Genomic DNA, 53,864 nt, shown 5'->3' with positions numbered 1-53,864 from the left:
AACACGCAAACTACTGCCGCACTCGCCGAATGGGAGCTCGCCGAGATCGAGAAAGCCAACGCGTCTGGGCGGGTGCCCGTTGTGTTCGTGCACGGTCTCTGGCTGCTCTCGAGCAGTTGGCAGAAGTGGCGTGATCTGTTCGAAGACAACGGCTATGCGACGCTGGCGCCGGGATGGCCGGATGACCCGGCGACGGTGGCCGAGGCCCGAGAGCATCCCGAGACGTTCGCTCACAAGATGGTGCAACAGGTCACAGACCACTACCTGGCCGCCATCGCCATGCTGTCGAAGAAGCCGGTGGTGATCGGGCATTCCTTTGGCGGATTGATCGCGCAGAAGATCGCCGGCGAGGGGGTCGCCGCCGCGACGGTGTCGATCGACAACGCGCCGTTCAAGGGAGTGCTGCCGTTGCCACTGTCGGCGCTGAAATCAGCGGCGCCGGTGCTCGGCAACCCGACGAATGCCGGCAAGGGGGTGGCGCTCACCTTCGACCAGTTCACCTACGGCTGGGCGAACAACCTGCCAGAAGATGAAGCGCGTGAGCTCTTCGAGACGTACCACGTGCCGGCGGCCGGGGCTCCGCTCTTTCAGGCGGCGACGGCGAACTTCAACCCGTTCGGCGGCGAGACGAAGGTCGACTCGAAGAACCCCGACCGCGGCCCACTGCTGATCATCGGCGGCGAGAAAGACAACACCGTGCCGCCGGCGATCACCAACGCCAGCTACAAGATTCAGGCGAAGAACCCGGGAATCACCGTGGAGACCACGATTCCGGGCCGCGGTCATTCGTTGACGATCGACAACGGTTGGAAAGAGGTGGCCGACGAGGCTCTCGCCTTTGTGCAGAGGTATGCGGAGGCCTAAGCACGAGGCCTAACGCAGCACCGAGCTGAGCAGCAGGCTGGTTTCACTGTTGATCACGCCGTCGACCAGGCGGATGCGCCCGAGCACGGCGTCGAATTCGGCCAGCGTTTCGCAGCGCAGCTCGGCCACGAGATCCCAGCCGCCGTTGGTGGTGTGCAACGCCCTGATCTCCTGAAAGCCGCGCAGTGCCCTGATCACCTGATCTGTCGTGCGGCCCTGCACCTCGATCAGGGTGATTGCCTGGATCGCGAGCGGGTCGAGTTCGTCGCGCACCCGCACGGTGAAGCCGATGACGGTGCCAGAGCTGACCAGGCGTTCGAGTCGGCTGTTGACCGTCGCCCGGGCGACGCCGAGGGTGCGCGCGAGGGTGGCCACCGGCGCGCGGCCGTCTTCACGGAGGGCGGCGATCAGGCGGCGGTCGAGGTCGTCCAACACAGTCATATGCACAATGTATATCTCGCGGTGGCAGTCTGCGCAATTGTGACTCTGGTTCTAGGCATTATGCCAATAGCTGTTACATATCGCCTAGATCTAGCGTTGAAGGGTCCGAGGAGGAATGACACATGACGCGTTTCGTTGACGTTCGAAATATGGTTCGCTGGGTGGCCGACACCGGTCCCGAGAAAATCATCTCCGGCCTGATCGACTACATCGAGAGCGACTTTCGTCGCTGGGAGAGTTTCGACCGCACCGCCCGCGTTGCCAGCCACACCCCGTTCGGCGTGATTGAACTGATGCCGACCAGCGACTACGAGACCTACGGTTTCAAGTACGTCAACGGGCACCCGAACAACCCGGCCCGCGGATTCCAGACCGTGACGGCCTTCGGCGTGCTGGCCGATGTGCACAACGGCTACCCGACCTTTCTCGCCGAGATGACGGTGCTGACGGCGCTGCGCACTGCCGCGACATCCGCCATGGCCGCGAAATTGCTCGCCAGGCCCGACTCGACGACGATGGCCATGATCGGTGCCGGCAGCCAGGCCGAGTTTCAGGCACTCGCCTTTCGCACGGCGCTCGGCATCTCGAACATCCGAATCTGGGACACCGACCCGGCCGCAATGGAGAAGTTCGTGCGCAACGTCGTGCCCCTCGGCTTCACCGTGCACATCGCCGACAGTGCAGCGGATGTCGTCACCGGCGCCGACGTGATCACCACCTGCACCGCAGACAAGGCGCTGGCGACGGTGCTCACCCGCGACCTCGTGCTGCCGGGTGTGCACATCAACGCGATCGGCGGCGACTGCCCCGGAAAGACCGAGCTTGAGGCGTCGATTCTCGATGTGGCCGATGTATTCGTCGAGTTTCCGCCGCAGACCCGCATCGAGGGCGAGATTCAGCAGATGCCCGCCGACTTTGCGGTCACCGAGCTGTGGGAAGTGCTCACCGGCCGTGCCAGTGGGCGCCTGGTCGGAGCCGCCGGCGCCGAACAGATCACCGTATTCGACTCGGTCGGCTTCGCCATCGAGGACTTCTCGGCCCTGCGTTTCGCGCGCGATGCCGTCGACGCGACCGACTACTACGAAGACATCGATCTGGTGGCCAACCCCGATGACCCGAAGAACCTCTTCGGCCTCGTCGGTGCGCTGTCGCCCGTGAGCTAGCTCCCGGTGTCGGTGCAGGCTCCGTCGGCAGTCGTTCTGATTCGGCCACATCACTTCGAACCGAATCCGCTCACGGCCGCAGACAACGCCTACCAAGACCTCGGGCACGGGCAGCACGCGGCGGGGCTGGCTGCCGCCGCGTATGCCGAGGTGAGCGCCGTCGCATCCGCTCTGGCGCAGGCCGGGGTCTCCGTGCATCTCTTCGAGGATGAGGAGCCCGGCCGGCCCGACAGCGTGTTTCCGAACAATTGGCTGTCGACGCACGCCGGCGGTCATGTGGCGATCTTTCCGATGTTCGCGTCGAATCGGCGGCGCGAACGTCGGGGAGACATCGTCGATTTTTTGAAGAGTCACTATCGGGTGCAAGACGTCATCGACTACTCGGGCCTTGAATTCGACGAGGTGTTTCTCGAGGGCACCGGCGCGATGGTTCTCGACCATGAGAGCCGGGTCGCCTACGCCTGCCGCTCGAACCGGGCCGACCCAGTCGCGCTCGAGCGGTTCTGCACGAACTTCGGCTACGAACCGATGGCATTCGACGCGGTCGACGAGCATGGCACGAAGATCTATCACACCAATGTGCTGATGTGCGTGGGCACGAAGTTCGCCCTGATCGGCCTCGATCGCATCGTGTCACCGGTGCGGCAGCGGGAGGTGGCCGAGCGATTGACGGCGCGCGGGCGCACCCTGATCGAGCTCTCACCCGAGCAGATCCGCAACTTCGCGGGCAATGCGATCGAGCTGGAGGGGCGCGACGGCCCGGTGCTCGCGCTGTCCCGCCGGGCGCTGTCGAGCCTGACCGCTGAGCAGGTCGCGGCTCTCAGTGCGAGGTGCACCCTGCTGCCGCTGGACATCCCGACCATCGAGCTGGCCGGTGGGTCCGTGCGGTGCATGCTGGTCGGCATCCATCTCGACCCGCGGCCGGTGCCACTCGGCTGACTGACCGGCTCGAGGCGTGCCTGTCGGTCTGACTGTCGTCTCGGCCGGCCTGCCCCTCGCCCGTACGTAAAAACGGAGATTCTGCGACTCGCCGCCTCAAACCGCCGGTCGTGCGCGGCGTGTCGCCGAATCTCCTCCTTTGCGTGCCGGGCACCGGGCGCCGAGTCGGCAACGGCAGCGAACTCAGCCGCGGGAGCAGGATCGGCCGCGCAACGGTCAGTCGCGGGCGAAGAGGTTCAGCGCCGCCCACTGCAGCAGAATCACCGTCTTGCCGTCGGCGATTCGGCCGTCGGCGATCATCGCCAGCGCCTCGGCGAACGGGATCGTGAGCGCCTCAATGTCCTCACCCTCGTCGGCGACCCCTCCGCCCGGGCCCGTCAGATCGGCCGCCGTGTAGGGAGCGACGTAGAAGTGCACTCGCTCGGTCACCGAACCCGGGCTCATGAACAGGTCGAAGACGTGACGCAGGGTGCCCACCGTCACGCCGAGTTCTTCACTCGCCTCGCGACGGATCGCCACCTCTGGCTCGTCGTCATCAAGCAGCCCGGCGGCGGTCTCGATCAGCATTCCGTCGGGGTGGCCGTTCACGTAGGCGGGAAAGCGAAACTGGCGGGTGAGGAGTACCGTCTGGGCGGATTCGTCGTAGAGCAGAATCGTGGCCCCGTTGCCGCGATCGTAGGTCTCGCGCTGTTGGGACATCCACTGGCCATCGCGCTGACGATAGTCGAAGGTCGTGCGCCGCAGCACGTGCCAGCCGTCAGACGTCACCTCGACACGGGTGATGGCGACATCGGGATTGCGCGCGAGGTCGGCCCCAGTCTGGTCGAGTCCGGTGCGACCGCGGCCGTCGGGGATGTCGACACCCGGTGTCGAAGGAATGGCGCGGCGGTCGGTCGGCTCGGCAGAAGTCATAGTGTCGAGGCTAGCCAAGTCGGCTGACCGTCAGGACTGGCCACTGGGGCTGGCGGTCTGGACTGGCCGGCAGGGCTTGCAACGCTGGCTGACCACCTGGGCAGGCCACCTGGCAAGCCACGTGGACGAGCCGGTATCGGGCCCGAGGTGCCGCGTCGTCGCTGCCGGATGCGAGACTCTCTGCATGGAACAGCGCACTGACCCCGATGTCACCGCGAGCGAGCGGGCATCCCTCGACCAATTTCTCGACTACCACCGGGCCACCCTGCTGGGCAAAACGGATGGCCTCGGTGCGGAGGCGCTGGCCACGCGGCTGCCGAGCTCGGAGCTCACCCTCGCCGGGCTGCTCAAGCATCTCGCGCTGGTGGAGTCCGACTGGATTCAGGTGCGATTCCTCGGCAAGCCACAAGAAGAACCCTGGGCGAGCGCGCCCTGGGACGACGATCGAGATTGGGAGTTTCACACCGCGGTCACCGACGATCCCGAGGCGCTGCGCGAGCTCTATCGCGCGACCTGCGACCTGAACCGCAGCTCGGTGGCAGGGATCGACCTGGACACGCTCTCGGGACCCGATGACACAGGGCGGCAGTGGAGCCTGCGCTGGATTCTGCTGCACCTGATCGAGGAGACCGCGCGGCACAACGGTCACGCCGACCTTCTGCGTGAAGCCATCGACGGGGTCGTCGGGGAGTAGCCGGCTACGCGACCCAGTCTGGCGAGCGACGCAGGGCACGAAGCTGACAGCGACCGTCGGGGGCCAGAAAAACGTCCGCCTCAATTCTGGTCTGGGAGACCGGGCCCAGAATGAGGCGTTTGTCGTCGGCGACGAAGGAGAGTGCTCCCGTTCCATCGTCGATGGAGAAGCCGATGGCGTGGAGTGGGCCGCCAACGTGAGTGGTCAGGCCCTGAATGGTTCCGGAGGCCTCGCCGTGAAGTTCTGCGTGACGGATGAGCTCAGCGACGGTGGTCGTCGCCCCGCGAGGCAGCAGTTCATCAGTTGATGACCCGAGTGAGCGGATCCACGGCTCGGGGGTTCCCTCGTCGAACAGCATGATGAAGGTTCCGGGCGGAGGGTTCGGGCGGTCGTACGCTCCCGGGCTGCGGATCAGCCGATACTCGTCGTCGTAGCGGAGGCCGCCGAGGAGAAGAGCCGTGCGTTGCTCAGCCGAGAGAGTGGGGGTTTCGCCCATATCGATGAACGTGCCGATCATCGCCTCCAGCGAATCGTGCATGCGACTGATGCCGATGTCGTGCGTGTTGGCGCACCAGACAGACGCGACCGGGTCGCATCCGGCCACATCGAGGGTGGCGAAGTAGTACTCGGGGCCATCGGTGAACTGGAGCCAGGCCGGAGTTCGCCCAGACAGGCTGAGGTGAAAGGCGCGATTCAGAATGATCTCGGTCGTGCACAGAAACCGCTTGCCGCCGAAGACAGGAAGAACGCTGCCGTCGTGCCAACGGTAGAGCTGCTCGACTTCCGCTCCGAGGGTGAACGGAGCGACGGCACGTCGAAGCCGTTCAATCCCCGCGTCGCCCAAGCCTTCACCCATCGACTCGAAGCCCTCGGGAAACACGTCGGCGAGCACGTCGTCGAAACGGGCCAACTCTTCGGATAGCGACATCTGCCCACTCTCCCGGACCGGACCGTGTGAGGCGAGATCGGGCGGTACCCCAGTTGGGGTGGTTTGAGCGGATGCCGCCGGCCGAACCGCACCCCCGCTGTCACGCAAAGGAGGAGATTCTGCGACTCGCCGCCTCAAACCGCCGGTCGCATGCGGCGTGTTGCAGAATCTCCTACTTTGCGGTGTCCGACGCGGCGTCCGACGCGGTGTCCGACGCGGCGGAGGAAGTGGAGGTGGTGGAGGAGGGCGGACTCATCGGCTCGGGTTGAGGCCGCACACGTCGGGACGAGGCAACGAGACCCCCGCCGACCAGCGCCAGCACCAGAGCGGATGCCGCGAAACCGGTCGCGACCCAGTTACCCGAGTCCACGGCGACGGTTCCGGCGCCGTCGGCGCGCAGCCAGGTGCATTCGCGCCCGAGCGGCCAGAGCGAGAAGCTCCCGGTGACGATTCCGGGGCGCTCCGAGATCTCGGCGAGCGGGGAGCGCGGTCCCTCGACCATGCATTTGTAGTCGGCTCCCTTGTACATCGCAGGAACGTAGCTGAGAAACGTGATGCCGAGCGCCACGAAGACGCCCGTCGCGCAGAGCACGACGCCGAGCCGGCGACGATCAGCAGGGGATGCCCACTGCAGGCGCTGGGCGCCCCGCGGTGTGGAATCCTGCCCCACCGGACCGAGCGAGCGTCGCAGGAGGATCGCGACGAGTCCTGCCCAGATCGGCCCGCCGACCAGCACGAAGCTGACGAGCGCGCTGACAACGAGAAAGAAGCCGCCGGCCGCGCCCGGTGTGCCGGGAATCCACTCCGCGGTGAGCAGCACCACTAGCGGCGCAACAGCCACGCTGACGCATGCCGCGACAGCCCCGCGCCACGCGAGATCCCATCGAGTGGTCGGCGTTGCGGTGACGATGAGCAGGAACAGGGTCAGCATTCCGCCGACGAGTGCCGTGGCCGTGACGAGCGGGTACTGAACGATCATCAGGGCGGCATCTGCCGCCGAGACGCCGGTGCCCATGATGACGATTGCACTGGCCACCGTGAATGCGACGGCGATCGCGCCGATGACCAACACCGAAAACCGTGCGGCGGGCACAACACGCGATCGAGCGGCAGCGTTGACTCTCATGCCGGAACGCTAGCGCAGCATCCGCCCAATGCGGCGGACGCGGGCGTCGCCTGGCCGCCGGCGTGCTTCCGGCCACCGGCATCCGCCCCGGCCGTCGGCACCGACCGACTCACCTAGACTCGGCGCATGTCCCGCCTCGTCATCGTTCTTCCGCTCACCCCTCTTCAGGTCGGGGAGAGTTTTGCCGTCGCTGATTGGCCGCTGCACATCACCGTGTTGCCGCCGTTTCTCACCCACGCCGAGCCGACGGATGTTGCCGCGGCGATCAACGAGGCGGCCGCCGGTCAGCCGTCGCTCACGGCGCGAGTCGGGCACGATGAACTGTTCGGCCGTCGCCACGACATTCCCGTCTCGGTCGTCGACGACAACCCCGCGCTCACGGCGCTGCACCGCACCCTCAAGGAGGCGATGCGCCTCTTCGCCGCCTCCCCGGAGGAGCCGGCGTTCACCGGCCCTGGCTTTCGCGCCCACGTCACGGTCAAGCGCCAGGGACGCGTGCACGAGGGGGACCTGCTGACACTGACGCAGATTGCCCTCGTCGACATGGCGCCTCGGGCGGCGGCCAGCGGCAGAACCGTGCTGGCCACGCTCGATCTGGCGGCATCCGAGTAGCAAAACGCGCGCCGCGGACGTCGGAGATCGGCGATCGGAAGGCCATCGACCCTCGAACGGCCCCGCCGCGGCGGGCGCCTCAGTCTCGGTGCAGATGCGGGGCGGCAACCCGCGACGTCGTCACGGTTCGGATCAGCATGTCGTCGAGGTTCGGCAGCGCGTGAGCGAGCAGGTGCTCCGCCTCAGCGGCCACTTTCTCGGCGTCGGCCAGCGAGAGTTCGCCGACGCACACGGTGGCCGTGCCCTGGAGGCGATGGCCGACCCACCGCAGCTGAACGGCGGGAACTGACACAACGCCCGGAGCTCGCTCCAGCGTCGACTGAACCCGGTCGAGGAGTTCGGGTTCGATGCCGTCCATGAGGCGTCGCCCGATGCTGCGCACGGTGCCCCAGAGCAGAACGAGGATGGCCGCCGAGATGAGCAGCCCGACGAGTGGGTCGGCGAGCGGAAAGCCGAGCATGACGCCGATCGCGCCGAGAACCACGGCGAGCGAGGTGAAGCCGTCAATGCGGGCGTGCACGCCGTCGGCGACGAGGGCAGCCGAACCGATCTGCTGGCCGACCCGGATGCGATAGATCGCGACGGCCTCATTGCCCGCGAACCCGATCGGGCCGGCCGCAAACACCCACCAGAGGTTGTGCAGCGGCTGAGGGTTGAAGAATCGTTCGACGGATTGCCAGGCCGCGACGATGGCAGAGAGGGCGATGACGGCAATGATGAAGAGGCCGGCGAGATCCTCGGCGCGACCAAAGCCATAGGTGTAGCGGCGGGTGGCGACGCGGCGACCGAGAATGAACGCGATCCAGAGGGGCACGGCGGTGAGGGCATCAGAGAAGTTGTGGATGGTGTCGGCCAGAAGCGCGACGGATCCACTGATCAGCACAACCCCGAATTGCAAGAATGTCGTGCCCAGCAGAATGAACAGACTGATTTTCAACGCACGGATGCCGCGAGCACTTGACTCGAGGGCGTCGTCGATGGAGTCGGCAGCATCGTGGCTGTGCGGAACGAAGAGGCCGTAGAGAAAACCCTTCAGACCGGATGGGTGCGCGTGGCCGTGTCCACCGTGGTCGTGGTCGTGGTCGTGGTGGTGGTCGTGGTCGTGCGCGTCATGCTCGTGCCCAGCCGAGTGGTCGTGCCGGTGGGCATCCGGCTCGTGCATGTGGGCGTGCCCGTGCGCATCCGCCCCATGCCCGGTTGCGTGCGCGTGGCCGTCGCCCGGATGGGCGTGTTCGTGTTCGACGGGCGAGGCGCTCATGAGTCGGAATCGCCCTGCGTGTGGTGATGGCGGGGTATGCCCCCGAGCGAGTGCTCCGCCTGAAAGATCGCGTCAGAGACCAGCTGGCTCGCATGTTCGTTCTCGAGTCGGTAGAAGACCCTGGTCCCTTCCTGGCGCGTTGTCACGAAGCGGGCGAGCCGTAATTTGGCGAGGTGCTGCGAGACGGCGGCGGGCGACTTGTCGACGATCTCGGCGAGGTGATTCACCGACATCTCGCCCTCCCGTAGTGCGAGGATGAGCCGCACGCGCGTGGCATCCGCCAGCATCGCAAACACCTCGACGGCCAGCTCGACGAACTGACTGTCTGGCTCACGACCGCAAACCTGCATATCTGCATCCATACGCAGATTATGACATACGCGCCTGTCGAAATCCGGACGGCGCCGCGTTGCGCAAACGTGACGTAAAAAAGTTTGCACAGTCAAGATTGAATATGTTAGCTTTGCCCAGCCATCCAATGACGGATAAGGCCAGGGAAGGAATCTCGATCCAAGTGACTATTTTTCTTGAAAAGCAGGCTCGCCGCCGGAGCTCCTACGTTGTCGGCATGCTTGCCGCGGCCTTGACTCTCAGTGCCTGCGCAGCAAACCCGGTTTCGACTCCCAGCACCGCCGATGCGGGCGTGGTCGTCGACAAAGCCACCTGCGATCGCAACACCGCAGCCGGCCCGATCACCTACATCTCGGGCTACGGCTACTCGGCGAGTGCCGGTCAGCTTGACGTGTTTCTCGCCAAGGAGATGGGCTACTTCGACGCCCTCTGCCTCGAGGTTGAGATCAACGCCTCCGGCGCCAACGGCCAGCAGCTCGTCTCGTCGGGTCAGGCCGAGTTCACCGCGCTCGGTTCGGCGTCGGACGTCATGCTGGCCGCCGCGAACAGCCACAATCTGACGGCGGTAGCCACCTACGGCAGCGACTCGCCTTTCTCGATCTTCGCGAACGAGAACATCACCAGCCTGAAAGACCTCGAGGGCAAGAAACTCGGCTACTTCATCAACATGACTCCGATCGCATCCGCGATGTTGGATGCTGCCGGTGTCGACGTCTCCAAGGTCGAACTGATCAAGATGACCAACTACGACCCCACGGTCGTCACCCGCGGACAGGTCGACGCCATCGTCGGCTACGCGTCGAACCAGCCGGAGAAGCTCAAGTCGCTCGGCCTGCCGTTCAATCAGTTTCTGCCATCGGACCTCGACATTCAGGGCACCTACAACGTCATGGAGGTGAACTCGACATTTCTCAAGGAGAACCGCGAGGTCGCCGGCGACTTCATGCGGGCCAGCCTCAAGGCCCTGCAGTACTGCCTCGACAACGACGACGAGTGCGTCGATATGATCAGCACGCTCGCCGCAGACAACAACCAGGGCGACGCTTTTCCGAAGGATCAGCAGGCACGTACCTGGGGCGTCGAATCGGACTGGGTGCGCAACAGCTCGGCCGGCATGCCCGGCGTGCAGACGGCCGCCGAGTGGGAGGCCGAGTACGAACTGGTCAAGCAATTCGGCAACGTGAGCGACTTGCCAGCGTTGAAGTCCATGATGGACACCGACCTGGTCGCCGATCTCTACAGCGACGACGCGTTGATCTGGCCGAGCAAGTGAGCTCAGAACTTCTCGACGTGACCGGCGCGGTCGGCAACCGATTGGCGGCCCCGGCCGCCGGAGCCCGGTCCGCCGGCAACACCGGTGGCGGTACGGCCAACACCGGCGTGCAGGTGGCGAACGTCTCCAAGAGTTTCGGCCCAGAGGGCGCCAAGACGCTCGTGCTCGACGACGTGAGCCTCTCGATCCACGCGGGCGAGTTCGTCTCGGTGATCGGTCCGAGTGGATGCGGCAAATCCACTCTGTTGAAGGTGATCGCCGGACTCAGCGACGCCGACGACGGCGCGGTCACCATCGACGGCAAGACGGTGGCGTCAGCGACCAAGGGCAAGATGATCGGTCTGGTCCCGCAGTCGCCGGCCCTGCTGCCGTGGCGCACCGTGCTCGAGAACGTGACGCTGCCGATCACCGTGAACCCCAAGGCGAACGCCGGACGCACGCTCCGCGATCCCCAAGAGATTCTGGAATCCTTCGGCCTCGGTCACGCGATCAACAAGTATCCGTCGCAACTCTCGGGTGGCATGCAGCAGCGCGCCGCCATCGCCCGCGCGTTCGTCTTCGACCCGAGCGTGCTGCTGATGGACGAGCCGTTCTCGGCACTCGACGAAATGAACCGCGACCAGCAGCGCCTCGGTCTGCTCGACTTCTGGCAGACCAACCGCAAGACGGTGCTCTTCGTCACGCACTCGGTGCCCGAAGCGATCATGCTGTCCGACCGCATCATCGTGATGGCCGCGCACCCCGGGCGCATCGCCGATGTGATCGACGTCGACCTGCCGCGTCCGCGGGATGCCGACGTCTACGCCACCGACGAGTTCCGCGACCTTGAAGGTGCAGTGAGAACGTCGCTACAGAGTGTCATGGAGAAGAAGTATGTCTAACCTGCGCACGGTGCCGAGATCGACAACGCAGTCCGTCACCGAATCGAACGCGGTGCAGTCCGGCACCCGAAAGAACTCGGCGAAGCAGGCCGCGGCCAGACGCGGAGCGCGACTGAAGTGGGGATCGTGGGCACCACCCACCATCACCTTCATCATCGCCGGTGCGCTCTGGCAGGCCGTTGCCCTCGCCAACCCCTACGTGATTCCGACGATCGACGCCGTCTGGTCGAGCCTGGCCAAAGAGCCGATGATGTACTGGTCGAACTTCTTGGTCACGCTGCAGGAGGTCGTCATCGGAGCCGGCGCCGGCATCCTGTTCGGGTTCTTGCTCGCCGTGATCATGGCGGAGTTCCAGATCATGGAGCGCGCCGTCATGCCGCTCATCGTCGTCGTCATGGTCACTCCGGTGGTGGCGATCGCACCGGCCCTGGTGGTGGCATTCGGCTTCGGCATGATGCCGAAGTACATCGTCACCGCCCTGGTCGTCTTCTTTCCGATGCTGGTCAACTCGTTGGCCGGGCTGCGGGATGTCGATGGGCCCGCCCTCGACGTGATGCGCACGCTGCACGCGAGCCGGTGGGAGATCTTTCGCGATCTGCGCTTTCCGGGCTGCATGCCGTTCGTCTTTGCCGGGCTCCGCATTGCGATGCCGCTGGCAATCGTCGGTGCGGCAGTCGCCGAGTTCGTCGCGGCCGGCCAGCAGGCCGGGCTGGGCTCTCTCGTCACGATCGCCGCCGCGCAAGCCAACTTGGCTGTCACCTGGGCGAGCATCGCGCTGCTCTGCCTGATGGGCGTGACCCTGGTGTCACTTCTGGCGCTGCTGCGCAAGCGCGTCTTGTGGTGGAGCGAAGACACCACGGTCGCCCGCTAGCTGCCCGTTCATTGCTCGCGGGGCGCATTGCCTCGCCAATTCACCCCGAAATTCAGCACGAAAGGCACCACCATGAAACAGCTTCGCTTCGGCCTGTTCGAAAACGCTCAGACCAACGACTCCGGCACGGCCACCTGGCGTCACCCCGACAACCAGCGGCACCTCTTCGACACTCTCGCCTACTGGAAGAACATCGCCGAGATCTGCGAGAACGCCGGCTTGGACTTCATTTTTCTGGCGGATGCCTGGGGCTGGGCCGACGTCAACGGCGAACGACCAGACATCTGCACGGTCGAGGGTCTCGACCTGCCGCGTCTCGACCCGGCGATCGTGGCGGCCGCGCTGATCTCGACTACGGAGAAGCTCGGTCTCGTGCTCACCGGATCGACACTGCTCGAGCAGCCGTACTCCTTTGCCCGCCGGATCGCGAGCCTGGATCACCTGTCGAAGGGCCGGATCGGCTGGAACGTGGTGACGACGGGCACGGCGGAGACGGCATCCGCTGCCTTCGGCGTGCCGATGGTCGCTCACGACGAGCGCTACAACATGGCCGACGACTTCATGGAGCTCGTCTACAAGCTGTGGGAAGGCGCCTGGGAGCCCGACGCGCTCGAGCTCGACAAGGAGGGCCGCTACGCCGACCCCGACAAGGTGCACCGCATCGAGCATGACGGCCCCTACTTTCGCAGCAACGGCTACGGCAACACCTCCTACTCGCCCCAGGGCACCCCTGTACTCTTTCAGGCCGGCTCGTCGGAGCGCGGTCGTGAGTTCGGCGGCCGGCATGGTGAGTGCATCTTCCTGGGCGGCGCACCCGTTGCCAAGCTTGCCGGCCAGGTCGCGGCCATCCGTGCCGAAGCTGTGGCGGCCGGGCGTGCGGCCGATTCGATCAAGCTGATGGCCGCGTTCTCCTGTGTGGTGGCGCCGACCCATGAGGAGGCTGAGCGCAAGTACCAGGAGGTGCTCGACTCGCAGACTCCCGAGGTGGCCGTCGCGTCGTACGCCTGGTTCACCGGACTCGACCTCTCGTCGTACGACCCTGCCACGCCGATGACCGATCTGCACACCGAGTTGTCGCAGACCCAGGTGGCGCGTTTCGCCGGTCTCACGGTCGGCGATGTACTCAAGGACTGGCATGCTCACGGCGTGCGCACCAAGCCCGTCGTCGGCACTCCCGAGGAGGTCGCCGATGCAATCTGCGAGCTGGCCGAGGGGGCCGACCTCGACGGTTTTCTGCTGACCCCGGTGATTCAGCCCGGCTCGACGGTTGACTTCATCGAACAGGTGCTGCCGATTCTGCGGGAGCGGGGCGTCGCGGGGACTGGCTATGACGCTCCGACGTTGCGCCAGCGGTTGGTCGGAACCGAGACTCCTGTACTGCGCGAGGATCACCCGGGTGCGGGCTTTCGGGCGCAGCAGGCCGCGTTGACGCTCTGATCTCCCCGGATTGATTCGCGCTGAGAGCTGACAAGAGAATCCGTGGCGCCGACCGATGGTCAGGCCCACGGATTCTCGCGTTCGGGGAGAGGGCGAGGAGGGGCTGTGGCTGCGGGCTGTTACTCGCTGAGCGAGCGCGCCGACCTGGCGCGATCGCTCTCTGGTTCGCCGGCGAAGCTGTACTCGCCGGCCCGCACGCGCTCGCTGAGATCTCGAGCCCACTGCTGTTCGCCGCGCAACCGGGCCGTCGCGAGTTCGAAGATCTCCCGAACGTACAGCGGCGTCGTGGTCGACCGGGCGACATCCTCAATGTGAAAGCCGTTGCTCACGATCTTCGCGTCGATCTCGGTGACGCGATGCGCAAGCGCCGCGAGCACTTCGTCGCGACTGAGGGCGAACATGAACGAGGTGAGGGCCATGACCGGCTTGGTGTCGAAGGTCTCCACTGTCCAGAGCGTGAGCCGGAGCAGGCGAAGAAACTCGACCTCTCCCTCTGGGGTCATCTGGTAGATCGTGCGCTCGGGGCGCTTGCCGGCCGATTCGGTGCCGTTCTCCGCGACGTACCCGTCCTGCTTGAGAGAGCGCAGCGCGTTGTAGATGGAGCCCGGTTGGATGTTGGCCCACTCGTCCACGTGCCAGGTCATCAGCTCGCGGCGGAGAAAGTAACCGTGGACGGGCTGAAATTGGTGAACTGCGCCCAACACGATCAGGCGGGTAAGGCTCGACATGGCTCCATCGTAGGACAGCGAATGGGCCAGATTGCCGATTGAAACAACATTTATATGTTCAAATCTGAATAAGTACTAGCAATATGATCAAACTTGACTACTCTGGTGGTTGAGTCATTTCAATGGAGAAGGAGTTACGTGATGTCTACTGCGACAAACCTGGAGACCGCACCGCCAGAATTGGCATTGCGCCGGGCGTTCTCTCTCTTTCCGACCGGTGTTGTCGCGGTCTGCGGACTCGTCGATGATCGCCCGGTCGGCCTGGCGGTCAATTCATTCATCTCGGTCTCGCTCGAACCGCCCTTGGTGGCCGTCAGCGTCGCACGTACCTCCAGCACCTGGCCCGTGCTGGCCGACAGCGCCCAGCTCGGCCTGAGCGTGCTCGGGTCGAACCACGAGGCGTTGTGCCGCAAACTGGCTTCGCGCAACACCGATCGATTCGAGGATGCGGAGTGGCACGCGACCGACGACGGGGCTGTGCTGATGCATGGTGCCGCGCTCTGGCTTGAGTGCAAGGTCACGGCGACGGTCGATGGTGGAGACCATGAGATCATCCTGCTCGAGGTCTTGAAGTCCGACCTGTTTCCTGAGGTCACCCCTCTGGTCTTTCACCAGAGCCAGTTCCGCGGGCTGTTGACCGAAAAATGATTCGGGTCGGGGGGTCGACCGGCGAGGGCGTTGTCACCGGAGACGCCGTCAGCTGTGATGGCGTCGCCTTTGACGGCGTCGTCGTCGACGGCGACAAGCGCGGTCGGCTGCTCGGCTTCCCGACGGCCAATATCGCCGTCGCCGAGAAAGGCGACATCCCCGCCGACGGTGTGTATGCCTGCTGGGTGAGTTTTCCTCCCGACGCCACCCGATACGGTGCCACCGTGAGCATCGGGGACAACCCGACGTTCGACGACGTGACAGACCGTCGCATCGAGGCCTTCGTGCACGACCTCAGCGCTGACCTCTATGGTCGCTCCATCGCGGTGTCGATCGCGGGTCGCCTGCGCAGCATGGTGCGCTGTGCCTCGCTCGACGAACTGATCGTGCGCACGGCAGAGGATGTCGAGCGGTCGCGGGCATTGCTCGCGAGGGAGAGCTGAGCGCCTCATTACCAGACGAACCGAAGATCGTGGTCGGGTTCTAAGACGGTGTGGGTGTTTCGAGGCCTAGCGTTTCCATGAGGGCTTCCACGCGACGTTGGATGTCGTCGCGAACTGCGCGTACTTCTGGGGCAGGTTTTCCGAAGGGGTCGTCAATGGGCCAGTCCAGGTAACGGCGCCCGGGATAAACGGGGCACGCGTCTCCGCAACCCATGGTGATGACGACGTCGGCGGCTTGCACGACCTCGTCGGTCAGTGGCTTGGGGAACTCCGACACGAGGGCAACCCCAATTTCGTCGAGGGCGTCGATGATCGAGTCGTCGATGGAGGAGGCAGGTCGCGAGCCGGCGGTGCGCACGGTGACGCGGTCGCCGGCGAGCTGCCGGAGGATGCCGGCGGCAAGCTGCGAGCGGCCGGAGTTGCGTACGCAGACGAAGAGGACTTCGGGGGTTCCCGTGACGTCGAAGCCGTATACGGTTGCGAGAGCGTCGAGGCGGTCGCCGGCGAATTGACTCGCCAGCGAGGGAAGGTGCTTCGTGGGTTTGGCGTGGAGGTTGAGCAGCTCGTAGCTTTCGGCCAGGTATTTCTCCACGGTTTCGCGGGAGAAATGGGCTTGGTGGCGCGATGCGAGCCGGTCTGCCGTCCTGCGCATCGCCGGTGGCAGGTCGTTGATGGCCGGGACGTCGGGGGAGGGCAGGGCTTCATGCGTCGGTTTCCCGGCCAGCAGTCGGCCGAACCGCACCCAGGCTTCGGCCGAGAGGGCGTACTCGGTCGCCGTCGCGCCGGGGCGGGTGCGGATGAGGCCGGCGGCGCTCAGCTGGGCCAGGTGGTCGGAGACATCGCTGACACTAAAGCCGAGCTCGCTTGCGAGACGCGGCGCGGTGTTCGTTCCGTCTGGGTCGGAGGCGAGCACGCTCATCAGGCGCAAACGAGCCGGTTCGGCGAGCAGAGCGACCTGCTCGGCTCTGACGATAGCTGTTGCGGCGTCGAGGGGAACTCCGTGAAATGGCCGGATGGGCATTATCTGAGGAGGTCGTTGATTGCAGTGCGACGCTCAGGCGTCACCGAGTACCAGGCGTTGCGTCCCCGCTGTTCGCGTTGGAGTAATCCATCGTCGACCATCACACGCAGATGGTGGCTGATGGTCGGCTGGCTGAGGCCGAGGCCGGCCGTCAGCTCAACAACTGTCGCCTCGTGATTCTCGTTGCGCTCGATGATGCTGAGCAGCTGCAGCCTTGTGGGGTCTGCCACCGCGCGCAGCGTGCGCGCAAGGACCTCGGCCGCTTCCCGCCCGAGAGCGGCTGCGGGCGCAACGGTTCGCTCGCTTCGTGGCTCGCGTGCGGTGGCTGACATGGACGTGATTCTACTTTGCCGACATTGGTGCGACCCTAGGCGGGCACGGTCGACAGCTCGTACGTGGCCAGGCCGGCGGCCGCGAGGAAGTGCTCCGCATCAAGGGCAGCGGCGTTCTTGTTCGAGTTGGGGTTGGTCAGACGTTCTGCTGGTCCGCGAGAAGCTCGGAGATGAGCTGCTCGATGCGCTGCTTGATGTCGTCGCGGATGGGGCGGACGGCGTCGATGCCCTGCCCGGCCGGGTCGTCAAGCTGCCAGTCTTCATAGCGTTTGCCGGGGAAGATGGGGCACACGTCGCCGCAGCCCATCGTGATGACGACATCCGAGTCGCGTACGGCTTCGGTGGTGAGCACCTTGGGGGTGTTGTTCGCGATGTCGATGCCCTCTTCGGCCATGGCTTCAATGGCGACGGGGTTGATTTGGTCTTTGGGCTCTGACCCGGCGGAGAGCACGTCGATGCGTCCTCCCGAGAGGGCCTGTAGGTAGCCTGCGGCCATCTGGGAGCGACCGGCGTTGTGAACGCAAACGAAGAGAACTGAGGGCTTCTCGGACATGATTGTGCTTCTTTCTGAGGGTCAGTTCGCCAGGTCGGCGACGGGAATCGGAGTGGAGGTAGGGAGGGTGGTCTGAGGTGCGAATCGTGGCCGGAGCGAGAGCGCTACGTAGACGAGACCCACGAGCGCGGGCACTTCGATGAGGGGGCCAACGATGCCGGCGAGGGCCTGCCCGGATGTTGCGCCGAACGTTCCGATGGCGACTGCGATGGCGAGCTCGAAGTTATTGCCGGCGGCGGTGAACGCCAACGTGGTGGTGCGTTCGTAGCTCAGGCCGACGAGTTTTCCGGTGAGGAATCCGACGGCGAACATGGCGCCGAAGTAGACGAGCAGGGGAAGTGCGATGCGGGCGACGTCGAGGGGGTTCGAAATGACCTGCTGCCCTTGGAGGGCGAAGAGCATCACGATCGTGAAGAGGAGGCCGCCGAGCGCAAGCGGGCTCACCGCGGGCAGGAATCGCTCCTCGTACCAGGTGCGGCCGCGGCGGCGTTCGCCGATGACGCGGGACAGGTAACCGGCCAGGAGTGGGATGCCGAGGAAGATGAGCACACTGAGGGAGATTGCCCAGAGTGAGAACTCGGCGCTGGTGGCCGGGAGCCCGAGCCAGGTCGGAAGCAACTGCAGGTAGAACCAGCCGAGGCCGGCGAACGCGAGGACTTGGAACACGGAGTTCAGTGCGACGAGGAACGCTGCTGCTTCTCGGTCGCCGCACGCCAAGTCGTTCCAGATGAGCACCATGGCGATGCACCGTGCGAGGCCGACGATGATGAGCCCGGTTCGGTACTCGGGCAGGTCGGGGAGCAGGATCCACGCGAGTGCGAACATCAGAGCGGGTCCGATGAGCCAGTTCAAAACGAGGGAGGACACCAGTAGGCGCTTGTCGCGTCCGACGGTTCGGGCGTCGGAGTAGCGGACCTTCGCGAGCACGGGGTACATCATCACGAGCAGCCCAATTGCAATCGGAACGCTGACCGAACCGATGGACGCGGCGTGGAGGAACTCGCCAACGGCCGGTGTCAAGACGGCCAAGGCCAAGCCCAGTCCCATCGCCAAAAGGATCCACACGGGCAGCAATCTGTCGGTAGCGCTCAGCCCAGCGGGCCGCGTGTTTATCTCCGTCACGTACACTCCATCTCGAAAAGCATCGACAACCGTCTATCGGAAATCGTAAGAACTATATTGACGTTTGTCAATGTAGTTGTCATGATGTTCAGATGACGTTGACCGATTTGCTCCCTGTGACCGATGTGACGGCGTGCTGCGAACCTCTGACCCGGGAGTCGCTGAGCGCACAGAACGCCGAAGCACTGGCCGGCTCGCTCAAGGCCCTGGCCGACCCGGCCCGGCTGCGCCTGGTGTCGATGGTCGCCGCGAGCGAAGGGGGAGAGGCCTGCGTCTGCGACCTCACCGAACCGCTCGGGCTCTCGCAACCGACAGTCTCGCACCACCTCAAAATTCTGGTGGATGCCGGATTTCTGACGCGCGACAAGCGGGGTCTCTGGGCCTACTACCGTTTGGTTCCCGGCGCACTGGACTCCATCAGTCGGCTGCTCATCACCATTTAGCGCCGCACCCCCAACTTCAGCTTTCAACCCCAAGGAGCGCACGCATGACCATCACGGAACTTCCCCTCACGACTGCCCCGGCGACCGGCCGCTCCTCGTTCGACCGCCTCGCCGGGCTGCCCGTCGCCGTCATCGGCGCCGGCCCCATCGGGCTCGCCGCCGCCGCACAGCTCCTCGAACGGGGGCTCGACGTCGTCGTCTTCGAATCGGGCGCGTCGGCCGGTGCCGCCGTGCAGTCCTGGGGACACACCCGGCTGTTCTCTCCGTGGGACGTGCTCGTCGACGAGGCCGCCGCCCGTCTACTCGATACGGCCGGTTGGGATGCCCCCGCGGCGAAACGACTCCCGTACGGCCGCGACCTGGTAGCCGACTACCTCGTTCCCCTTTCCGAGACCCCGGAACTTGCCACGCGCATCCGCTACGACAGTCGGGTGACGGCCGTCTCCCGTCAGGGTATGGATCGCACCCGCTCGAACAACCGTGCCTCCGCACCGTTCCTCCTGCGCGTGCACGGTGCGAACGGCACCACCGAGCAGCTCGCCCGCGCGGTCATCGATGCCTCCGGCACCTACTCAACCCCGAACGGCCTGCTCTCCAGCGGACTGCAGCCGGCCGCGGCCGCTGAGGTCGCCGAGAACATCACGCACGCGCTCCCCGACGTGCTCGGCACCGATCGCTCCCAGTTCGCCGGCAAGCACACCCTCGTGGTCGGCGCGGGCCACTCCGCCGCGAACACGCTGCTCAAGCTGGCCCAGCTCGCCGACGAAACGCCCGGAACCACCATCACCTGGGCGGTGCGCTCGGTCAGCCCCGTGCGCGTTTTCGGCTCGGAGAACGACGAACTTGCCGCCCGCGGACAACTCGGCACCGCGGTGCACGACCTGGTGCGGGCCGGCAAGGTCGCCTTGGTCGACCGGTTCGAGATCGACGACGTGCGGCCGGCGGCAAACGGGCGCGTCGAGGTCGTTGGGCGTCGTCGCCGTGAAGCGGCCTCGATTGAAGCGGATGTCGTCGTGAACGCGACCGGCTTCCGCCCCAATCTCGACATCCTGCGTGAAATGCGGCTCAGCCTCGATGAGATCGTGGAGGCGCCCACGCAGCTCGCGTCGCTCATTGACCCGAACCTGCACAGCTGCGGAACCGTGTACCCGCACGGTGTCGATGAGCTCGCGCATCCCGAACCGAACTTTTACATCGCCGGGATGAAAAGCTATGGGCGTGCTCCGACCTTCCTACTGCTGACCGGGTATGAGCAGGTGCGCTCCATCGCTGACGAGCTGGCCGGCAACAAGGAAGCCGCGCGCATCGTGCAGCTCGTTCTTCCCGAAACGGGTGTGTGCTCGACCGCCCTTCCGACCAGCGACGGAACCCTCCCCGTCGCAGCTGCGCGTGAGGGCGATTCGTGCGGAACGCCGGCGGCTGCCGCCGCCACGGGAAGCTGCTGCAGCTAGTGCTTCTCCCGGTCACGACACGAAGCTGCTGCAGCTAATGCTCCTCCCGGTCACGACGCGACTGATGCGCGACGAGGACTGGCCAGCGGTCGAACGCATCTTCCGCGCTGGCATCGACGGGGGCAATGCGACATTTGAGTCCGCACCCCCATCGTGGGAGCAGTTTGTGGGTTCCAAGCCGGCCGCTCTTCGGTGGGTAGCGACCGACGAGAACGACACCGCGATTGCGTGGGCCGCCGCCTCCGCGGTCTCCACACGCCCCGTGTACGCAGGTGTCGCCGAGCACTCCATCTACGTCGCCCCGAAAGCTGCCGGACGCGGGGTCGGACTTACCCTGCTCACCGCATTCATCGCTGCGAGCGAGAACACAGGGATCTGGACACTCCAGGCCTCCCTCTTTCCCGAAAACACGGCCAGCTTGGCGTTGCATGAACGCGCAGGCTTTCGACGCATCGGCATCAGGGAGCGGGTCGGCCTCATGAGCCACGGACCATTTGCCGGGCACTGGCGGGACACCATCCTCATTGAGAGGCGCAGCGTCTGAGCGCTTGCCGGCATGCGTTTCGCGACGGTGGCGCCATAGTGCCCGCCCCGATGAGCGGGATGCCGACCGCAGCGGAAAGAACCCAGGACGCCCAGTGCGGCAGCAGGTCCCGCCGATGATGTACGGCGCACCGACCGGACCTGGACCTCGCATTTGCTGAGCGCGAGGGGCGACCATCCCGTTGGTCGAGGAACGAGCGAGCGCAGCGAGCCCGTGTCTATTAGGTAAATGGCCTTTTCGTTGATCGAGGAGCAGCCGACGAAGGAGGCCGCGTCTCGAGATCTCGCGAGCCGATCCTTGAACTCGGCTTGAGTTCGAACATCGGCTCGCGAGGTCTCGAGACACTCGCTGGCGCTCGCTCCTCGACCACCGAGAATGGTGATATTCGTCCACCACCATGCCGCCTTCGACCCGCGCGACGGCAGCGGACCCGCGCGGCGCCCGCCCGACTAGACGGCCTGCGCGAACCCGAGCGAGGCATCCGCCAATGACACGAGGTTCTCGGGAATCACCCGACCCTTGGCCTGCATCGATTGCGCCCAGAGCCGGCCGGCCCGATACGACGAACGCACGAGCGGCCCGGCCAACACCCCGAGAAAGCCGATCGCTTCGGCCTCGGCTTTGAGCTCGAGGAACTCCTCGGGGCGCACCCACCGGTCCACCGGCAGGTGCCGGGGAGTGGGCCGCAGGTACTGGGTGATCGTGATGATGTCGGTTCCCGCATCGTGCAGATCCTGCAGCGCCTGGGTGATCTCGCCGCGTTCCTCGCCCATGCCGAGAATCAGGTTCGACTTGGTGATCAGCCCAGCGCTGCGCGCCTGCGTGAGAACGTCGAGGGAGCGCTCGTAACGGAAGGCCGGGCGGATGCGTTTGAACAGTCGCGGCACGGTCTCCACATTGTGCGCGAACACCTCTGGCCGCGAGGAAAACACCTCGGCGAGCAGGTCGGGGTTGCCGGAGAAGTCGGTGGCGAGGATCTCCACTCCGGTACCCGGGCTCTGGGCGTGAATCTGCCGCACGGTTTCGGCATGCAGCCATGCGCCTTCGTCGGGCAGGTCGTCGCGGGCGACTCCGGTCACGGTCGAATAGCGCAGGTTCATTTTCACGACGGATTCGGCGACCCGGCGCGGTTCATCGGTGTCGTATTGCGCCGGTTTGCCGGTGTCGATCTGACAGAAGTCGCACCGCCGGGTGCACTGGGACCCGCCGATGAGAAACGTTGCCTCCCGGTCTTCCCAGCACTCGTAGATGTTGGGGCAGGCCGCTTCTTGGCAGACCGTGTGCAGGTCTTCGCCCTTCACGAGATCGTGCAGTGCGCGATACTCGGGGCCCATCCGCGCCTTGGTTTTGATCCACTCTGGCTTGCGTTCGATGGGGGTCTCGGTATTGCGAATCTCGAGGCGCAGCATCTTTCGCCCGTCGGGTGCCGCGCTCATACGGCGACCTCGGCAGGTGTGTTCTCGACGGCACTGCTCTCGACGGCACTGCTCTCGGTGCCAGTGTTCTGGATGGCACCGTTCTCGACGGCCGGATTCTTGACGGCCGTGGTCTCGAGGCGTGTGCCTGAGGTGTTTGTGTTTTCGATTGCGGCGGCGAAGCGCGCCTGGATGAGGGGGACCACGTCGGCCGGATCGACCGTGCGGCCCAGGACCGCGCTGATTGAGGTGATGCCGGCATCGCGAATGCCGCAGGCGACGATGTGATCGTAGGCGTCGAAGTCGTTTGAACAGTTGAGCGCGAAGCCATGCATCGTGACGCCTTCGGCGACGCGGATGCCGATGGCGGCGATCTTCTCGTCACGCCCGTCACGCGAAATCCACACTCCGGATCGGCCGCGGATGCGTTGCCCGTCGACGCCGAGTTCAACGAGAACGTCGATCAGCAGACCCTCGAGCCGTCGCACATAATCGACCACGTCGATTGGGTCCGGCAGCCGCAGGATCGGGTATCCGATCAGTTGGCCAGGGCCATGCCAGGTGATTTTTCCCCCGCGGTCCACATCGATGACTTCGAGGCCGTTCGTCGGCCGTTCGGAGTCATCCGTGCGTCTCCCCGCGGTGTAAACCGAGGGGTGCTCAAGGAAAATGACGGTATCAGGCGCCAGCCCACAGACCACAGACGCATGTATTTCGCGTTGCAGATCCAGGGCCTGAAGATACGGCACGGAGTTGGCGCTTAGCCCCGCGACGATAAAGTCGACCATTTTCGCAGTCTAGGTCACGCGCGCCCTCGTGCGCCAAAGGCATGACCGACAGTCTCGGCGCGGTGTATCCCGGTGGGCGCGGGGTAGAGCGCGCGCCGGCGGGGATACACCGCGCCGGGGCGCGGGAGACGGAGGCCGACTAGTGGTCGAACCCGGCGATCCGCTTCATCGCCGCCACCCGGATCAGGTCGGCCGGGTCGGCGATGACCTGGTGGTTGAGGTAGAAACCCTCGAACCAGGCGAGCACCTCCGCTTCGGGCAGCCCGACCGCCGTCCAGTCGATACCTGGTTCTGCCGCGGATGCCGGGTGTCCGGTTCCGAGGTCCAGCCAAGCTTTCGCGATCGGCACATCCGCCGGCTCGTCGTTCGGTGTCCACAGCAGCGCGATCGGCTCATCGGGACCATCGAGGTGCTCGTGATCGACCTGTCCGGCACCGAGCCAGGGGAGCATCAGCAGGTCACCCTCGACCTCGACCTCGACGATTTGCAAGGGAACAGGCTCGTAGTCGCGGGCGTAGACGGGCAAGCCGATGTCGCACCATTCCGCGGCTTCGTCGATGTCGGCGAGCAGGTCGGGAAGGATCGGAAGAAGATAGGCGATGTGAATCGTGGCCCAGGCGAGGAGTGCGTCGGTGTCGTCGTTCGACCACGGGCTCGCATCCGCGTGTTCCCCGGCCGCGCCGTGGAAGTGGTGCTCGATGCGGTCGTTGGTGACTTCGAGATGCAGCTGTCCGTCGGCGAACTCGATGTAGAACGCAGCGATCTCGGTGCCGCCGTCTTCGAGCAGTTCAGCATCGAACTCTAGCTGCGTAAACCGGGCGGGCAGCGGCGGGCCGCCGACCGGGAGAGGTCCGAGATTGAGGACGGCGCGGAAGGTTTTCGCCGGAAGGCGCAGAGTCGGGTCGGTCACCACGTCGAGAATAGCGGAGATGACGCACGAGGGCATCGTCCGACCATCCTCGCCGGGTGTCGAATCGCGAACGCTATCGCCGAGCGCCCTGGAACTTTCCGTAGGCACGCATCAGCTGCGGCACCACGAGGTACACGGCGATCGGAACGACCACGATCGAAAGCACGAACGCGCGCAGCACCGGATTCCAGTCGGTCGCGAACGGCGCGATGGCGTAGAACCCGAGCGTGACGAGCGGGAAGATGGCGATCCAGGTGATCACTGCCTTTGCGTGGATCGAGGGCAGGCGGGGGGCGGTTGCGGGCGGGGTGGCGGGGTGTGACATCAGATTCCTTAGGGTGAGAGGGGCGTGCGGGTGGGTCAGAGCGGGCCAGGTTGCGTGGGTGGATGAACTGGTTGAGGTGGTTGAGTCGTCACCGAGCGGATGCCCGATTGAGGTCTTGGTCGAGAAGCCATCCGTTGATCGCGATCGCGGCAGAACTGCCCGCGCCGGCCGCACTGATGACCTGCGCGCTCGGGGTGACGACGTTCCCGGCGGCCCAGACGCCGGGAACACTGGTCTGGCCGGCCGCGTCGACGGCGACGAAGGCCGTCTGCGGGTCGATCGCGCAGCCGAGGGAGCGCAAGAGGCCGTCATTGGGGCGCGGCCGCGGGGCGATAAAGGCGGCGTCACAGCCAACGGTGCGCCCATCGGTGAGTGCGATCCCGTCGAGCGTTCCGGTGTCGCCGATCAACCGGGACACCGTGCCGTCGACGATACGCACTCGAAACTTCTCGAGGCGGCGCGTTTCGTCATCGGTCATCTCGATCCCGTTGGTGACCAGGGTCACCCGGTCGCTGTACCGCCGCAGCAGGCCGGCCTGTTTGAGCGACATCGCCCGTGCCGGCCCGCCGATCACGACGATCTCCTGGTTCCGAACCTCGTAGCCGTGGCAGTACGGGCAGTGATGCACCAGGCTGCCCCAGCGCTCGCGAACGCCGGGCAGGTCGGGGATCTCATCGGTCAATCCGGTCGCGACGAGCAGCGCCCTGGCCTCGAGGGCTCTTTCGTCGGTCAGGGTGACCGTGATCCAGTCGTCGTCGCGCCGGGTGACCGCGGCGACCGACGCCGACACGACGGTGCCGCCGTAGCCGCAGATCTCCTGGCGGCCCATCGACAGAAACTCGGCAGGGGGCATTCCGTCGCGCGAAACAAAGCCCTGCATGTGTGCTGCTGCCGCGTTGCGGGGGCTGCCGGAATCGATCAGCATCACGTCGGCCTGCGCCCGAGCCAGAACCAGCCCGGCGCTCAGCCCCGCAGCGCCGGCCCCGAGCACGATCACATCATGGTGAGAATTGTTGGTCATGGTCACCACCTCCGGTTCCACGGTGACACCGGGATGCACAAAAGTGGGACTTTTGTTGCCGAAACAGGGACACCGTGGTTGCATGGCCAGATGAGTGCCACGCAACGCATCGCGACCGAGCTGAGCCAGATCGCGCCCCGGCTGCGACGCATCCGTCAGAAGAAGAACGTGACGTTGGACGAGTTGGCGACGGCCACAGGGATCTCGAGGAGCACCCTGTCACGGCTCGAATCCGGGCTCAGGAAGCCGAGCCTAGAACTGCTTCTGCCGATCGTTGCGGCATTGGCTGTGCCTCTGGACGAGATCGTCACCTCGCCGAGAATCGAGGACCCCCGTGTGCCGCAGAGACAGACCCGCTCAGACGGACGAATCCTCACCCCGCTCTCCCAGCACCAGGGTGAGCCCCAGGCTTACAAGATCACGATCCCCGCGTCAGAGCGCGACGTCGATCTGCGATCGCATTCAGGGTACGAGTGGATCTACGTTCTCTCCGGCCGGCTTCGACTCGTGCTCGGTGAGCATGACATCGTGCTCGGGGCCGGCGAAGCAGCCGAGTTCGACACGCAGAATCCGCACTGGTTCGGCTCAGCCGGTGCCGCGCCCGTCGAAATTTTGAGCATGTTCGGAAAAGCCGGGCAGCGCATCCATCTGCGTGCTCGGACGAAGAGCACGCAGAGGGGATAGGGCAAGCCTAGGCCTCGGGAATTGCGCGCCCGAAAGTCTCCAGCGTGATGGCTTCCGGCTCCGGACCGCCACGGATGCCGGTGTCCAAACCGTTGATTGCGCTCAATTGCTCGGGGCTGAGCTCGAAGTCGAACACCTCGAAGTTCTCCTGGATGCGTTCTGGTCTGACCGATTTCGGGATGGCGGAGCGGCCTTCCTGCAGGTGCCAGCGCAACATGACCTGGGCCGGCGTCTTGCCATGCGCTTCGGCGATCGCGCCGATGACCGGATCGGTGAATGTGCTGCGGCTGCCGTCACCCCGGTAGGAGGTGATCCCGCCGATCGGCGACCACGCCTGCGTCACAATTCCATGGTCGGCGTTGGCTCTCTGCACCTCGGGTTGACTGAAGTACGGATGCACCTCGACTTGATTCAGGGCCGGAACTACTTCGGTGCGTTCGAGCAACGCCGTCAGGTGGTGCGGCATGAAGTTGCTGACACCGATCGCGCGCACCCGGCCGTCGGCACGCAGCCTCTCCAACGCGCGGTAGGCATCCACCGTCTTGTCGAAGTCGCTCGGCAATGCCTGGTGAAGGATAAAAAGGTCGATGGTGTCGACGCCGAGCTTGCGGCTGCTCTTCTCGAACGCGTGCAGCGTTTCGTCGTAGCCGTAGTCGCTGATCCAGACTTTCGTCTCGAGGAAGATCTCGTTGCGGTCGAGGCCCGAATTGCGGATGGCCTCCCCGACCTCACGTTCGTTTCCGTACGCCGCCGCGGTGTCGATGAGGCGGTATCCGGTGCGGAGCGCAGCCGTGACGGCCTCCGTTGTGACGTCAGGCGGGGTCTGGAAGACGCCGAATCCGAGCGCGGGCATCTCGACTCCGCCGGCCAACATGATGTTTGTGTCCATAAGGCGACCCTATGTCTGCGCTCTCTGGTGAGACAGGCCCTGGCAGTACACCCCGACGAGCGGTGGGTCGCGGCGCAGGCCTCTGAAGTGCTCGGTGGAGTGCTCGTTGCCAGGCGCCATTCCAGTACTAGAATAACGCCATGACCCAGACTCTCACCGACGGCGAGCTGACAATTCTCGGGCTCCTCTCCGAGAGCCCGCGCCACGGCTACGAGTTGGAGAAGGTGATCGAGGAGCGCGGCGTGCGCAACTGGACCGCGCTCGGGTTCTCGTCGATCTACTATCTACTCGACAAGCTCGCCGGGCGAGGGCTGATCGAGGCGATCGGTGTTGCCGGGACCGGAAAGTCGCGAACCACATTTCAGGTCACGGCGACTGGTCACGAACTGTTCGTCGCCGCTTCACTCGACGCTCTCGCCGCGTTGGAGCCCCTGCGCGCTCGAGTGCTCGTGGCCGTGGCCAACACTGCTGGCCTCCCTGACAGCGAGGTGGCGAAACGACTCAGGGAGCGTGGAGAGGCGGTGCGGGCGCAACTCGCCGAGGTGCGGGCGACTCGACTCCGGCAGCAACCGCTGCCCGCGGCGGCATCCGTCATCTTCGACTACAGCGAGACCATGCTGATGGCCGACGCGGAGTGGACCGCGCGAACACTGGCGACGATCGAGAGGGAAATGAGTATGGAGAAGTACGACGTCAAAGTGGCCCGGAAAGAGCTCTTCACTCCGTCGGCGAAGCAGTTCACGATCGCCCAGGTGCCGAATACTCAGTATCTCGCCGTCGACGGACACGGCGACCCCAACACCGCGCCGGCCTATGCCGCGGCGGTTGAGGCGCTCTACAGCGTCGCTTACACGCTCAAGTTTGAGAGTAAGAAGACGCTCGGCCGGGACTTCGTCGTCGGCCCGTTGGAGGGCCTCTGGCGAGCGGCCGAGATGGACGTCTTCGTCACGCGCGACAAGAGCGCGTGGGACTGGACGATGATGATTAGCCAGCCCGACTGGATCACTCCCGAGATGGTGGCAGCCGCGCTCGCGACGGTGCGGGCGAAGAAGGGCCTCCCTGCACTGGAGCTCCTCTCCCTGATCACGCTCGATGAGGGGATGTCGGTGCAGATTCTGCACATCGGGCCGTACGACGACGAGGCACCGACCCTCGACCGGCTGCACCACGAGTACCTTCCGGGCAACGGTCTCACCTTCAACGGCGACCATCACGAGATCTATCTCAGCGACGCGCGGCGCACGGCTCCCGCCAAGCTCAAGACGATCCTCAGACAACCCGTCAGGCCTCTCGCCCCCTGATCGCCCGCTGAATTTCAGCGGATGCTCGGATGCAGGCATACGCTGACCACACACTGACTCACCGCACCAACCGACCGACAGGGAGGTGACCCGATGACCGACCCGGCGCATCCCACACCCAGCGGTGATGGCCGTGGCGAGACACCGAACGAACGGTCCGACCGAAACTGGGATGAGATTCTTCAGGAGCTCCGGGTGACGCAAACCGGCACCCAGATCATCAGCGGTTTTCTTCTGGCCATCGTCTTTCAACAACGGTTTTCCGAGCTGAATGGCTTTCAGGTGACGGTGTATCTCGTGCTGGTCGTGCTCGCCGCGTCGGCGACGGCCGTTGGGCTTGCGCCGGTGAGCCTGCACCGAACCCTGTTCCGGCGTCACGAAAAGGAGTGGATGGTGATGGTCGGCAACAGGCTTCTCAAGGTGACGCTACTTTTGGTGGCCCTGCTCACTGCCGGTGTCGTGCTGTTCATCTTCGACGTGGTGGCGGGGCTTCTCGCCGGGATCATCGCCGGCACTGCGATCTTTGTGCTGCTCGTGGTCGTTCTCGTGGTGCTGCCCCGGTCAGCACGTCATCACACCCCGACGCAGTAACCGCCACGTCTCGACATTGCACCCTCGTGAGATCCACATGGCGCGCGTACCGTGGGAGGAATTAACCAGTCGCGCGAGATTCGGTTAGTGAGTCGAAGCTCGCGCATTGAATTATCCAAGAGGAGACATTATGAGTTCATCGGACGACAGCAAACTTGATGCGGTCGCGGATGCGGCCAGCGGCATTCTCCGTGACACTGCGAAAAAAGCCACGAGCATCGCCGACGATGTCTCAACAGCAATAGGGGACGCCACATCGCGGGTTGCAGAGTCGGCTTCTGAGGCGAGGTCACAGGCTCAGCATTCCGTGGACGAGTCCGTGGGATTCATTCACCGTCAGCTCCGCGAACGGCCGGGTATCGTCTTGGCCGGTGTTGCGGTGGTCGCCTTTATGCTGGGCGCGGCGATGGGGCGCAAGCCGAAGGGTTGACGTTGACCTGTCCGAGAGATGCGCGACTTCGCCGGCTACGAGTTGAGCAGCGCGATGAGCCGTGATTCGGGGGCGCCGCCGGGGCGAAGGTCGAGAGTCGTTCCCGCGTTGTAGAGGTCGACGATGCGCGGGTCGACGTAGCTCTTGCGGGCGATCGCCGCGGTGTTTCCCAGAACGGATGCCGCCTCGCGCATCGCCTCGGCGATCGCGCTCGTACGGGCGCGCTGCGTGCGTTCCGGCCCATGCTTGGCCAGGCTGGTGGCCGCCGCCGACGTTCCATGAAGTGTGCGGAAATCCTTTGCCGTGAAGCTCCCGCCGGTGCGCTCGCGAATGTAGTCGTTGATCTCCTCAGCAGAGAGGGCCTGCCAGGTAGATCCCTCCTGCCACGCCAAGAGCCGGGCGTCGGGGCCGCGGCGTTTGCGCGCTCGCACAAAGGCCGCGAGATCGGCATCGTCAATCTCGCTCTGCCACATCTGTCCGCTCTTGGCCGGAAACGTGAGGGCGACGCTTCCCTCATGCGTCGATGCGTGTGAGCACAACAGGGTGGAGATTCCTCGGCTGCCGTAGTCCAGCGCGTACTGCTCGCTGCCAATCCGCAGGCATCCGACATCGAGCATTCGAAAAGCCGCTGCCAGTGCGCGCTCGCGGGTCGTGCCTCCCGAACGCAACACTCGCGTGACACGCCTTCGTGCGGGTGGCAACGCGGCGGCGAGATCAAGCGCGCGGTCGAACTTCGCGATATCCCTCTGCTCTCGCCAGGCCGCGTGATAAATGCGCTGACGTCGGCCGGCGTCATCGATGCCCGTCGCCTGGATATGACCGTTCGGGTGGGGCGCAATCCACACGTCGGTCCACGCGGGTGGAATGACGAGTGCATCGAATCGTGCGCGCAATAGACGATCGGTGACGGTGGTGCCGTCCGGGTCGCGGTAGCTGAACCCGCGCCCGGACCGCACCCGGCTGAAGGCGGGACGCGACGTGTTGCTGCGTCGCAGCCGAGTCATCCGTCACCGCCTGGGTGATCGCCGCCGATGGCGCCGACGTGCCGACGTGCTCTAGACGTTTTTCTTGCCGGTCATCGCCCGGAAGATGAACAGGATGACGGCGATGACGGCAAGCACGATTCCGACCCAGAGGAGGAACTGAAGTGACTGCACGAAGCCGCCGGTGATGAGAAGCACAACTGCGACGATGACAACGATGATGAGTAAGAGGTTCATGGTGACGACCTTCCATCTCTCGACGGGGAAATCCCGTGACGGCGACGATAGCAGTCATGGCGCAAATATAGTACAGCGAACGCTGTACTATGGCCGGGTGCGCACACTCACTTCCCGCCTCGACGTCATGAACCGACTTGGTCGAGCGATGGCCGATCCCACGCGGTCACGCATCCTGATGGTGCTCGTGGATGGCCCCGCCTACCCGGCCGTGCTGGCGGAAACGCTGGGACTCACTCGCCAGAATGTCTCGAATCACCTGACCTGCCTGCGTGACTGCGGAATCGTCGTCGCCGAAGCCGAGGGGCGGCAGACCCGCTATGCCATCGCCGACCCGCACCTCGCGAATTCCCTCACGCTGCTGCTGGATGTCGTTCTCGCTGTCGATGAATCTGCGCCGTGTCAGGATGCGGCGTGCCCAGTTGCGGGGTGCGGCTTGGAGCCGCTGTCGCGATGACCGGTGGCCCAGAGCGGCCGCGACGATGGGCCTGGGCGCGGAGTGACCGCGCCGGTGAACTCGACGTATCCGGGACTACGCTGTGGGCATGGCAGGAGAAGGCGCGGCCAAGGCAGCGCGCAGTGTGGAAGGGAACGAACCGCTCCGAGTGCTGGCGCGAGCAGGTTTCGCCGCCAATGGTGTGCTCCATGGTGTGATCGGCGCGATCGCGATCAGCGTCGCAATCGGCGGAGGCGGCGAAGCCGACCAATCCGGAGCACTCGGCAAACTCGCCGCGGCTCCAGGCGGTGCCGTGCTGTTGTGGGCCATCGTGGTCGGACTGGTGGCTCTCGGCCTGTGGCAGATCGTACAGATCTTCGTGGTTGTCGGCCCAGACCCGAAACGCAGATGGGCCCGTCGCCTCGCCGACTTCGGCAAGGCGGTGGCCTATTTCGCCGTCGCGGCCATCGCGTTGATCTTCGCCGCCGGCGGATCCACGAACTCGGCGGATTCCAGTCAAAATTTCAGTGCCTCGGTGCTCGCGGCCCCTGGCGGCGTTTTTCTGCTCATCGTGGTCGGACTCGTCGTCAGCGGAATCGGCGTGTACTTCATCTTCAACGGAGCAACCAAGAAATTCACCGACGATATCGTGGTTCCTGCAGGAGCCGTCGGCGAGCTCATCATTGTGATCGGGATGCTCGGCTACATCGCAAAAGGGGTTGCCCTGGGCGTCATCGGGATTCTCTTTGTCATCGCGGCCGTCACCTTCGATCCCAGTAAAGCCAGCGGACTCGACGGGGCACTGAAGTCACTCGTCGCACTTCCATACGGCGCCGTGATCCTGACGATCATCGGGATCGGGCTCATCGCATATGGGGTCTATTGCTGTGCGCGGGCGCGCCTCGCCCGCTTGTCCTGAACTCGAGCGCTGAACCGAGCAATTCGCCGCCCTAGCCGCGCGGATGCCCTCGGAGTTTACTGACAGTAGGGCTTCCTCCGAATATGGAAAGTGGTGGGTTTTGATGAATACCATGTCATTGGTTTGGATCATCGTCGGGATCGTCGTCGTACTCATCATCGTGGGAGTGATCATCTACTTCGCACGCAAGCGGAATCAGGAGCACGCCGAACAACAGCGCATTGCTGACAAAAACCAAGCCGCTGAATTGCGTCAGAACGCCCAGAAAGTCGAGTTGGACGCGCGTGAGAACGAGGCCAAGGCGTCACGCGCGCGAGCAGATGCGGAGCAAGCCGAGGTCGACGCGGAGCGACTGCGCCAGGAGTCCGCACAGCGCGCGGCGGATGCCCAGGACCTGCGGGTGGACTCAAATGAGCAGGCCAGGAAGGCCGAGACGCTTGATCCGACGATAGACAGCGGTCGATCTCGCGGCGAATCTGCCGGCACGACACCACGCGCCGACGACGACCCGAGCAGTCCGATTGTCCGCGGCGACGGTGCTGCCGGAAACCCGAGACATGGGCAGTCCGGTCCCGGCGAGGACTCTCCGCAGACGGATGTCACCGGCGGCAGAGATCGCTGAGGTTCACGGCAACCCGGTTGAGGCTCGCAACGTTGAGCCGCGCAACCCGGTTGAGCGATGGTTCATCCGCCGGCACCCAACACCTGGGCAAGAGCGAGGTCATCGTCCGTGCTGAGACGGGAGACCAACATGGTCCCGCCGAATGGCTCAAGCTGCCGGCCGAATTCGGCCTCGGCGACCTCGACTGCATAGAGCGCCAACGCCCAGTGACGGAGCATCATCAATTCGGTGACCCGGCGGCGAAATTTTGTGTCCACCTGGTCGTCGTGCTTCTCCCTCGCCTCGAAGACGTCCCCGATGACGCCGCCGGCAGCGAACCCCAACACCGGCGCGAGTGCGAGTGACCCGAGGATGAGTCCGAATGCCGGTATTCGCTGGCGAGTACGTTGGTGGCGTGGCGAGCGGGTTCGTCACGTTGTCGCCGCTTCAGGCGCTCGGCATACCGGTTGCGCTGCTTGGTTCCGTGTTCTTGGCGTTCGGTGCACAGTTCCAACATCGCGGGGTGACCAACGTCGACGCGGCCAGCAGCGACAGCGCGAAGACCGGACTCGGAATCGGGCAGTTGCTTGCCCTGGTCCGCCGCCCGGCCTGGTTGGTCGGCACCCTGAAGCTGGGGGTTGCGGTTGTTTTGCAGCTCATCAGTTTGTTTCTCGCACCGTTGACTGTCGTGCAGCCGCTGGGCGCACTGGCCCTTGTCATCACTGCGCTGCTCAACGCCCGGTCGACCGGCATTCGGCTCGACAAGACGGCGATCCGCGCGATCTTGTTGTGCGTCGGCGGGATCGGGGTGTTCGTCGGGGTGGCCGCCGTCACGACAACGTCTGTGCCCATCCAGACACAGCAGTTGGTCATCGTACTGATCATCCTCGCGTGCGTGCTCGCGATCCTTGCCGCTGGCTTCGTCCTTTTCCGCAAGCGGTCGCCGATGGTCTTCTGCATCATCGCCGGCGGAATTCTCTTCGGATTCGTCGCATCCCTCGCGAAGGTCGTTATCGACCGCGTGCAAACCATCGTCTTGCACGGGTTCGCACTCGTGCCAGGGGACGGACTCACGATCGTTGCACTCGTCGCGATTATCGTCACTGCACTCTCCGGCTCCTGCCTCGTGCAGACCGCGTACTCAAGCGGACCGCCGCACCTGGTCGTCGCGGGCTTGTGGGCTATCCCGCCGCCCATGTAACCGGAGCCGACCGCGGCGATCCGGGTGATCTCGTCCGGCATCATGCCTCCTTCGGAACGGTGTCGTCGAGGTACGCGCGGATGATCGTGTCGAAGTTCTCGTCGGCGCTCAGCCCGAGCCCTCGGGCACGCGCCGCTTCGAACCGCGAGGGCCAGCTCTCGACGATCGCGGCGATCGCTGGATCGGGCTGCCATCCTACGAGCGCGCTCACGTCAGGGCCCGCTACTCGGGTCAGTGCGTCGACGATCTCGCCGACGCTCACCGTCAGTGCGGGCAGCGTCACCGCGGTGTGTGCTCCCCACTCCGAGTCTCTCGCAGTGGCCGCCCGGAGGAGTCCCTCGACCGTGCGCGCGGGGGAGGTGACGGCCACGAGGGTTTCCGGGCCGACGGGGCTATTGCTCGGCCGGCCGTCGAGGGGTTCGCGCACGATCCCGGAGAGGAAGCTCGAAGCCGCCGCGTTAGGGAGTCCGGGGCGCACCGTCACCGTCATGAGCCGAACCGTTCGCGCAGGGATGAAGCCGCGGCGGGCGTAATCGGCGACGAGCTGCTCGCCGATGAACTTCTGGATGCCATAGCTCGACTGAGGAGTGGGAAGCACGTCCTCGGTGATGACAACGGGCAGGGGCAGCGCGGGAGTGCTGCCGAAGACGGCGAGCGAGCTCGCGAACACGAGCCGCGGGGGAGAGGGTAGGCGCCTGCACGCTTCGAGGAGCTGCATGGTCGTCGTGAGGTTCACGCGCATGCCGAGGTCGAAGTTCCGCTCCGCCTCGCTCGATACGACGGCGGCGAGGTGGAACACGAGTTCGACGCCATCGAGTATGCCGGGGAGCAGTTGCGCCACGTCGCCCGTCACCGGGGTGACACGGGGATCCGCGAGGAGGTCGGCGCGCGGTTCGACCCGGTCGACGAGGACGACATGCTCGACCGGTCCGGGCGCGGCCCCGGCGAGCGGGAGGTTCTCAAGGGCGAGCAGCGCCCGGGCCAACCGGTCGCCGAGGAATCCGGCGCCTCCCGTGATGAGGATCTTCATACGACGCCTCTCTCCTCGACCATCGCCCGCACGCGCGGGGCAGGGCCGACCTGGGTACGCAGCGTGCGCACCGAGCTGGACGTGCACAGGAACAGAGTGCGGAAGTCATCGCCGCCCCACGTGAGGTTCGCCGCGGTCTCGGGCGTTTCGATGATCCCGAGAAGGTCGCCCTCAGGGCTGATCACCCAGACGCCGCCGCGCGCCGTGCACCAAACGTTGCCGGCCTCGTCACAGCGCATGCCGTCGGGGTTGCCCCTGCCCGGGTTCTTGGTGTCGCCCATGCCCTCATGGATCGTCCTGGGATGGGAGAGCGAACCGTCGACCGCTACGTCGAAAGCGCGGATGCCGCGCAAGTCGTCGACATAAAGCACGGATTCGTCGGGGGAGAAGCACAGGCCGTTCGGTTGGTCGAACTCGTCCTCATTGACGAGCAGGCGGGTCGGGCCGCCTCCGGCCGGGACCATGAAGACACCCTGGAACCCGAGCTCGAGCTTGCGATGGACGCCCACGACGTGGTCCCAGCGGCCGTAATCAGGGTCCGAGAAGTAGATCGCGCCGTCGGATCGGGCCACGACGTCGTTCGGGCTGTTGAGGTAGGTCCCGTCGTAGTGGAAGGCGACGACGTCGGTTCTGCCATCCGGATACTCGCGCACCACCGAGCTGGTGACGTGCTCGCACACGAGAAGTGCGCCGCCGGGCTCGACGGTCATGCCGTTGCCGATGCGGTTGGGGCGTGCGGTGATCGTCGCACCCTGCTCCGCGGTCCACCGCCAGCGGGTGTCGTTCCGGATGTCGCTGAAGATGAGCGATCCGTCAGTTGGGGTCCAGACCGGACCCTCGGTGAATTGGAATCCGGTTGCTATGACGGCGAACTCCTGCGCCGGATTGATGAGCGACTCGAGGGCGGGTGTGCTGCTGAGAATGCTGAGCATGGTGCGCCGATCCTACTATCTGAAAATGGACGATGTTTCGAAAGTTGTTGACGATTCGAATATTGCCACATATTGTCGTGCTAGTTGATTCTTCGCCAAAGACGTCAGGGAAAACACATGCGTATTGCCAATCTGTCCGGCAGGCTCGTCATTGTCTCGGGAGACGCTGCGTTCGACGTCGCGTTGCTCAGTGCCGGGAGATTCTCCTCGAACCCGCAGGCCGTGTTCGATCGCTGGGCAGAGTTCGTCGAGTGGGGGAAGGAAGCCGATCTGGCAGCCGGTGCCGGCGGCGTCATCGATTCGGCCGACCTCGAGTCGCCCGCCCCGCTGCCACGGCAGATCTTCGCCATCGGGCTGAACTACCACGATCATGCGTCGGAGGTGGGTCTCGTCGCATCCGAGGTCCCGGTCGTCTTCACGAAGTTCGCGTCGTCCATCGCGGGCCCGCTCGCCGATATCCCGCACCCCGGCGGCGACCTCGACTGGGAAGTCGAACTCGTGGTCGTCATGGGTGCGGAGGCGCGCAATGTCACCCCGGATGACGCCTGGAATTACGTCGCCGGGCTGACGGTCGGCCAGGACATCTCCGAGCGAGTAACCCAGCACGCCGGGGTGACGCCGCAGTTCAGCCTCGGCAAGTCGTTCGCGGCATTCTCACCGATGGGACCGTGGATCGTCACCCCCGACGAGTTCCCCGACCCCGACGACCTCGCCCTCTCCACCGTGGTCAACGGCGAGACCCTCCAGGATGGGCGAACCTCCGATATGGTCGCCTCCGTATCCATGTTGATAGCGGCACTCTCGAAGATCCTGGTATTGCTGCCCGGCGACGTCATCTTCACGGGTACGCCGGCCGGGGTCGGGCTGGGGATGAAGCCGCCGCGCTACCTGACGGTGGGCGACGAGCTGGTGACCCGGATCGAAGGCATCGGAGAGATGCGCAATCGCATCGTGGGTGCTGTCTGATGTCCCGCCGCCTGACGCTCTCCTTCGACAACGGACCGACTCCGGGCGTGACCGAGGCCGTGCTCGAGGAGCTGGCACAGCGAGGAATCCTCGCCACCTTCTTCGTGGTGGGCCATGACCTGAAGCGCGAAGGGCGCCGCGAACTCGCGCAGAAGGCCAAGGACGCGGGCCACTGGATCGGCAACCACACCATGACCCACAGCGTGCAGTTCGGCACGAGCGTCGACCCCGGCCTTCCCGACGCAGAGATCACCGCAGCCCAAGAGGTCCTCGGAGACCTTGCGGAGGAAACCAGGCTGTTCCGTCCCTGGGGCAATGGGGGAGTCCTCGGCCCGGACCTGTTCAGCACCGCTGCGATCGAGCTCATGAAGCGAGACGGCTACTCATGCGTGCTGTGGAATAGCGTCCCCCGTGATTGGGAGGACGCGACAGGCTGGGCCGATCGCGCGCTCGCCGATATTCGCTCCCAGGACTGGACTGTGCTCGTGGTGCACGACATCCCGGGCGGGGCCATGGACCACCTCGGCGACTTCCTGGATCGCGTCCTCGCCGAGGGTGTCGAGATCGTTCAGGAGTTCCCCGATTCCTGTGTGCCGATCCGCAGCGGGTCAGCTACCGGTGACCTCCACCATCTCATCACCGACGTACCGACAGACAAGAGAGATAAGAAGGAGAACGAGTGACACACGCGGCAGCGAGAGCGATCATCTCCGGCATCGGGGAGTCCCGGCTGGGAAAGGTCCCCGAACTCACGGCGCTCGGCATCATCGTCGACGCGGCCCTGAAGGCGATCGATGATGCCGGGCTCACCGTGCAGGACATCGATGGGCTGATCCTGCATCCGGCCTTCCACGTCTCTCCGAGGTACCACATCATCGTGGCCGAGACGCTTGGTATCTACGTCAAGACGATGGCAGATACGACGATGATGGGCGGCGCCTCATATGGTGTGGCCATCGAGCGTGCAAAGCAGGCAGTCGAGAGCGGGCTCTGCAAGAACGTGCTCATCGTCGGCGGCGAGAAGCTCGCCACGGGCCACCTGAGCGGCTCGGCGATGATGGCCTCGGTCGGCGCGCACAACCTTGACTACGAGTACCCCTTCGCCGCGACGATCCCCGCATACTACGGCCTGCTCGCGCAGCGATACCTGCACGACTATGACGCCGACGAGAGCGACCTGGCGCAGGTGGCCGTGGCAACCCGCAAGCACGCGGCCCTCAACCCGAACGCGACGATGCGGGAGCTCATCACAGTCGATGACGTGCTTAACTCACCGATCATCTCGTCGCCGCTGCACCGACTCGATTGCTCGCTCGTCTCCGACGGTGGCGCCGCGTACGTCATCTCGGCGGCAGGCACGAGCAAGGATCCGTCGCGCGAAATCGAGATCCTCGGTATCGGCCAGGCGCAGTCCTATTACCACATGGGCCAGCTGGCAGAGGGGCACGGCGATCACGACCTCGTGCGTACCGTCGTCGATGTCGCTGGCCAGCGCGCTTTCGCCCAGGCTGGTCTGACGCCGGCCGAGATCAACATGGCGAACATCTACGACAGCTTCACGATCACGGTCATCGTCCAGCTCGAGGACCTCGGGTTCTGTGAGCGGGGCACTGCAGGCAAGTTCATCGCCGAGGGCAACGTAGACCTCGGTGGCAGACTGCCGATGAACACGCACGGCGGGCTGCTGAGCAACGCGCATCCGGGCGCCTGTGGCGGGATGCTCGGCTTCACCGAGGCGGTACGCCAGTTGCGCGGTGAGGCGGGAGCCCGCCAGGTCACCACCCACGAAAATGCTCTCGTGTCGTCCGCGAGCGCGGTGGCCTCTAATTTCTCGGTCAGTATCCTCGGCGCCTCGATCCAGTAAGGACATCATCCGATATGAAGCACATCACCCGGCCCCTGCCCACGATCACTCCTGACAATGAGGAGTTCTGGCGATCCACGAAGGCCCACGCCGCGAAGCTGCAGCGCTGCAATGTCTGCGCCCATTTCTGGTACTACCCCGGCCCGGTGTGCCACCACTGCGGTGCGCAGGACTGGACCTGGACCCCCCTGAGCGGCGTGGGTACCATCTACAGCTACTCGGTGCTCGAGCGCGCGAAAGGCAACCCCTACGAGAACGACGTGCCCATCGCGATCGTGCTCGTGCGCCTCGAGGAGGGCCCGGTGATCATGTCGAACCTGTTCGACTACGGTTCCACCGACCTCGCGATAGGCGCGGCCGTCCAGATGACTTACGAAGACGTCAACGACGAGGTCACTCTCGCCGTCTTTGTTCCGGCCCATCGGTGATGGGCGGGAAGACCAGCTCCCTCGCCGTCGGCGCTCGTGGTGAATTCCGACGGCGAGGGGTCGCCCCTCCTTTTCGGCAGACCTCATCCCCATCCGCAACCAGTGACGATTCGAAGAACCGTCATCACCCTCCCTATTTAGATTCCGAGCACGGGACGTGTCCATGAAGACCATGCAGCCGACGGAGCCCATCCTCACCGTCGAGAATGTATCCAAGAGCTACAGCAGTTCGAACGCGCCCGATGCGCTCGTGCTGAGCTCAGTCAACCTGTCGATCGCGAAGTCCGAGTTCGTGAGCATCATCGGCCCGAGTGGCTGCGGCAAGACGACCCTCATGAAGATCTGCGCAGGCCTGCTCTCCAAGTCGGGCGGCACCGTGTCCTTCGCTGGCAAGGTGGGCACGCCGCCACCCTCGAAGATGGGCGTCGTCTTCCAGTCGGCGGCACTGCTGCCGTGGCGCACTGTGTTGGCGAACATCCTGCTCCCTGCGACGATCCAGCACGCCGACATGGACCGGGCGAAACAACGCGCTCGCGAGCTTCTCGACATGCTCAATCTCAAAGGCATCGAGTCGAAGTACCCATGGGAACTCTCCGGCGGAATGCAGCAGCGTGTGTCGATCGCTCGATCGCTCGTGCTCGAACCCGAGGTGCTGTTTATGGATGAACCGTTCGGGGCGCTCGATGCCATGACGCGCGAGAAGCTCAACCTCGACCTGCAGGACATCCACGCCCGAACCGGCGCAACGATCATGTTCGTCACCCACAACATCGCGGAGGCCGTTTTCCTCTCCGATCGCATCATCGCGATGGCGGCGCGTCCAGGTCGCATCGCCGACATCATCAACGTCGACTTGTTCAGACCGCGCACGCAGGAGAGCTACGTCGATGACGACTTCAGGGAGATCGAGACCCGAGTACGCAGTTCCTTCGACCGAGCGGCGGCATTGGCATGACCAACGAGATGACTTCAACGATCACCGGCGGGCTGGGGAACCCGACAGCGCCGGAGCCCGGAGAGCAGGTGATGAGCCACAGCGCCAAGTGGGTGAACGCTGGTCTCAGCGTGCTGCTGCTCATCGTCGCCCTCAGCATTCTGGAGGCGGTCAGCCGATCAGGCCTCGTCTCGATCCTCCTCGTTCCTCCGCCCAGCTCAATCTTCACGACACTCTGGGGAGGGCTGCTCGCCGGCATCTACTGGGCGCCACTGCTCGACTCCCTGGGGGCCGGCCTCGCAGGCTTCCTCATCGCGTCACTGCTCGGATTCACGATCGGCGGTCTGCTCGCCTCGCTTCCTCGGCTGGAGCGGATCATCTTCCCCTACGTCGTGGCCTTCCAGTCGACTCCCATGATTGCCATCGCGCCTCTCATCATCATCTGGGTGGGGTTCGGCATCCAGTCGAAGATCGTCGTCGTCGCGGTGGTCTGCTTCTTTCCGATCCTGGTCAACACCCTCCAGGGCCTGCGGCTGCGCGATCGTGACCGCCAGGAGCTGGCGATCGCACTCGGCGCGAGCCGTTGGCAGGTCTTTCGCTACATTCGGCTGCCCGGCTCGATGCCCTATGTCTTCGCCGGCCTGCACGTGAGTGCGATCTTCGCCCTGATCGGCGCCATCGTTGCAGAGTTCGTCGGCGCGCGTGGCGGCATCGGAACCATGATGAACGAGCAGCGGGCCCTCTTCAACGTGCCCGGCGTGTTCGCGATCCTCATCATCCTGATGATCGTCGGTCTCACGGTGAACCTCCTCATGAAAGCCCTCGAGAAGCGCGTGACCTTCTGGTCGCGCGAGAAGAACTAGACCACCCGCCCGACGGGTCACGAGAACACCACGAGAAGCACATTTCACGCATCAAGCACAAAGGAGTCTGACAGCATGAATAAGAAAGCAGCAATACTACCCGTGGTCACGTTCGCTCTAGCGGGCCTGATTCTCTCGGGTTGTTCCGCGGCCGCCCCGGAGGCCGAGAAGCCGAGTGGGGCGGCTGCCCTCACCCCCGTCACCCTGACCCTCCCGGCACCCGCGTCGCTCGAGTCGGTCGTGTACGACTGCGTGCCGATGATGGAGGGATACTTCGAGGACGAAGGCCTCGACGTCACGGTGGAGATCGCGGAGGGGAGCGTCCTTGCACTCCAGTCGCTGGAGACGGGCAGCAGCGACGTCGTCGTCGTCGGCACCTCGCCCCTCATGTCGGGCATTTCGGCAGGGTCCACCGCGAAGGCCTTCGCGTCGGTCGTGACCGGAAGTTACGCATATCCTGCCGTCCTCCCAGACAGCTCGATCAAGTCGTTCCTCGACCTGCAGGGCAAGACCGTCGGCGTTCCGAGCCTACAGAGCGGCTCCATCCCCTTCACCAAGGGACTGGTCGCCCTCGCCGGCGGTGACCCGAAGACCGTCGAATTCCTCCCGACCGGCTTCGGTGCCCCTGCACTCGCCGCCCTCCAAGGCGGACAGGTGGATGCGCTCGGCCTCTGGGACACCGCATATGAGGTCATCAAGGGCCTCGGCCAGGATCTGCGCTACATCGAGAGCAAGGAGTCGAAGAGCCTGGGCTTCCAGGTCGTCTACGCCGCGAAGTCGGGGTGGATCGACGAGAACCCGAAGATCGCGCTCGGCATGACGCGCGCCATGAACAAGGCGTACGTCTTCGCGACCGCGAATCCTGAAGCTGCGTTGCAGGACTGCTGGGACGAGTACCCCAACCTGATCCCGACCGGTGTTGACGAGGACAAGGCCCGCGAGGACGGTCTCGCGGCGGTAAACGCGCGCCTGGGCGCCAGCGGACCGGTGGACGGTCTCTACGGATTCTCGACCGACGCACAAGTGCAGACGTTTTACTCGCTTCAGGTTGCGGCAGGAACCGTTCGCCCCGGCATCACAGTCGACCAGCTCTGGACCGATAAGTTCGCCAAGGACGCGAACGACTTCGACGTCGACGCGATCAAGGAAGCTGCAGCTGCCAAGAAGTAGATGACGCCGTCAGGGGCCGCGGTACGCGAGGTTTGCGCGCCGTGGCCCTTCGACGTGGCTATCCCGTCGAATCGTCCTCACACCTCGCCGGCGTCACAGGAACGGGGCAGCAGGCAGCAGGCAGCAGGGCACATTCCCGAGTCGTGCCTATTGCCATGGCCGCGAGCGCTCGCTGACCAGTCGCGGCGCGACACGGCTGCACCACCGCGGGGGGATGTCTCGGGTGGTTGCGGTGCGTAAGTAGGTGCTCAGCCGCCCTGGCCGACGAGCCGGCCAGTGCCGGTTCCGAAGCGCGCCGCCAGCTCTCGCTTGAGGATCTTGCCGCTCTCGGTCATGGGCCAGCTGTCGACCTCGATAACCTCGCGCGGAACCTTGAAGCTCGCCATGAGCGAAGCGCACTGCGCGATGATCGCGGCCTCGTCGAATGGCGCTCCAGCCATCTGCACGAAGGCCACGGGGACCTGGCCCAGGCGCTCGTCGGGCTTGCCCACCACGGCGACCTCGGCAACGCCCGGGATCGTCTGGATGACACGCTCCACCTCCGCGGCGGAGACGTTCTCACCGCCCGGCTTGATCATGTCCTTGATTCTGTCTACGAAGTAGAGGTTGCCTGCGGCGTCCAGCCGACCGATGTCGCCGGTGTGGAACCAGCCCGCCGGGTCGATCGCCTCCGCGGTGGCGGCGGCGTTGTCGTAGTAGCCGAGCATGACCGACCAGCCCCGGATGACGATCTCGCCTTTCACATCGGGATCCATCGTCACACCATCCTCGGTGCTTACCGCGACCTCGATACCCGGTATCGCCTTTCCGCACGAGTACACCCACACGTCCTCGGGATCATCGATGGAGTTGATCGTGGTAGTGCCCGCGGTCTCCGTGAGGCCGTAGATGGTCGTCATGACGGGCACGCCCATCTCACGGCTGATCGTGCGTCGCAGTTCCGGTGTGCCTCCAGACCATGCCTTGTTCAGGCTCGCGAAGATCTCGGGCCGGTAGTCGACGTGGGCGAGTTCCATGGCGTACATGGCCGCCTGACCCGTGCGCGCTGTGCATCGGTACTTGGGGATGAGGGAGAACACGGCCTCGGGAGAATATCGTTCGGGGACGATCATCGTGGGGGAGGCGCCGAGTGCCATAAGCGTCGTCGCGACCGAACCACCCACGTGGTACATAGGTTGGGTGCTGAAGTAGACGTCGTCCGAGGTGATCTTCATCCGCTCCGCGATGTACCACGTGGCCCCGAGACTCGCCCGGCTGGAGAGGAGGGCGCCCTTGGGGAATGCGCTCGTGCCAGAGGTGAACTGCAGGAGCACGGCATCGTCTGCGCGGCCCACGAGGGGCGTACCGGGAGCATGCTCACCCAGCGCCAGCAACTCCGCCCAGGTGCGACGAGCGCCACCGCCGTGCGTTGCGGCCGTCGTGAAGTCGATGGAGGGCGACGCGATCGTGACCATGTCGATCGTGCCGCCGTCGAGTGATCGCGTGACGAGATCGACATAGTCCACGTGGTGGTAGTCCTCGACGAGCACGATCACGGTGGGCTGCGCGAGCCCGAAGACGTAGCCGATCTCGTCCTGGCGATAGCGCGTGTTGATGGGGACGATGATGGCACCGAGATGACTGCACGCTGTCTGCAGTATCGGCCACACCGCGGAACCCGGGGCAAGCACCCCAACCCGGTCACCCTTCCCAACACCCAGAGCGGCGAGCCCGGCCGCGACGGTGCGCGAAGTCTCGAGCCACTGCGTGAAGGTCAGGGCCTGGTGCCAGTCGGTGCCCTCGAAATGAAAGGCCGGACGCGCGCCATGGCGCGCTTCCGCCTTCTCGAGGGCCTCGGCCCAGCTGTACTCGAGGACCTCGGCGAGTACCACTTCAGGCATTGGGGCTCCCTTCGACCGGCGCGGCAGCGTGCCGCGTCGTACGGCTTCAGTCTATATTGTTTCGCAGATAACTAATAGATTCGAAACTAGAGATGATTTTGGCACACCCCCTGTTAGCATCGTCCCACCCCGATCAACGAAGAAGAGGTATCTGCACCATGGCGGCTCTCAACGGTATTCGCGTGCTGGACTTCGGGCATTTCATCGCAGGACCCCTCGCGGCCCAGTTGCTCGCCGACAATGGCGCCGAGGTCATCCGGATCGACCGGCCCGGCGCACGGGACGAGCCGCGCGACGCCTACCTGCAGCGGAGCAAGCGGCGGCTCGCTCTCGACCTGAAGGACCCACGTGACGCGCGTACCGCTCGCGAACTGAGCGACACGGCCGACGTCGTGATCGAGAACTTCCGCTCGGGCGTGCTCGACCGACTTGGATTCTCGGCGGACTCGCTGCGCGAGTCGAACCCTGCCCTCGTGTACGCCTCGATCCCCGGTTTCGCAGCGGCGGACCGACGCGCGCAGATCCCCGGCTGGGAAGGCGTGATCGCCGCGGCGACGGGCAACTGCCGGGTGCGCGCCGGTGAGGCACCCGCCGAATGGGACATGACCGTCCCGACCTACCCGTCCCTCCCGCTTGCGTCGAACTTCGCAGCGATCCTCACGGCCACGGCCATCGTGGGCGCGCTCGTCGATCGGATGAGCACTGGGGTCGGCTCGCGCATCGAGGTCCCCCTGTTCGATGCGACGTTCGAGCTGATCGGCGGGGCGGGCGCGTACTCGGCACGTCGTGGGTACCGCGCCGAGGACCCGCTCATTGCAAACGGGAGCGGGACCTACGAGTGTGCCGACGGGCACTATGTGCAATTCAACCCGATCGGCGCGACAATGCGCTTCCTGACCTGGTTCCTCGATGCAGCCGACCGGTCCTCCTGGATCGCGGAGGGGTTCGGGGTCTCGTCCTCCTACGTCGACGACCCCGGGCTCGCTGCCGTCCTCCGCGCCCGACTCACCGACCTGTTCCTCACCCGTGCCGCGCAGGAGTGGGAGGACCTCGGTCGCACGGCCGGCGTGCCATTGTGCCGCATCCGCACGGCCGACGAATGGCGTGAGACGGAACATGCCAGGGTCTCCGGCCAGGTCGTGGAAATGGACGGTACGTGGCAGGCGGGGTCGCCGATTCATCTGAGCGCAACGCCGACCGTCGCACCACGCGCAGCGGTCGCGGAGGACCGAGCGATCCAGTTCTCGAGTCCACCGAATCCAGACCGCGGCATCAGGGGCAAGCCCCTCAGGGAGACGCGCGTCGTCGATCTGACGCAGATCCTCGCGGGGCCGAGCGCGGGCCGCATGCTCGCCGAGTACGGCGCGGACGTCATCAAGATCAACGCTCCGCAACGACCGGTCGAGGCTCACGGGGTCGTGAACCGCGGCAAGTCGTCGATCCTGCTGGATTTGCAGCGCTCCGACGGCCAGGCATTGCTGTGGGAACTCATCCAGCAGGCCGATGTGCTCACCCAGAACTTCCCTGAGGGCACTGCCGAGAGCTATGGGTTCGGATACCGCCACGTTCACGCACGCCACCCCGGCCTCGTCTACGTGTCCGTGAGCTGCTTTGGCTACCACGGACCGTGGTCACGCGGACGAGGCTACGAAGTGCAGGGACAGGCCGTCACAGGCATTATGGAGCGTACGGGCCGTGGTGGCCGCCCGGCAGTGCTCGGGCCGTACAACCCACTCGACTACGGCACCGGCGCGATGGCCGCGCTCGCAGCGGTGCTCGGCATTTTCCACGCCACTCGCACGGGCGACGGCCAGCACGTGTCGACCTCGCTCGCCCACGTGGGCACATTCCACCAGGCCACGATGCTGGTACCCGGCGCGGATGCTGCAGCGGAGGTGGCCGGTCGCGGAGCGCTCGGACTCTCCGAACTGCAGCGGTTCTACCGGGCGTCGGACGGCTGGTTCTTCCTGGGTGTGTCCGAGTCGCAGCGCGACGCACTCGAACGGGCCATCGGCGGCGTCCCCAACGATGCGCTGTTCGCTTCGCGGCCCGCCGCCGAGTGGGTGGACACCCTCGTTGAGGCTGGCATGGGCGCACATGCAGTCGTGCGGCTGCCCGAGCTCTTCGACGATCCCTACGTGTTCTCGAGCGGCCTTCGACTCGAGCAGGAATCGAACGAAATCGGGACCGTGACAATGCCCGGCCCAGTCGTGACGGTCAACGGAGAGCGGCTTGCACCGGGTAGCGTCGCCAATGCACCTGGCTCCGATGCGCGCGCCGTGCTCGCAAGTATCGGTCGTGAAGACGAGCTCGCCCGGCTCGAGACGGCCTGGGTCGTCCAATCTGAGGCTCTACCTCGCGGCTGGCCCGCAGGCACGTAGTAGATTCGAATATATTTGGATATTCTGTAATTGGCAATGGAGGTCAGATGTCCACTGAGGACCACAACGCCTTGAGCGTCACGTATCCCACCGTTCCGAGGGGATTCGCAAAGCGCGGGGCAAGCAAGAAAACGATGGCGATCGATGTGCGCGATCGCATGCGGTCGGACATTCTTTCGGCGCGCCTCGTCCCGGGGCAGCGACTCATGTTCGCCGACCTGAGCGAGCGCTACGGGGTGAGCGTCGGCGTCACGCGTGAGGCCCTCACATGGCTCTCGAGCCAGGGGCTCGTGCAGGCGAACGCGCATCAGGGCTACATCGTGACACCGCTGTCCATCCCGGACCTCACCGAACTCACACAGACGCGCGTGCTGATCGAACCGATCGTGCTGCGGATGTCTTTCGAGGCCGGTGGCACGGACTGGGAAGGCAATGTCATTTCCGCCCATCACATCCTGTCCCGCACCCCGGCGCCCCACGGCCCCAAGGCGCTCGACGCGGACGCGCTCGACGTCTGGGCCGACGTCCACTCCGCGTTCCACGACGTGCTGTTCTCCGCGTGTACCAACGAGCGATTGCTGCGCATGGTACGCCAGCTCGCGGAGGAGGCGGCGATGTATCGCCGCTGGTCGGTTGCGCTCGTGCTGGGCAACCCGCAAGCGGACAACGAACACCGGGCATTGCTCGAGGCTGCTCTGTCCGGCGACTGGGAGCGCGGCGCCGCGGTGCTCTGCACCCACATCGAGCACACGCGGGAGATGCTGACCAACTACGTGGCAGCGCATCCGGAGTCCGTTTAGCCTCCATTTTCCTCGCCGGGGCTCGACAAGTTTCGAATATGGTCATATATTCGAAACAGTCACTCAGGGGAAGCGGGCCGCATGACCGAGGAAGAGGCGTCGCACACCGACGACGGACACGCACGGGCGCTCATCCGGGGTTGGCGTGGAGCAAGGCGGCTTGCCGTGCTCGACGACGATCCCACCGGATCGCAGAGCGTCCACCACGTCCAGGTGGTCACCATGCTCGACGATGTGGAGCTCAAGGCCGCGTTGCAGCCCGAATCGTCGATTGCCTTCGTGCTCACGAACACCCGCGGGCTCTCTCAGACGGATGCGGTTCGCCTCACCGCCCTGGTGGTCTCGAAGCTTCTCGCGCTCGACCCGCAGATCGACATCGTCAGTCGCAGCGACTCGACCCTCCGCGGTCACCTGCTTGCCGAAGTCGAGGAGATCAGCAGGCTGCGCGGCGGATACGACGGCGTCATCCTGGCGCCCGCCTTCTTCGAGGCCGGCCGTTTCACCGCCGATGACGTGCACTTCGCGACGGTGGGAGGCAAGGCCGTGCCCGTCGGCGAGACCGAATTCGCGCGTGATGCGACCTTCGGTTTCCGGTCATCGAACCTGTGCGAGTTCATCGTCGAAAAGAGCGGCGGCGCGATCGCGGCGAACGACGTGCTGAGTATCTCGCTCAAGACGATCCGATCCGGCGGGCCCGAGGCCGTGCGAGACGTGCTCATGGGTGCGACCGATGGTCAGTTCGTCGTCGTCAACGGCACCAACTACACCGACTACGAGACCGTCGTTCTGGGTGCGCAGGCCGCCGTCGACGCTGGCCGCACCTTCTTGTTTCGGACCGGTCCGTCGTTCGTCCGGGCCCTGGCTGGCATCGAGCCGCAGGAGCCGCTTCGAGTCGGCGATTTCGCCGCGCTCGACCGCGCAAGCGGACACGGTCTGGTCGTGGTGGGGTCGCACGTCAGCCAAACCAGCAGACAGGTCGGCGCGGCCCGCGCTCGCCGTGACCTGGTCGAGGTCGAGGTGAGCGTTCCCCGTGTGGTCGCGGGGGACGCCGACTACATCAGTGAGCGAACCGACGCGGTGCGGAATGCGCTGGCCAAGAGCGACGCACTCCTGTTCACGAGCCGCGATCTCGTCGCCGGCACCGATGGCAGACGCAGCCTCGACATCGCCCGTGCGGTCTCTTCGGCCATCAGCGCCATTGTGGCGGGTTCTCTCTCCGCGCGACCCGCCTGGGTGGTCGCGAAGGGTGGGATCACTTCGCATGACGTCGCTGTCCGCGGCCTGGGCATCCGCCGCGCGAGCGTGCTCGGCCAGATGCTCCCGGGGCAGATATCCGTGTTCGACCCCATCTCTGCGCCCGAGGGAGTCGTGGGGATGCCTTACGTCGTGTTCGCTGGCAATGTCGGGGACGACCAGACTCTGGCCGACGTGATCGAGACTCTCCACGCGGCGCAGCGGGTGTCGGCGTGACCCGCGTCGGTTGGGTGGGACTGGGCGCGATGGGTGGTCCCATGGCAGTCGTTGCGGCGAAGGCCCATACCGTAGTCGCTTACGACATCAACCCGGAAGTCGGATCGCGCCTTGCGGCATCGGGAGTCGCCGCGGCTCCTTCGATCGCCGACGTCGCAACGGGCGCGGACGTTCTCGCCGTGATGGTCGCGACGGAGGCCCAGGCGGAGGCCGCATTGTTCGGCCCGGGTGGCGCCGCGCTCTACCTCTCGCCAACAGCCGTGGTGATGGTCATGGGGACGGTCGGTCCCGTCCCGGTGCGAGCCTGGGGTGAACGGCTTGCCGCGCTCTCGGTGGGGCTCGTGGACGCCCCGGTCTCCGGGGGAGTCGCACGTGCGGCATCCGGCGACCTGCTCATGATGGTCTCCGGCTCATCGTCTGATGTCGCCGCCGTCGCCACCCTGCGCGACGCGCTCGCGAGTCGCGCGCCGCTCGTGGGCGAGGTGCCTGGGGAGGGCCAGAAGGTCAAGCTGGTCAACCAGTTGCTGTGTGGTGTCCACATCGCCGCAGCGGGGGAGGCGCTCGCCTTCGCGCGGGCGCTCGGTCTGGACGCGAAGGATTGCTGGGAGATCATCCGGCACGGTGCAGCGGCGTCGTTCATGCTCGACGACCGCGGTGAGCGGATGCTCGACGAGGCATTCGACGTGCCACGCAGCGCCATGGACATCTTCGTGAAGGACATGGGCCTCGTCGTCGACGCCGCGGAGCAGGCGGGCGCCTGGGTCCCCATCGCTGCGACCGCGGGAGAGCTGTTCCGGCGCGGGCACGACCAGGGGCTGGGACGCAAGGACGACTCTGCGATCATCAGCGTGCTGGCTCGCGGCGACTCGTGAGGGTCCCCGCGCTTGTGATCATCGCCGACGACCTCTCGGGTGCGGCAGAGACTGCGGGCGCGGTGGCCGCTGAGACCCGCTCGGCCGTGCAGGTGTGGCTGGGGCATCCGGCGTCGTTCGACGCGCCCGTGGTGGCGATCGACACCGCCTCGAGAGCGTCTGCCCGCGACCAGGCCGTGAGGCTGCTCGGGGCCGCGATTGACGAGATCCCGGTCGGCGCGCGCGTCTACAAGAAGGTTGACTCCCTCCTGCGCGGCAACATCGGTGCAGAGGTACGCGAACTGCTCGCCCGCGGGCTTCCCGTCGTGGTGGCGACCGCCGTGCCGCGTATCGACCGCAGTGTCCGCGGTGGAGTCGTGCACATCGGTGACGTGCCCCTCCACGAATCCGACCTCTGGAACGCTGAGGGCAGGCGCCCCCCGACGAGCATCGCTGAGGCACTGGGAATTCCCTGCGCAGTACTCCCCGTCGGCGTCTTGCGATCGGCGCTGCTGGGCGATGCCATTGAATCCGCTCTCGCGGGCGGCCTGGTGCCCGTCTGCGACGCCGAGACCGAATCGGACCTCGATGTGCTCGCCGCCACGCTCGCGACACTGGACCCGGAGCTCGTTGTGGTCGGCTCGGCGGGGCTCGCGCGTTCGATGGCGCGACACCTCGGGCTCGATGCGCACGGACCTCGCTTCACGCTCGGTGCCGATCGGGTCGTGACGGTCGTGGGCTCCACTGCGGCTTCGGCTCCGACGCAGGTCGCGCGGCTCGTAGGGCAGGGCGTCCGCCATGTCGAGCTTCGATCCGGCGTCGAGCCGGGCCTCGACGGCGGCGACGCGGTCGTCACTGTCGAGGAGTGGAACGCGGCGGCGTTCGCCGCCCTCGCGAAGGCGATCCGAGAACTTCCGGGCCGAACGGATCTGGTCCTCACAGGCGGCGACACTGCCCGCCATGTCCTCGACGCGCTCGGTATCGACTGCGTATTTCCTGAGCATGAAATCCACGACGGCGCTGTGCTGAGCATGACCGGCGACAACCGGGCTGTCGTCACCCGCCCCGGCAGCTACGGCACAGACGACAGTCTGGTGCAGATCGTTCGCCATCTGAAAGGTACTCACATGACGTCATTTCCGACCATAGCGCTCACGATGGGCGACGGGGCAGGCGTCGGTCCTGAGATCTGCGTCGCCGCTGCGCTCGACGCGGGCCTGAGATCGACCGCCCGCCTCGTCGTGATTGGCGATGCGGGGCGGATGCGCCAGGCAGCCGCCATCCTCGGCAGCACGGCGACAATCGCGGTGATCGGCGCTGTCGACGAGTGGCAGGCCGACCGCATCAACGTCATCGATCTCGCGCTGATCCCTGAGGATCTGCCATGGGGCGTGCTCTCCCCGGTGGCAGGGGATGCCGCGTTCCATTACGTGCGCGTCGCATGCGAGCTCGCGGTCGCGGGTACCGTGCAGGCCATAGCGACCGCCCCGCTTAACAAGGAGGCCCTGCACCTCGCCGGCCACCTCTATCCGGGACACACCGAGATGCTTGCCGCGCTCACCGGGACTGAGGAGGTGTCGATGCTCCTGTCGACGCCCAAGGTCAAGGTCATCCACGTCACGACGCACGTCGGCCTCATCGACGCGATCGCGAGAATCGAGCCAGGCCTGGTCGAGCGCACGGTCCGACGCGGTTGGAGTGCGATGCGAGCCTCCGGGATCGAGAACCCCCGCATTGGCGTCTGCGCGATCAACCCGCATGCCGGCGAACACGGACTGTTCGGCTACGACGAGGAGGCGACCAAGATCGCACCGGCGGTCGACCTGCTCGCTGCTGAGGGTATGGACGTGCACGGCCCGCTGCCTGCCGACACGGCATTCTTCCTTGCCGGTCGCGGAGACTACGATCTGGTCGTCGCGATGTACCACGATCAGGGCCACGGTCCCGTCAAGGTGCTCGGGATTGAAGCGGGCACCAACGTCACCGTCGGACTGCCGGTCATCCGCACCTCGGTGGACCACGGCACAGCCTTCGACATTGCAGGCACAGGCATCGTTGATAGCCGAAGCATGGTGGAAGCGGTACGTCAGGCGATCGAGATGTCAGGCGCGGCGTGAACCCGGCGATCGGGCTGCTCCAGCGCAAGGTCGTCCTGGTCATGGGAGGCAGTTCAGGAATCGGGGCGGATGCGGCCCGGGTGTTCGCGCTGCACGGTGCTTCGGTGATGCTCGTCGCTCGTTCCGAGGGGCCACTGCGTTCGATCGTTCGCGAGCTTGCAGAGTCGGGTCACGAGGCCGCGTTCGCGATCGGAGACGTCGCCGTCGCCGCGGATGTCGCGCGGGTAGTCGGCGCGACCGTGGAGCGGTTCGGTCGCCTCGATGGCGCACTGAACAACGCCGCACTCACGCAGGCGGGTCGACTCGATGAGCTGTCCGAAGACGACTTCGACCGGATCATGACCGTCAACGTCAAGGGCACATGGCTATGCCTCCGCGAGGAACTGCGTGTCATGCGCGCGGCGGGATCGGGCTCGATCGTGAACGTCAGCAGCGTGAGCGGCGTGCGCGGAGGTTCGGGGCTAGGCGCGTACAACGCAACCAAGCATGCCGTCATCGGACTGACACGCTCGGCCGCGCACGACAACGGACCGATTGGCATCCGCGTCAACGCCGTGGCTCCTGGCCCCATCGAAACGCCGATGCTCGCAAAGACGCGCATAGCGATTCCAGGCGGAGTCGAAGCGCGTATCGCTTCGACTCCGCTTCGAAGGGCAGGTACGGGTGCTGAGGTGGGGGAGGCGGCGGCCTGGCTGCTCAGCGATCGAGCGAGCCATGTCAGCGGGGTGGTCCTGCCGGTCGACGGAGGGTTGAGCGCCTGATGACGAGCAATAGTCCTCAGCCTTCGTTGCGGACAACGATGAGGAGCCACGGTGGCTGTACGTGGCTAAACTCCGTTGGGCTCGTCGCTTTGGAGATGCTGGTCTGGTCGACTCGCACACCCGCGCTGCCCCCTCCCCGGCCTGCGTTACAGGGACCAGAGACGTGCCAAGAACCCAGCGCAAGACCTGGATGGACACGTATTCCTACGCGACTCACCGTTGTTCTTGGTTCGAGTCCAGGTACCCCCTGACCCCAGTTCGGCCACTTCCGCCCGCCATCTCTCACCGGGTCGGATCTTCCCCCCGGTGACTCGGATCGCCTTCTCGCTTAAACTATTGCAAATAATGCAAGTGTTGCCATCCTCGCCAACTCGACCAACCGACTTCGCCGTCGACGTGCGCGCCGTTAGAGGTTGTCGTCGATCCTGTCCTCGCGCGGATGCCGGATTCGTGTGGGGATGAGTGCGAGGGTGTTCTCGCGGTCACGTCCCGCTGAGTGGTGGAGTTTCTCAACACCGTGCGGTTCAGTGTTTTGATTATGCCGCAGCGAGTTCGGGGAGTGAAACCACCTCCTCGATCGGCTCGGGCGTCGGGGCGTTCATGGTGAGCAGAGCCGCCATGGAGGCTTCGGAGAGATAGCGGCGGTCGCCGGCTTGCCACTCGTCGTGCTGCTCGACGAGGACCGCGCCGGCAAGCCGCAGCAGCGCGGCCGGGTTCGGGAACACGCCCACGACGTCGGTGCGGCGTTTGATCTCCTTGTTCACCCGTTCCATCGGGTTCGTGGACCAGATTTGCCGCCAGTGCTTGACCGGGAAACCGGCGACGGCGAGCACGTCGGCGCGGGCCTCGTCAAGCATCAGGGCGACCTTCGGGTGCGATTTGCCGAGCATGCGGACGACCTCGTCGAACTGGGCGTTCACGTGCTCGGCGTCGGGCTGCGCGAACGCGGTGCGGATGATCGATGAGACCATCTCCTGAGACGCCTTCGGCACGATGGCGAGCACGTTGCGCATGAAGTGCACCCGGCAGCGCTGCCAGGCCGAGCCCTGGAACGCGACGTTGATCGCCTTCTTCAGGCCGGTGTGAGCGTCGGAGATGACGAGCTTGACCCCGCCGAGGCCGCGGGCCTTCAACGAGCGCAGGAACCCGGTCCAGAATGCCTCGTTCTCGCTGTCACCGACGTCGAAACCGAGGACCTCTCGGCGCCCGTCGGCGGCGACGCCGAACGCGACGACGACCGCTTGAGCGACGACGCGGTGGTTCACCCGCGCCTTGCAAATCGCTCGGCACCTCAGCGCGCGACGGTTAGCCGGAGCTATTCCGACGGCCACAATCGAGCGCGGAGCCCGTGTTCAAGTCGCAATCGTATCGAGGTCGGGCCAGGACCACCCGTCGAGAAACGACGCGAGACTGACGTGCGTCAAGTCGCAGGCGGTCATGCGGTAGCCGGGCCGTTGGGCGCCACTTTTACCCGGTATTCCCAGCTCTGTGAGGTCCCGCAAACTTGTAAGCGCCGCTGTTCGCTCAAGGACGAGCATTCTCAGCTGGCGACCTTCATCTGGCGGGAGGGCGCAAAGATCGAACCTTTTTGTGTCGGGAGAGCAAGTACAAGTATGAGCACAGACAGCGACAGCAACTTAATCCGGTACTC

Annotated in this window: 59 protein-coding genes and 1 pseudogene (2 of these 60 running past the window's edge); 36 read left to right on the top strand and 24 right to left on the bottom strand. The window is 65.3% G+C overall.

The window, feature by feature from the left end; genetic code table 11:
• Positions 1-864, top strand: the 3' portion of a protein-coding gene (locus ABD791_RS10360) for an alpha/beta hydrolase (protein WP_345065868.1). 6 nt of this gene lie to the left of the window's left edge; only the last 864 of its 870 coding nucleotides appear in the window; its start codon lies beyond the left edge, outside the window; its stop codon occupies positions 862-864.
• Between the two features lie 9 nt (positions 865-873).
• Here ABD791_RS10360 and ABD791_RS10355 read toward each other — a convergent pair whose 3' ends face one another.
• Positions 874-1,305, bottom strand: coding sequence for an Lrp/AsnC family transcriptional regulator (locus ABD791_RS10355; RefSeq protein WP_345065865.1), 432 nt, complete (start codon positions 1,303-1,305; stop codon positions 874-876).
• Positions 1,306-1,427: 122 nt separating this feature from the next.
• Between ABD791_RS10355 and ABD791_RS10350 the strand changes: the two genes are divergently transcribed.
• Both ABD791_RS10350 and ctlX read left to right on the top strand, forming a co-directional pair.
• Positions 1,428-2,468 (top strand): ornithine cyclodeaminase, encoded by a 1,041-nt coding sequence (locus ABD791_RS10350; RefSeq protein ID WP_345065862.1) that lies wholly within the window; start codon positions 1,428-1,430, stop codon positions 2,466-2,468.
• A 6-nt stretch (positions 2,469-2,474) separates the two neighbouring features.
• Positions 2,475-3,407 (top strand): citrulline utilization hydrolase CtlX, encoded by a 933-nt coding sequence (ctlX, locus tag ABD791_RS10345; protein ID WP_345065859.1) that lies wholly within the window; start codon positions 2,475-2,477, stop codon positions 3,405-3,407.
• Between the two features lie 216 nt (positions 3,408-3,623).
• Here ctlX and ABD791_RS10340 read toward each other — a convergent pair whose 3' ends face one another.
• Positions 3,624-4,319, bottom strand: coding sequence for an NUDIX domain-containing protein (locus tag ABD791_RS10340; protein WP_345065856.1), 696 nt, complete (start codon positions 4,317-4,319; stop codon positions 3,624-3,626).
• A gap of 184 nt (positions 4,320-4,503) precedes the next feature.
• On the opposite strand from ABD791_RS10340, the gene ABD791_RS10335 reads away from it, so the two are divergent.
• Positions 4,504-5,013 carry a DinB family protein gene (locus tag ABD791_RS10335; protein WP_345065854.1) on the top strand — a complete coding sequence of 170 codons (510 nt, stop codon included), beginning with the start codon at positions 4,504-4,506 and terminating at the stop codon, positions 5,011-5,013.
• 4 nt (positions 5,014-5,017) lie between these two features.
• Here ABD791_RS10335 and ABD791_RS10330 read toward each other — a convergent pair whose 3' ends face one another.
• Together ABD791_RS10330 and ABD791_RS10325 are read right to left on the bottom strand one after the other, a co-directional pair.
• Complete coding sequence (locus tag ABD791_RS10330) at positions 5,018-5,941, bottom strand: SMI1/KNR4 family protein (RefSeq protein WP_345065851.1); 924 nt, start codon at positions 5,939-5,941, stop codon at positions 5,018-5,020.
• A 172-nt stretch (positions 5,942-6,113) separates the two neighbouring features.
• Positions 6,114-7,067 carry a hypothetical protein gene (locus ABD791_RS10325; RefSeq protein WP_345065849.1) on the bottom strand — a complete coding sequence of 318 codons (954 nt, stop codon included), beginning with the start codon at positions 7,065-7,067 and terminating at the stop codon, positions 6,114-6,116.
• A gap of 126 nt (positions 7,068-7,193) precedes the next feature.
• Between ABD791_RS10325 and ABD791_RS10320 the strand changes: the two genes are divergently transcribed.
• Positions 7,194-7,679: a 2'-5' RNA ligase family protein gene (locus tag ABD791_RS10320; protein ID WP_345065846.1), complete on the top strand. Its 486-nt coding sequence runs from the start codon at positions 7,194-7,196 to the stop codon at positions 7,677-7,679.
• A gap of 79 nt (positions 7,680-7,758) precedes the next feature.
• Here the strand turns inward: ABD791_RS10320 and ABD791_RS10315 are convergent, their stop codons facing one another.
• Both ABD791_RS10315 and ABD791_RS10310 read right to left on the bottom strand, forming a co-directional pair.
• Positions 7,759-8,937 carry a cation diffusion facilitator family transporter gene (locus ABD791_RS10315; protein ID WP_425562245.1) on the bottom strand — a complete coding sequence of 393 codons (1,179 nt, stop codon included), beginning with the start codon at positions 8,935-8,937 and terminating at the stop codon, positions 7,759-7,761.
• Positions 8,934-9,299, bottom strand: coding sequence for an ArsR/SmtB family transcription factor (locus tag ABD791_RS10310; RefSeq protein ID WP_345065843.1), 366 nt, complete (start codon positions 9,297-9,299; stop codon positions 8,934-8,936). The genes ABD791_RS10315 and ABD791_RS10310 overlap by 4 nt, the downstream gene beginning before the upstream one ends.
• A 152-nt stretch (positions 9,300-9,451) precedes the next feature.
• On the opposite strand from ABD791_RS10310, the gene ABD791_RS10305 reads away from it, so the two are divergent.
• The 4 genes from ABD791_RS10305 (at position 9,452) to ABD791_RS10290 (ending at position 13,750) form a co-directional block, all read left to right on the top strand.
• Entirely contained in the window at positions 9,452-10,561 is a 1,110-nt protein-coding gene (locus ABD791_RS10305; protein WP_345065841.1) for an ABC transporter substrate-binding protein, read from the top strand.
• Entirely contained in the window at positions 10,558-11,442 is an 885-nt protein-coding gene (locus ABD791_RS10300; RefSeq protein ID WP_345065838.1) for an ABC transporter ATP-binding protein, read from the top strand. Before ABD791_RS10305 ends, ABD791_RS10300 begins: the two co-directional genes overlap by 4 nt.
• Positions 11,435-12,313, top strand: coding sequence for an ABC transporter permease (locus ABD791_RS10295; RefSeq protein WP_345065835.1), 879 nt, complete (start codon positions 11,435-11,437; stop codon positions 12,311-12,313). The genes ABD791_RS10300 and ABD791_RS10295 overlap by 8 nt, the downstream gene beginning before the upstream one ends.
• Positions 12,314-12,385: 72 nt before the next feature.
• On the top strand, positions 12,386-13,750 hold the full coding sequence (locus ABD791_RS10290; protein WP_345065832.1) for an NtaA/DmoA family FMN-dependent monooxygenase: 1,365 nt from the start codon (positions 12,386-12,388) through the stop codon (positions 13,748-13,750).
• 119 nt (positions 13,751-13,869) lie between these two features.
• Here the strand turns inward: ABD791_RS10290 and ABD791_RS10285 are convergent, their stop codons facing one another.
• Positions 13,870-14,478 (bottom strand): PadR family transcriptional regulator, encoded by a 609-nt coding sequence (locus ABD791_RS10285; RefSeq protein ID WP_345065829.1) that lies wholly within the window; start codon positions 14,476-14,478, stop codon positions 13,870-13,872.
• A gap of 141 nt (positions 14,479-14,619) precedes the next feature.
• Here ABD791_RS10285 and ABD791_RS10280 point away from each other — a divergent pair, with 141 nt between their 5' ends.
• The gene (locus tag ABD791_RS10280; protein ID WP_345065826.1) at positions 14,620-15,126 is read left to right on the top strand and encodes a flavin reductase family protein; all 507 of its coding nucleotides are present in this window, start codon (positions 14,620-14,622) and stop codon (positions 15,124-15,126) included.
• Complete coding sequence (locus ABD791_RS10275) at positions 15,123-15,569, top strand: riboflavin kinase (protein ID WP_345065823.1); 447 nt, start codon at positions 15,123-15,125, stop codon at positions 15,567-15,569. The genes ABD791_RS10280 and ABD791_RS10275 overlap by 4 nt, the downstream gene beginning before the upstream one ends.
• A gap of 40 nt (positions 15,570-15,609) precedes the next feature.
• Here the strand turns inward: ABD791_RS10275 and ABD791_RS10270 are convergent, their stop codons facing one another.
• The 4 genes from ABD791_RS10270 to arsB form a co-directional block, all read right to left on the bottom strand.
• Positions 15,610-16,590 carry an arsenate reductase/protein-tyrosine-phosphatase family protein gene (locus tag ABD791_RS10270; RefSeq protein ID WP_345065820.1) on the bottom strand — a complete coding sequence of 327 codons (981 nt, stop codon included), beginning with the start codon at positions 16,588-16,590 and terminating at the stop codon, positions 15,610-15,612.
• Positions 16,590-16,922: an ArsR/SmtB family transcription factor gene (locus ABD791_RS10265; RefSeq protein WP_345065817.1), complete on the bottom strand. Its 333-nt coding sequence runs from the start codon at positions 16,920-16,922 to the stop codon at positions 16,590-16,592. The genes ABD791_RS10270 and ABD791_RS10265 overlap by 1 nt, the downstream gene beginning before the upstream one ends.
• Positions 16,923-17,058: 136 nt before the next feature.
• On the bottom strand, positions 17,059-17,475 hold the full coding sequence (locus tag ABD791_RS10260) for an arsenate reductase ArsC (protein WP_345065814.1): 417 nt from the start codon (positions 17,473-17,475) through the stop codon (positions 17,059-17,061).
• A gap of 21 nt (positions 17,476-17,496) precedes the next feature.
• Positions 17,497-18,597 (bottom strand): ACR3 family arsenite efflux transporter, encoded by a 1,101-nt coding sequence (arsB, locus tag ABD791_RS10255; RefSeq protein ID WP_345065810.1) that lies wholly within the window; start codon positions 18,595-18,597, stop codon positions 17,497-17,499.
• Positions 18,598-18,689: 92 nt separating this feature from the next.
• On the opposite strand from arsB, the gene ABD791_RS10250 reads away from it, so the two are divergent.
• Genes ABD791_RS10250 through ABD791_RS10240 form a run of 3 tightly spaced genes read left to right on the top strand, consistent with a single transcriptional unit; the run spans position 18,690 to position 21,035 of the window.
• Positions 18,690-19,040 (top strand): metalloregulator ArsR/SmtB family transcription factor, encoded by a 351-nt coding sequence (locus ABD791_RS10250; RefSeq protein WP_345065807.1) that lies wholly within the window; start codon positions 18,690-18,692, stop codon positions 19,038-19,040.
• A gap of 44 nt (positions 19,041-19,084) precedes the next feature.
• The gene (locus ABD791_RS10245) at positions 19,085-20,491 is read left to right on the top strand and encodes an FAD-dependent oxidoreductase (protein WP_345065803.1); all 1,407 of its coding nucleotides are present in this window, start codon (positions 19,085-19,087) and stop codon (positions 20,489-20,491) included.
• Between the two features lie 37 nt (positions 20,492-20,528).
• On the top strand, positions 20,529-21,035 hold the full coding sequence (locus ABD791_RS10240; RefSeq protein WP_345065800.1) for a GNAT family N-acetyltransferase: 507 nt from the start codon (positions 20,529-20,531) through the stop codon (positions 21,033-21,035).
• A gap of 449 nt (positions 21,036-21,484) precedes the next feature.
• On the opposite strand, the gene lipA is transcribed toward ABD791_RS10240, so the two are convergent.
• From lipA to ABD791_RS10215, 5 genes are all read right to left on the bottom strand, one after another.
• Positions 21,485-22,471: a lipoyl synthase gene (lipA, locus tag ABD791_RS10235; protein WP_345065798.1), complete on the bottom strand. Its 987-nt coding sequence runs from the start codon at positions 22,469-22,471 to the stop codon at positions 21,485-21,487.
• Positions 22,468-23,238, bottom strand: coding sequence for a lipoyl(octanoyl) transferase LipB (lipB, locus tag ABD791_RS10230; RefSeq protein ID WP_345065796.1), 771 nt, complete (start codon positions 23,236-23,238; stop codon positions 22,468-22,470). Before lipB ends, lipA begins: the two co-directional genes overlap by 4 nt.
• Before the next feature lie 139 nt (positions 23,239-23,377).
• Positions 23,378-24,184 (bottom strand): hypothetical protein, encoded by an 807-nt coding sequence (locus ABD791_RS10225; RefSeq protein ID WP_345065793.1) that lies wholly within the window; start codon positions 24,182-24,184, stop codon positions 23,378-23,380.
• A 37-nt stretch (positions 24,185-24,221) separates the two neighbouring features.
• On the bottom strand, positions 24,222-24,473 hold the full coding sequence (locus tag ABD791_RS10220; RefSeq protein WP_345065790.1) for a putative antibiotic biosynthesis monooxygenase: 252 nt from the start codon (positions 24,471-24,473) through the stop codon (positions 24,222-24,224).
• A gap of 88 nt (positions 24,474-24,561) precedes the next feature.
• Positions 24,562-25,494, bottom strand: a complete 933-nt coding sequence (locus tag ABD791_RS10215) for an NAD(P)/FAD-dependent oxidoreductase (RefSeq protein WP_345065787.1) — start codon at positions 25,492-25,494, stop codon at positions 24,562-24,564.
• A gap of 90 nt (positions 25,495-25,584) precedes the next feature.
• On the opposite strand from ABD791_RS10215, the gene ABD791_RS10210 reads away from it, so the two are divergent.
• Complete coding sequence (locus ABD791_RS10210; protein ID WP_345065784.1) at positions 25,585-26,178, top strand: helix-turn-helix domain-containing protein; 594 nt, start codon at positions 25,585-25,587, stop codon at positions 26,176-26,178.
• 7 nt (positions 26,179-26,185) lie between these two features.
• Here the strand turns inward: ABD791_RS10210 and ABD791_RS10205 are convergent, their stop codons facing one another.
• Complete coding sequence (locus ABD791_RS10205; RefSeq protein ID WP_345065781.1) at positions 26,186-27,067, bottom strand: aldo/keto reductase; 882 nt, start codon at positions 27,065-27,067, stop codon at positions 26,186-26,188.
• 140 nt (positions 27,068-27,207) lie between these two features.
• On the opposite strand from ABD791_RS10205, the gene ABD791_RS10200 reads away from it, so the two are divergent.
• From ABD791_RS10200 to ABD791_RS10190, 3 genes are all read left to right on the top strand, one after another.
• Positions 27,208-28,368 (top strand): GyrI-like domain-containing protein, encoded by a 1,161-nt coding sequence (locus ABD791_RS10200; protein WP_345065778.1) that lies wholly within the window; start codon positions 27,208-27,210, stop codon positions 28,366-28,368.
• A gap of 93 nt (positions 28,369-28,461) precedes the next feature.
• Positions 28,462-28,959: a DUF6328 family protein gene (locus tag ABD791_RS10195; protein ID WP_345065775.1), complete on the top strand. Its 498-nt coding sequence runs from the start codon at positions 28,462-28,464 to the stop codon at positions 28,957-28,959.
• Positions 28,960-29,089: 130 nt separating this feature from the next.
• The gene (locus tag ABD791_RS10190) at positions 29,090-29,389 is read left to right on the top strand and encodes a hypothetical protein (RefSeq protein WP_345065772.1); all 300 of its coding nucleotides are present in this window, start codon (positions 29,090-29,092) and stop codon (positions 29,387-29,389) included.
• A 35-nt stretch (positions 29,390-29,424) separates the two neighbouring features.
• On the opposite strand, the gene ABD791_RS10185 is transcribed toward ABD791_RS10190, so the two are convergent.
• Together ABD791_RS10185 and ABD791_RS10180 are read right to left on the bottom strand one after the other, a co-directional pair.
• Complete coding sequence (locus ABD791_RS10185; protein ID WP_345065769.1) at positions 29,425-30,393, bottom strand: DNA topoisomerase IB; 969 nt, start codon at positions 30,391-30,393, stop codon at positions 29,425-29,427.
• Between the two features lie 51 nt (positions 30,394-30,444).
• Positions 30,445-30,609, bottom strand: coding sequence for a hypothetical protein (locus ABD791_RS10180; RefSeq protein ID WP_345065766.1), 165 nt, complete (start codon positions 30,607-30,609; stop codon positions 30,445-30,447).
• 97 nt (positions 30,610-30,706) lie between these two features.
• Here ABD791_RS10180 and cmtR point away from each other — a divergent pair, with 97 nt between their 5' ends.
• From cmtR to ABD791_RS10165, 3 genes are all read left to right on the top strand, one after another.
• Positions 30,707-31,066, top strand: a complete 360-nt coding sequence (cmtR, locus tag ABD791_RS10175) for a Cd(II)/Pb(II)-sensing metalloregulatory transcriptional regulator CmtR (RefSeq protein WP_345065763.1) — start codon at positions 30,707-30,709, stop codon at positions 31,064-31,066.
• Between the two features lie 88 nt (positions 31,067-31,154).
• Positions 31,155-31,964: a DUF1206 domain-containing protein gene (locus tag ABD791_RS10170; RefSeq protein ID WP_345065760.1), complete on the top strand. Its 810-nt coding sequence runs from the start codon at positions 31,155-31,157 to the stop codon at positions 31,962-31,964.
• A gap of 103 nt (positions 31,965-32,067) precedes the next feature.
• Positions 32,068-32,586: a DUF6479 family protein gene (locus ABD791_RS10165; RefSeq protein WP_345065758.1), complete on the top strand. Its 519-nt coding sequence runs from the start codon at positions 32,068-32,070 to the stop codon at positions 32,584-32,586.
• Positions 32,587-32,648: 62 nt separating this feature from the next.
• On the opposite strand, the gene ABD791_RS10160 is transcribed toward ABD791_RS10165, so the two are convergent.
• Positions 32,649-32,912 carry a hypothetical protein gene (locus tag ABD791_RS10160; RefSeq protein ID WP_345065756.1) on the bottom strand — a complete coding sequence of 88 codons (264 nt, stop codon included), beginning with the start codon at positions 32,910-32,912 and terminating at the stop codon, positions 32,649-32,651.
• 35 nt (positions 32,913-32,947) lie between these two features.
• Here ABD791_RS10160 and ABD791_RS10155 point away from each other — a divergent pair, with 35 nt between their 5' ends.
• Complete coding sequence (locus tag ABD791_RS10155; protein WP_345065753.1) at positions 32,948-33,766, top strand: DMT family transporter; 819 nt, start codon at positions 32,948-32,950, stop codon at positions 33,764-33,766.
• Positions 33,767-33,806: 40 nt separating this feature from the next.
• Here ABD791_RS10155 and denD read toward each other — a convergent pair whose 3' ends face one another.
• The gene (gene denD / locus ABD791_RS10150) at positions 33,807-34,796 is read right to left on the bottom strand and encodes a D-erythronate dehydrogenase (protein WP_345065750.1); all 990 of its coding nucleotides are present in this window, start codon (positions 34,794-34,796) and stop codon (positions 33,807-33,809) included.
• Complete coding sequence (locus ABD791_RS10145; protein ID WP_345065747.1) at positions 34,793-35,728, bottom strand: SMP-30/gluconolactonase/LRE family protein; 936 nt, start codon at positions 35,726-35,728, stop codon at positions 34,793-34,795. The genes denD and ABD791_RS10145 overlap by 4 nt, the downstream gene beginning before the upstream one ends.
• A 117-nt stretch (positions 35,729-35,845) precedes the next feature.
• Here ABD791_RS10145 and ABD791_RS10140 point away from each other — a divergent pair, with 117 nt between their 5' ends.
• The 7 genes from ABD791_RS10140 to ABD791_RS10110 all read left to right on the top strand — a co-directional run bounded on the left by ABD791_RS10140 (position 35,846) and on the right by ABD791_RS10110 (position 41,953).
• Positions 35,846-36,694, top strand: a complete 849-nt coding sequence (locus ABD791_RS10140) for a fumarylacetoacetate hydrolase family protein (protein ID WP_345065744.1) — start codon at positions 35,846-35,848, stop codon at positions 36,692-36,694.
• Positions 36,694-37,377, top strand: coding sequence for a polysaccharide deacetylase family protein (locus tag ABD791_RS10135; RefSeq protein ID WP_345065741.1), 684 nt, complete (start codon positions 36,694-36,696; stop codon positions 37,375-37,377). Before ABD791_RS10140 ends, ABD791_RS10135 begins: the two co-directional genes overlap by 1 nt.
• Positions 37,374-38,558 (top strand): thiolase family protein, encoded by a 1,185-nt coding sequence (locus ABD791_RS10130; RefSeq protein WP_345065738.1) that lies wholly within the window; start codon positions 37,374-37,376, stop codon positions 38,556-38,558. The genes ABD791_RS10135 and ABD791_RS10130 overlap by 4 nt, the downstream gene beginning before the upstream one ends.
• Positions 38,559-38,572: 14 nt before the next feature.
• Entirely contained in the window at positions 38,573-38,986 is a 414-nt protein-coding gene (locus tag ABD791_RS10125) for a Zn-ribbon domain-containing OB-fold protein (RefSeq protein ID WP_345065735.1), read from the top strand.
• Between the two features lie 163 nt (positions 38,987-39,149).
• Positions 39,150-39,941, top strand: coding sequence for an ABC transporter ATP-binding protein (locus tag ABD791_RS10120; RefSeq protein ID WP_345065732.1), 792 nt, complete (start codon positions 39,150-39,152; stop codon positions 39,939-39,941).
• 8 nt (positions 39,942-39,949) lie between these two features.
• On the top strand, positions 39,950-40,783 hold the full coding sequence (locus ABD791_RS10115) for an ABC transporter permease (protein ID WP_345065729.1): 834 nt from the start codon (positions 39,950-39,952) through the stop codon (positions 40,781-40,783).
• A gap of 75 nt (positions 40,784-40,858) precedes the next feature.
• On the top strand, positions 40,859-41,953 hold the full coding sequence (locus ABD791_RS10110) for an ABC transporter substrate-binding protein (RefSeq protein ID WP_345065726.1): 1,095 nt from the start codon (positions 40,859-40,861) through the stop codon (positions 41,951-41,953).
• 248 nt (positions 41,954-42,201) lie between these two features.
• On the opposite strand, the gene ABD791_RS10105 is transcribed toward ABD791_RS10110, so the two are convergent.
• Positions 42,202-43,833: a class I adenylate-forming enzyme family protein gene (locus ABD791_RS10105; RefSeq protein WP_345065723.1), complete on the bottom strand. Its 1,632-nt coding sequence runs from the start codon at positions 43,831-43,833 to the stop codon at positions 42,202-42,204.
• 158 nt (positions 43,834-43,991) lie between these two features.
• Here ABD791_RS10105 and ABD791_RS10100 point away from each other — a divergent pair, with 158 nt between their 5' ends.
• From ABD791_RS10100 to ABD791_RS10075, 6 genes are all read left to right on the top strand, one after another.
• The gene (locus ABD791_RS10100; RefSeq protein ID WP_345065721.1) at positions 43,992-46,214 is read left to right on the top strand and encodes a CaiB/BaiF CoA transferase family protein; all 2,223 of its coding nucleotides are present in this window, start codon (positions 43,992-43,994) and stop codon (positions 46,212-46,214) included.
• Between the two features lie 47 nt (positions 46,215-46,261).
• Positions 46,262-47,014, top strand: coding sequence for a GntR family transcriptional regulator (locus ABD791_RS10095; protein WP_345065718.1), 753 nt, complete (start codon positions 46,262-46,264; stop codon positions 47,012-47,014).
• A gap of 81 nt (positions 47,015-47,095) precedes the next feature.
• On the top strand, positions 47,096-48,484 hold the full coding sequence (locus ABD791_RS10090) for a four-carbon acid sugar kinase family protein (RefSeq protein WP_345065715.1): 1,389 nt from the start codon (positions 47,096-47,098) through the stop codon (positions 48,482-48,484).
• Positions 48,481-49,356, top strand: coding sequence for an NAD(P)-dependent oxidoreductase (locus ABD791_RS10085; RefSeq protein WP_345065712.1), 876 nt, complete (start codon positions 48,481-48,483; stop codon positions 49,354-49,356). Before ABD791_RS10090 ends, ABD791_RS10085 begins: the two co-directional genes overlap by 4 nt.
• Positions 49,353-51,452: a 4-hydroxythreonine-4-phosphate dehydrogenase PdxA gene (pdxA, locus tag ABD791_RS10080; RefSeq protein ID WP_345065709.1), complete on the top strand. Its 2,100-nt coding sequence runs from the start codon at positions 49,353-49,355 to the stop codon at positions 51,450-51,452. Before ABD791_RS10085 ends, pdxA begins: the two co-directional genes overlap by 4 nt.
• Positions 51,449-52,213, top strand: a complete 765-nt coding sequence (locus tag ABD791_RS10075) for an SDR family NAD(P)-dependent oxidoreductase (RefSeq protein WP_345065706.1) — start codon at positions 51,449-51,451, stop codon at positions 52,211-52,213. Before pdxA ends, ABD791_RS10075 begins: the two co-directional genes overlap by 4 nt.
• A 536-nt stretch (positions 52,214-52,749) precedes the next feature.
• On the opposite strand, the pseudogene ABD791_RS10070 reads toward ABD791_RS10075, so the two are convergent.
• A pseudogene (locus tag ABD791_RS10070) lies at positions 52,750-53,490 on the bottom strand (IS256 family transposase); the annotation flags it as partial.
• A gap of 336 nt (positions 53,491-53,826) precedes the next feature.
• Between ABD791_RS10070 and ABD791_RS10065 the strand changes: the two are divergent.
• Positions 53,827-53,864 carry the beginning of an RNA polymerase sigma factor gene (locus ABD791_RS10065; protein WP_345065703.1) on the top strand. 565 nt of this gene lie beyond the right edge of the window, so the window shows 38 of its 603 coding nt (coding positions 1-38); its start codon is at positions 53,827-53,829; the stop codon falls past the right edge of the window.

Origin of the sequence: Glaciibacter kafniensis (assembly GCF_039538945.1) — a bacterium.
GTDB lineage: Bacteria > Actinomycetota > Actinomycetes > Actinomycetales > Microbacteriaceae > Cryobacterium > Cryobacterium kafniensis.
The sequence above is the reverse complement of the archived record's forward strand: the minus strand, read 5'-3'. Positions and strand labels throughout refer to the sequence as shown.

What these genes read in the sequence shown, in the direction of transcription:
- ABD791_RS10270 (WP_345065820.1), bottom strand. Translation starts at nt 16,590, where the DNA reads ATGCCCATCCGGCCATTTCACGGAGTTCCCCTCGACGCCGCAACAGCT.
- ABD791_RS10170 (WP_345065760.1), top strand. Translation starts at nt 31,155, where the DNA reads ATGGCAGGAGAAGGCGCGGCCAAGGCAGCGCGCAGTGTGGAAGGGAAC.
- ABD791_RS10215 (WP_345065787.1), bottom strand. Translation starts at nt 25,494, where the DNA reads ATGACCAACAATTCTCACCATGATGTGATCGTGCTCGGGGCCGGCGCT.
- ABD791_RS10105 (WP_345065723.1), bottom strand. Translation starts at nt 43,833, where the DNA reads ATGCCTGAAGTGGTACTCGCCGAGGTCCTCGAGTACAGCTGGGCCGAG.
- ABD791_RS10185 (WP_345065769.1), bottom strand. Translation starts at nt 30,393, where the DNA reads ATGACTCGGCTGCGACGCAGCAACACGTCGCGTCCCGCCTTCAGCCGG.
- ABD791_RS10245 (WP_345065803.1), top strand. Translation starts at nt 19,085, where the DNA reads ATGACCATCACGGAACTTCCCCTCACGACTGCCCCGGCGACCGGCCGC.
- ABD791_RS10200 (WP_345065778.1), top strand. Translation starts at nt 27,208, where the DNA reads ATGACCCAGACTCTCACCGACGGCGAGCTGACAATTCTCGGGCTCCTC.
- ABD791_RS10315 (WP_425562245.1), bottom strand. Translation starts at nt 8,937, where the DNA reads ATGAGCGCCTCGCCCGTCGAACACGAACACGCCCATCCGGGCGACGGC.
- ABD791_RS10090 (WP_345065715.1), top strand. Translation starts at nt 47,096, where the DNA reads ATGACCGAGGAAGAGGCGTCGCACACCGACGACGGACACGCACGGGCG.
- ABD791_RS10340 (WP_345065856.1), bottom strand. Translation starts at nt 4,319, where the DNA reads ATGACTTCTGCCGAGCCGACCGACCGCCGCGCCATTCCTTCGACACCG.
- ABD791_RS10330 (WP_345065851.1), bottom strand. Translation starts at nt 5,941, where the DNA reads ATGTCGCTATCCGAAGAGTTGGCCCGTTTCGACGACGTGCTCGCCGAC.
- ABD791_RS10310 (WP_345065843.1), bottom strand. Translation starts at nt 9,299, where the DNA reads ATGGATGCAGATATGCAGGTTTGCGGTCGTGAGCCAGACAGTCAGTTC.
- ABD791_RS10275 (WP_345065823.1), top strand. Translation starts at nt 15,123, where the DNA reads ATGATTCGGGTCGGGGGGTCGACCGGCGAGGGCGTTGTCACCGGAGAC.
- ABD791_RS10220 (WP_345065790.1), bottom strand. Translation starts at nt 24,473, where the DNA reads ATGTCACACCCCGCCACCCCGCCCGCAACCGCCCCCCGCCTGCCCTCG.
- ABD791_RS10190 (WP_345065772.1), top strand. Translation starts at nt 29,090, where the DNA reads ATGAGTTCATCGGACGACAGCAAACTTGATGCGGTCGCGGATGCGGCC.
- ABD791_RS10250 (WP_345065807.1), top strand. Translation starts at nt 18,690, where the DNA reads ATGACGTTGACCGATTTGCTCCCTGTGACCGATGTGACGGCGTGCTGC.
- ABD791_RS10095 (WP_345065718.1), top strand. Translation starts at nt 46,262, where the DNA reads ATGTCCACTGAGGACCACAACGCCTTGAGCGTCACGTATCCCACCGTT.
- ABD791_RS10335 (WP_345065854.1), top strand. Translation starts at nt 4,504, where the DNA reads ATGGAACAGCGCACTGACCCCGATGTCACCGCGAGCGAGCGGGCATCC.
- ABD791_RS10265 (WP_345065817.1), bottom strand. Translation starts at nt 16,922, where the DNA reads ATGTCAGCCACCGCACGCGAGCCACGAAGCGAGCGAACCGTTGCGCCC.
- ABD791_RS10165 (WP_345065758.1), top strand. Translation starts at nt 32,068, where the DNA reads ATGAATACCATGTCATTGGTTTGGATCATCGTCGGGATCGTCGTCGTA.
- ABD791_RS10145 (WP_345065747.1), bottom strand. Translation starts at nt 35,728, where the DNA reads ATGCTCAGCATTCTCAGCAGCACACCCGCCCTCGAGTCGCTCATCAAT.
- ABD791_RS10140 (WP_345065744.1), top strand. Translation starts at nt 35,846, where the DNA reads ATGCGTATTGCCAATCTGTCCGGCAGGCTCGTCATTGTCTCGGGAGAC.
- ABD791_RS10240 (WP_345065800.1), top strand. Translation starts at nt 20,529, where the DNA reads ATGCTCCTCCCGGTCACGACGCGACTGATGCGCGACGAGGACTGGCCA.
- ABD791_RS10355 (WP_345065865.1), bottom strand. Translation starts at nt 1,305, where the DNA reads ATGACTGTGTTGGACGACCTCGACCGCCGCCTGATCGCCGCCCTCCGT.
- ABD791_RS10325 (WP_345065849.1), bottom strand. Translation starts at nt 7,067, where the DNA reads ATGAGAGTCAACGCTGCCGCTCGATCGCGTGTTGTGCCCGCCGCACGG.
- ABD791_RS10195 (WP_345065775.1), top strand. Translation starts at nt 28,462, where the DNA reads ATGACCGACCCGGCGCATCCCACACCCAGCGGTGATGGCCGTGGCGAG.
- ABD791_RS10280 (WP_345065826.1), top strand. Translation starts at nt 14,620, where the DNA reads ATGTCTACTGCGACAAACCTGGAGACCGCACCGCCAGAATTGGCATTG.
- ABD791_RS10115 (WP_345065729.1), top strand. Translation starts at nt 39,950, where the DNA reads ATGACTTCAACGATCACCGGCGGGCTGGGGAACCCGACAGCGCCGGAG.
- ABD791_RS10210 (WP_345065784.1), top strand. Translation starts at nt 25,585, where the DNA reads ATGAGTGCCACGCAACGCATCGCGACCGAGCTGAGCCAGATCGCGCCC.
- ABD791_RS10260 (WP_345065814.1), bottom strand. Translation starts at nt 17,475, where the DNA reads ATGTCCGAGAAGCCCTCAGTTCTCTTCGTTTGCGTTCACAACGCCGGT.
- denD (WP_345065750.1), bottom strand. Translation starts at nt 34,796, where the DNA reads ATGAAGATCCTCATCACGGGAGGCGCCGGATTCCTCGGCGACCGGTTG.
- ABD791_RS10320 (WP_345065846.1), top strand. Translation starts at nt 7,194, where the DNA reads ATGTCCCGCCTCGTCATCGTTCTTCCGCTCACCCCTCTTCAGGTCGGG.
- ABD791_RS10180 (WP_345065766.1), bottom strand. Translation starts at nt 30,609, where the DNA reads ATGAACCTCTTACTCATCATCGTTGTCATCGTCGCAGTTGTGCTTCTC.
- ABD791_RS10125 (WP_345065735.1), top strand. Translation starts at nt 38,573, where the DNA reads ATGAAGCACATCACCCGGCCCCTGCCCACGATCACTCCTGACAATGAG.
- ABD791_RS10135 (WP_345065741.1), top strand. Translation starts at nt 36,694, where the DNA reads ATGTCCCGCCGCCTGACGCTCTCCTTCGACAACGGACCGACTCCGGGC.
- ABD791_RS10290 (WP_345065832.1), top strand. Translation starts at nt 12,386, where the DNA reads ATGAAACAGCTTCGCTTCGGCCTGTTCGAAAACGCTCAGACCAACGAC.
- lipA (WP_345065798.1), bottom strand. Translation starts at nt 22,471, where the DNA reads ATGAGCGCGGCACCCGACGGGCGAAAGATGCTGCGCCTCGAGATTCGC.
- ABD791_RS10285 (WP_345065829.1), bottom strand. Translation starts at nt 14,478, where the DNA reads ATGTCGAGCCTTACCCGCCTGATCGTGTTGGGCGCAGTTCACCAATTT.
- ABD791_RS10350 (WP_345065862.1), top strand. Translation starts at nt 1,428, where the DNA reads ATGACGCGTTTCGTTGACGTTCGAAATATGGTTCGCTGGGTGGCCGAC.
- ABD791_RS10205 (WP_345065781.1), bottom strand. Translation starts at nt 27,067, where the DNA reads ATGGACACAAACATCATGTTGGCCGGCGGAGTCGAGATGCCCGCGCTC.
- ABD791_RS10110 (WP_345065726.1), top strand. Translation starts at nt 40,859, where the DNA reads ATGAATAAGAAAGCAGCAATACTACCCGTGGTCACGTTCGCTCTAGCG.
- ABD791_RS10225 (WP_345065793.1), bottom strand. Translation starts at nt 24,184, where the DNA reads ATGCCCTCGTGCGTCATCTCCGCTATTCTCGACGTGGTGACCGACCCG.
- lipB (WP_345065796.1), bottom strand. Translation starts at nt 23,238, where the DNA reads ATGGTCGACTTTATCGTCGCGGGGCTAAGCGCCAACTCCGTGCCGTAT.
- ABD791_RS10295 (WP_345065835.1), top strand. Translation starts at nt 11,435, where the DNA reads ATGTCTAACCTGCGCACGGTGCCGAGATCGACAACGCAGTCCGTCACC.
- ABD791_RS10100 (WP_345065721.1), top strand. Translation starts at nt 43,992, where the DNA reads ATGGCGGCTCTCAACGGTATTCGCGTGCTGGACTTCGGGCATTTCATC.
- ABD791_RS10120 (WP_345065732.1), top strand. Translation starts at nt 39,150, where the DNA reads ATGAAGACCATGCAGCCGACGGAGCCCATCCTCACCGTCGAGAATGTA.
- ABD791_RS10155 (WP_345065753.1), top strand. Translation starts at nt 32,948, where the DNA reads ATGCCGGTATTCGCTGGCGAGTACGTTGGTGGCGTGGCGAGCGGGTTC.